Raw genomic sequence first — 56,178 nt, 5'->3', positions numbered from 1 at the left:
CCGATCCGAAATATTTCGATACGCCGAAGATCCTGCTGTCACGCCTCAAGCACGTGCTGCAGGCCAAGGCCGTGCTGTGCTCGGGCCTGACCGTCCACCTCAGCGACGAAGCCAGTGGCGACAAGGACACCTGGTATTACGAGGACGGCCTGCAGGATTACCTGCGTTCCATGCTCGGCCAGAACGACTACCTGCCGAACGACCTGTTCGTACACGAACTCAAGCGCGAGACCGAAGCGGTGGAATTCGCCATCGCCTGGGTGCCCGAAGGCGAACTGGTGCAGGAGTCCTACGTCAACCTGATTCCCACTGCCCAGGGCGGCACGCACTGCAACGGCCTGCGCACCGGCCTGACCGAGGCACTGCGGGAGTTCTGCGATTTCCGCAACCTGCTGCCACGCGGCGTCAAGCTGGCACCGGAAGACGTCTGGGACAGGCTGTCCTTCGTGCTGTCGCTGAAGCTGCAGGATGCGCAGTTCTCCGGCCAGACCAAGGAACGCCTGTCCTCGCGCAACGCCGCCGGCTTCGTCGAAGGCGTGGCCCACGACGGTTTCTCGTTGTATCTGAATCAACATGTGGAAATGGGCGAACGCATCGCCCAGCTGGCGATCGAGCGCGCCGCAGCACGCCTGAAGGCCGAAAAGCAGATCGTGCGCAAGAAGATCACCCAGGGTCCGGCGCTGCCGGGCAAGCTGGCCGACTGCGCATCGAGCGATCTTTCCCGTACCGAGCTGTTCCTGGTCGAAGGCGACTCCGCCGGCGGCTCGGCCAAGCAGGCGCGGGACAAGGATTTCCAGGCCATCCTGCCGCTGCGCGGCAAGATATTGAACACCTGGGAAGTGGAATCGGGCTCGGTGCTGGCCTCGCAGGAAGTGCACGACCTGGCCGTGGCGATCGGCTGCGATCCCGGCGTGGACAAGATCGACGGCCTGCGCTACGGCAAGGTCATCGTGCTGGCCGATGCAGATTCCGACGGCCTGCATATCGCCACCCTGCTCTGCGCCCTGTTCCTCAAGCATTTCCCGGCGCTGGTACGGCAAGGCCATATCTTCGTGGCTATGCCGCCGCTGTTCCGCGTCGACGTGGGCAAGCAGGTTTTCTACTGCCTGGACGAAGACGAAAAGCGAACCCTGCTCGAACGCGTCGAGCGGGAAAAGATGAAGGGCCAGATTTCGGTCACCCGCTTCAAGGGCCTCGGCGAAATGAACCCGCCACAGCTGCGCGAATCCGCGGTGCATCCGGATACGCGCCGCCTGGTCCAGCTGACCGTGGAGCCGGACGACGGCACCAGCAAGATCATGGACATGCTGCTGTCGAAGAAGCGCGCCTCCGACCGCAAGAGCTGGCTGGAAGAGAAAGGCGACCTGGCGTCGCTGGAAGTCTGAGCGAGCCGCCGGCCCGGCGCCTGCAGCAGGCAGATCCGCGCAAAAGCTGCTTTTACCACCGAATGGAAAAAGCAGCTTTTGCAGCTAGCGCCGGTCGTCTTTCTTCTTTTTCGGCGGCGGCGGTTGCTGCTGCCCCGCATTGCCCTGCTTGGACTGTTCTTCCTGCGGCTGGTCCTGCGGCGGCGGTGGCTTCTTGCGCCCCATGCCTACCGGCATCTGGCTGGAATTTCCCGACTGCGGTTCGGGCGCGGCAACCGCCGCCGACGGCGTACACAACGCCGCACAAAATACAATGGCAGCCATGACGATGGCACTACGCATGATCTTCCCCCAGTGACGATCGATTCAACCCCAGTCAAGCCCTGAACACGTGCCGCGTGAACGGCGTTTCTCTCAGCTGCCTCGCTCCACACAGCCCCGCCAAGCCCCTTCGTTGCCAGGGTCTGGCCGCCGCCTGATACAAGCAGGCGCCGTATCGGCGCAGAACCCGACAAATCCAGAAGTTTCCCGGCCCGCCGACAGGCTCGCCCACACTACTCCGCCAGCCTCAGACTTCCAAGGTCGCCTGCAATAGCTGCCGCAGCAGGCGGACAGTGCCGGCGGCGCGCTCGGGCCGGTAGTCGAAACTGTCTTCGTCCATGTAGTTGAGCTGGGCCAGTTCCAGCTGGACCGCATCGATGCCCTGCTCCGGCTTGCCGTAGTGGCGCGTGATATAGCCGCCCTTGAAGCGGCCGTTGGCGACATAGCTGTAGTCGCCCTGCGCCTCGAGGATTTCCACCAGCCGCGCCTGCAGCCGCAGGCGGCAACTGGCACCGGCGGCGGTGCCGAGATTGAAATCCGGCAGGCGACCGTCGAACAGGAACGGCACGACCGCACGGATCGAATGCCCTTCCCACAGCACCGCGCGGCCGTGCTCGCGCTTGAGCCGCGCGAGTTCCTGCTGCAAGGCGGCGTGGTAAGGCTGCCAGTAGGTCTGCACCCGCGCCGCAATCTCGTCCGCTGTCGGCTGTGCGCCGTCGAGGTACACCGGTTCGCCGCTGAATTGCACAATGGGACAAAGCCCGGTCGTGTTCTGGCCCGGATACAGCGACACATCGTCGGGCGGCCGGTTCAGATCGACCACGTAACGGGAATACCGCGGCACCAGGACCGACGCGCCAAGCTCGCGGGCGAAATCGTACAGCCTGCTCACATGCCAATCGGTATCGGGTACACGCTGTGCCGACGGCGTCAGGCGCGCGGCAATATCCGGCGGCAGCTCGCTGCCATCGTGCGGCAGCGAGACCAGCAGCGGCACACGGCCGGGGTACAAGCTGAAGGTGGACATATTCACGGCTTCCGCATTCACGGCTTGGGCACGGCAATCGGCACGTACAGCGCGCTGGGATGCTGTGCATCGTGCAGCAGCTCCACCGTGACCGTGCGCGCGTCCTTGGCGCCCTCGGCATTCACCACGCCGCCGCTGTTGTAGTTCTTCTGCATGCCCAGGTTGTTGATCGGGCCGAGTACCAGGCGCAGGCGGCTGCCGCGCTTGAGCTGGCGCGCCACGAAGGTGAAGCGCTCGAAATCGTAGCGCTCCACCTTGCCCGGCTTGACCAGCCTGGCCTCGCGCAGGCTTTGACGGTAGCGCGCGCGCATCACGTCGTTGCTGAGCAGCAGGCTGCTGCCGTCGGGAGCGATGGCGTAGATGTCGACGCTGAAATCCGTATCGGGCTGGTCCAGCTTGAGCCAGGCGCTGAAGCGGAAAAAGCCGGCGATATCGGTGTCCTTGTCCAACGGCGCGGTGTGGTAGACCAGTTGCTTCCCGTTGCGCCGCAACAGCGGACGCTGGTCGGTAAGCTCGGCGCCCGATTCGTCCGTGGCATCGCCTTCGACGGCGCTGACATCGAGCGGATCGTAGACGTAGCGATCACTGCCGCTGCGCTTGCCGCGCTGGTCCGCTTCGAGGCGGCCCGACGCATACACGTCGCCGGCGCGGCCGTTGTCCGACGCAAGGAAATACGCCCGCTGTTCGGCGGTAATCGCTTCCAGCGTATCGGCGTAACGCCAGTCATTCGAGCCCGTCACGTAGTAGGCGACACGCGCCTTGAGAAACTCGGGCTTGGGGCCGTTTTTCAGCGTCCAGTCGTACCAGGCTTTGTGCAGCGCATTCATGTCCAGCATGCTCGCGCTGCCGTATTTGAGGCCGGCGTATTCTTCCCGCGGCGTGCGCGTGCTGGCATGGTCCCATGGGCCGATGATCAGATAGTGCCTGTCGCGCGCGGCAGCAGTGCCGTACTTCATATGGTTGGCATAGAAAGCCAGCGCGCCGGGCTGGTCGCCGTCGTAATGGCCGGTGATGCTGAGAATCGGCAGATCCAGTGCAGCGTATTGCGCCTGGGTCGGACTGAGGCGGTCCCAATACTCGCTCTGCAGGGGATTGGCCACCCACTGCTGGAAATGCGCCGACGGATTGCCGAAGCGCGTATCAAGCGTGTTGAACGGTGCATGCGCTTCGTGCGCGCTGCGGAACAGCTGGCCCCACATCGCTTCGTCGCCGAACAGATCGTCCTGTGCCGCCTTTCCGCTGACCAGGGTCAGCCAGCGCATGTCGTAGGGATAGAAAATATTGTTGCGCATGGGGAAATCCAGCCCCGGCATGACCGACGCCACCGGCACAATGGTGGCCAGATGCGCCGGCTTTTCCTTCGCCGTCGCCCACTGGTCGTAACCGGCGTAGGAACCGCCCCACATGGTGATCTTGCCGTTGCAGTAGCTCTGCCTGGCCAGCCATTCGACGATGTCGTGGCCGTCCTGCGCTTCCTGCAGGAACGGCGTGAACTGTCCGGCGGAATTGCCGCGGCCGCGGGCGTCGACCGCGGCGAACACGTAGCCGTGAGCGGCAAAATAGCGGCCGCGATCATGGTAGCTCTGCGCGATATACGGCGTCAGCGTCAGCACGCAGGGCAGCGCGTCCTTCTGCCCTTGCGGGCGGTACAGCGTGGCCTGCAGCTCGACGCCGTCGCGCATCGGAATGCGCACGCCCCACTGCAGATCCACTGGCGTGGCCGCTTCCGCAGGCGCGGCCCGCGGCGCCTGTGCCTGCGCGTTCAAGACCAGGCCAAGGCCGAGCAGCAGTCCTGCGATTCCCTTTCGATACATGTATATCCCCTCAGAGATGGAAGCGTTGCGGACTATAGGGTCTGGCATCGAGCGTGGTCGCCTTGCCGCAGAGGATCTCGGCGAGCAGCTCGCCGCTCGCCGCCGACATGCTCACGCCGAGCATGCCATGGCCAGTGGCCAGGCTGAGATTGCGCCAGCGCGCGGCGCGACCGAGGATGGGCAGATCGTCCCAGGTCATCGGCCGCCAGCCCCACCATTCTTCGCTCACGCTGGGGCCTTCGGGCTCGTGCAGATAGCGCGCGGCACCGCGGCGCAAGGCGTCCAGCCGCAGGCGATTGAGAGTTTCGTCGTAACCGGCGAATTCCATCGTACTGCCCAGGCGATAGCCGTCGTCCCAGGCGGTGACGCAGACACTGTCTTCCTTGAGGATCAGCGGAATGCGCGGCGCCTGCTGCGGCCGCGCATAGGTGATGGAATACCCCTTGCCCGGCTGCACCGGGATGCGCAGCTCCAGCCGCCGCCCCAGCTGCGGTGACCAGGCGCCCAGGGCCAGCACCACTTCGTCGCCGTGTTCCTGGCCTGCGGCCGTCTTCACCGCGGCAATGCGATCGCCCTCGAGCAGAAAATCCTCGGCCGCCGTGTTGTCGACGATGCGCGCGCCGGCCGCACGCACGATGCGCGCCAGCTCAGCGACGAAACGGTCCGGCCGCAGTTGCGCATCGCCGGGATGGAAAACGCCGCCGATCACTGTATCGCGCAGACTGGGTTCTTTCGCCCGCAGCTCGGCCCCGCCCAGCTCGTCTACCGCGATACCCACCTCGCGCAGGCTGCGCGCATGCCAGCCGAACTCATCCAGCGCCTGTTGCTGGCGAAACACATACAAGGTGCCGCGCTCGGCAAACCCGCACTGCAGTGACTGCGCCGCGACCAGCTCGCCGATCAGCGCGCGCGAATGGGTGAGGATGGCGGCCTTGCTGCGATTGGCCGTATTGAAGTCGGTCCAGTTGCAGCGTGCGGCAAAGCGCGTCATCCAGTGCAGCAATTCCAGATCCAGCCGTGGCGCGACATGGAACGGCGCATCCTTGCGTCCCATCATGCGCAGGGCCTTGACTACCATGCCGGGCATGGCCAGTGGTGCAGAGTGACTCGGCGTCAGCGTGCCGCAATTGCCGTGGGAAGCGCCGCCGCCGACGCGGCCGCGCTCCAGCACGGTGACGCGCCGCCCCTGCTGCAGCAGGAACCAGGCACAGGACAGGCCGACGACACCGCCGCCCAGAATCAGTACATCCGCTCTGTTTTCGGTCATCCCCGAATCCTAACGAGTTCATCGGAAATTGGCAGGCGGGTATTGCCAAGTCACCGATCGGTCATTAAGATGCGCAGCTCCCTCGGGGTGTAGCTCAGCCTGGTAGAGCGCTACGTTCGGGACGTAGAAGTCGCAGGTTCAAATCCTGTCTCCCCGACCAAAATCTTTGGTACGAAAAAAGCCTGCTGACGCAGGCTTTTTTCGTTGTCGCGCCAACATCCGCCGAACGCGCGCATAGCGAAAGCGACCTCGCCTACGGCATCGCCACCGTCGGATCACCCAGTATCACCATCCCCAGCCGATCCATCGCCATCAGTTTCGCCTTCATCGCGCGCACCTCGGCGCCGGCCTCGTGGTTATTGAAGGCCTCCACCGCATCGATATGGTCGAGCAGCAACCCGGCGACGGCGTCGTAGTAGCCGTCCATGGCCATGCCGACCGGCGTGCGCCTGGCCGCATGTAGCGAAGTGAACAAGGTGTCGATGATCAGCGCGTCGGTCATGCGCTGGCCATTGTCGGGATCGCGCAAGGTCCAGTCGAAGGTCGGTTCGACGTGGCCGATGAAGGCAGCCAAGGGCTGCGCCGCGCCAAGCAGCGCGCGCGGCAGTGCTGCAGTACACGGGCCGATCTGTGCGACGGCGCCGAGCATGCGGCCCAGCGACGAGGACGCATCCACCAGTTTCTGGAAGGTCGACGGCTTGTCGGCACCAGCCGAGCAGCAGGCATGCGCGTACCAGATCGCGCCGGCCGGCTGCCATTGCTGCAGCAGTGCATCGATGTCGAGCAGCGCGTGGTCGCGGTCGACCAGCAGGCCGAGTTGCGCGCGCAGCTTCGCCGCATCGTCCAGCGGGAAAGTGGCCCCGTGACTGGTGCTGAGTACGAACGCGGGCTGGCGCTCAGCCAGCGCCGCGTTCAATTGCGCGTGCGTCGCCTGGGCGTCGGTCAGCAGCTGCGCGTCGAAGCCGGATTGAACGAAGGCTTCCTGCAGTTTTTCCGCGATGGTCTTGCGCATCAGGTAGGTGATATCCGGATGACCGTGATCCACCGACCAGAGCAGCGGCTTGTCGGCGCTGCGCCGGCTGCCGTGCCAGCCGCTCGACAGTGCATCGACATAACGTTCGAGACCTTCCTCGTCCAGATCCAGCCGGCCAACGAAAGCGTCGGTCTGCAGGCGGTACTGGAAACTCCAGGGAATTTCGCCGGGCGAGCCGACAATCAGCAGATAGCGCGGCACGGCCGCATCGCCGCGCACGCCACGCTGACCGCTGGCGCGCAAGCGTGCGGGCGCGCGGTGGGCAAAGTGGCGCAGCAGGAAACCGTCACGGGCGTGTTCTTTTTTGTAGCGGAATACCGGCGCATTGCCGCGCGCGGCGATCAGGCGCCGGATTGCCGCCGGCGCATCGACCGCCGCGGCCTTGTCCGCGTCCGACAGGCCGTCGCGATCGGGCAGAACCACGCCCCAGCCGACGCGGTCGCTGCGCCAGTCGGCCAGATCCAGCGCCGGTGCTGAGGCGGCCTCCGGAGCCAGCTCGCGCGCGCGGACGATTGCGCCGCGCAATGCCCACGCCATTGCTTCCCGCGAATACGTACCGACCGCTTCGGCGTCGCCGCACCAGGCATTCGTGCGCAGCAGCGCGCCCAGCTCAGTCTCTATCGTCATGATCGAAGCGTCCGTCGCTGTCGGGCCACAGGCGCGCGCGATGCCGACAGCAGGCCAACCTGGGCTGTCTTCCCCGATGCCGCCATGCTGCGGCCTGTTACAGCCAGCCCGAATTCGGCCACATCGTCCTCAAAAACAGACTGATTTTCCAATTTCCCTTTGTCCGGTAATTTCAATGTAGTGGTTATCTTGTCCGCAGCAGCCAGCTCGACCTGTAGCGTGACAATGTCGTTCGCAGACCGCAGTCGCTCGGTCATGCCCCTGGCTCAGCGGCCCGACGCAAGGCTATACGCCAGCCACCAGGTCGCCGGGGTGCTGATATCGCCGTGACCGCTGATGCGGCGCGTACCGCGAATGCCGACAATCGCATTGCCAGCACCGAGTGCATACGCCTCGCCGGGCTCCTTGATCTCGACGATGGTCGCCGCCGAGTCCTGCGGACCGAATCCGCCGAGCGCGCCGTACTTGCTCGGCGAACTTCCCGCAGCCTCGGGCTGCTCGCCGAGGTCGCTCTTGCGCCGCAGGGCGAGGTGAAAGGTCTTTGTCAGGGCGGCGTCGTGAGCACTGAACGTAGCGGCGACCGGCCGCTCTATGCAGGCGAGATTCTTCAGATAACCGCCCGGCAGGCCGCTTTCCGGCACAACGGCCGCAAACGCGTATTGCGAAATGGCCGGCTGCAGCAACAAGGCCGAATGGATCTTGCGCGGTAGCGAGGGCAAGGCAGCCGTCGCCGACATGACGACCTTGCAGCCGAACGAATGGCCGAGCAGATGGATGCGCGCCGGCGAGCGTTGCAGCAATTCGTGCAGCAAGGCCGACACGCCTCGGCTGCCGACGACGCCGGCGCGGTCCTTCATCTGCCAGACGGTGAAGGGTTTGATCAGATTGCGCGGATCGAGTTTGCCGAGGATGTCGCCTAGACCGGCTGCCGCCGGCGTGCTGCCAGGCGCCGATGCCATCGCGTCAACGTCGTCGAAATCCGGCGGCGGCGGCGCCAAAGCCGCTGCGGCGGCGAGCAGATCGTCGGCGTCAGGGCCGTCGCGACTGACACCTTCGTCGTCGCCCCGGGCGAGGGATGCCAGCAGTGCCGCCAGATCGCGCGCCTGTGCGGGCGACAGGGCCTCGGCCTGGACGAGTTCGAGGAACCGCTGGTGCTCGTCGTCGGGCAGCGACGAGGCGATGTCTGCCGCCAGTTGCCGGCCGCTTTCCACATCCTCCGGCCCGGTGCCGGCAAAGCCCGGCCCGGTTTCGCTGTCGAACCAGGCCATGGTCTGGCTGGGCCAGAAAACGCCGACCAGCAGCGGCCGGTAGTCCGCCGGTACCGCGAGGCCCAGTGCCGTCCGCTGCGCGGTATATCCGTCGATAAAGCTCTCGTAGCGCGCAGTCGCCGCAGCCCAGTCATTGTTCCAGCCGTGGGAAAACAGAAAGATGTCGCTGAAGCCGGCCAGGTTGTCCAGCAAGTGCCGGCGCGTGGCCGGCCCCTCGCAACGCCCCTGCTTGTCGAAGGGGATGATGTAGTAAGGAAACGGCAGACCCTCCGCCGTTTTCCTGGTCTTGAACGGACCGACGGGAACCATCGAAGGCATCGCAATCTCCTGACGTGAGCAGCAAAAAAACGGCAACTGCCATCTGTCCGGCATTCTTCACGCAGCCGGCAGCAAGGGTTGCTTGGCCGCACTGGCTAGTGGCGCCAGTGGGATCTTTCTCTCATCGCAGAGACCTGCAGCAGGCTGCAGGCAAATCCCATTGTGGAGGTATTGCGCCGACGATGAGGCTGTCCGAGGCAGCCGTCAACCCGACTACCGGACACCAGCCCCTTTCTGCCACCATCGACGGCCAGGGACCGGGCTTGGGCCTGGGCGAGGTACCACGTCGTCCAGTCACAGCCTGGCCCGGGTGAAATGCATGCTTCCATTCGGCAGGACTACGCCTTGACCTTTTTCATCAAGAGCATGCCCTCTCCCGTCGGCCTTCTGCAGCTGATCGCCAGCGCACAAGGACTCGCCGCCGTGCTTTGGGAAAACGAGGACGGCAGCCGTGTGCGACTGGGGCCGTTTGTGGAAAATGCCGCACATCCGGTCCTGATCGAGACCGAGCGCCAGCTCACGCGCTACTTCGACGGCAAGCTGCAGCAGTTCTCGCTGCTGCTGGATTTCCACGGCACGGCATTCCAGAAAAGCGTCTGGCAGGCTTTGCTGGATATTCCCTGGGGCGAGACGCGCAGCTATGCCCAGATCGCACGGCAACTCGGCCGCCCAACCGCCTCGCGCGCCGTCGGCGCCGCCAACGGACGCAATCCGATCTCGATCATCGCGCCCTGTCACCGCGTACTCGGTAGCGACGGCAAGCTGACCGGCTTTGCCGGCGGACTGGCGGCCAAGGCGCATTTGCTGGCGCTGGAAGGTGTGGCAGGCACGAACGCCACCCTACCCATTTGAGTTTCGTTTCACGCGGCGATCCTAGCCTTGCTCCGGAAGCCGCTGCCAAACGGTAGCGCACCGGAGACCGACATGTGGAAAAAGATACGAGCCGCCGCCATCGCGCTGCTGGGTGCGGTAGTGCTGCTCGCCCTCGCCGGCTGGGCCTATGTCGACAGCCTGGCGCTGCAGCGCGAACCCGTAGCGAATACCGCCAGTGTCGCCGCCGACCTGGAGTTTCTGCAGCGCCGCATCCCGCCGACGCGCGGACGCATACTGGCCGTCGTCACCAGCACGGCGCACTTCGACAACGGCCGGCGCAAGGCCGGCTACGAGCTGACCGAGCTGTCGCGCGCCTACTGGGTGTTCCTGGCCAACGGCTACGAGGTCGATATCGCCAGCCCCCGCGGCGGTGAGCCGCCCATGGTAAAGGACGACGATCTCGTCGACGCCGACTACGCTTTTCTCAACGACGCCGATGCGCGGGTGAAACTGGCCGCTACGCTGCCGCTGGCGCGGATCGATCCTGCGCGCTATGCGGCGGTCTATTTCGTCGGCGGCAAGGGCGCCATGTTCGACTTCGTCGGCAATGCAGATATTCAGCGCATCGTACGCGAGCTGCTGCCGCGCGGTGCTGTCGGTGCCGTCTGCCATGGTCCGGCAGCCCTGCTCGATATGACGGCTGCAGACGGGCGACCGCTGCTGCAGGGGCGTCGCCTTACCGCCTTCAGTAACGCCGAAGAGCTGTTCCTGATCGAAGACGCACGCGCACATTTTCCCTTTCTGCTGCAGGAGGCACTGGCCGCACAAGGCGCCGTCTTCGTCGAGGCACCGATGTACCTGGAAAATACGGTCAGCGACGGCCGGCTCATCACCGGACAGAACCCCTGGTCCAGCTGGGGCGTGGCCGAGGCGATGGTCCGTGCGCTTGGCCACGAGCCGGTGGCGCGAACGCTGACAGCCGAGGAATACAGCGTGCGCCTGCTCGCCACGTACCATGGCAGCGGCCTGGCCGCCGCACTGGCACAGAAACGCGAACTGCCGCGCAGCGACAAGCGCCTGCTGCTGATGCATGCGCTGGTGGCGGCGATGCGGTGGGAGCCTATGCATGCCTACCGGCTGCAAAAGCTGGCCAGGGCTTGAGTCGCCGCGGGCTATCGCTGCTGCCCCGCCCTTCCTGGGCAGCAGCATCCCGTGCTGCGCTGGCTGAAGAAATTACAGATAGTTATTTGTTGTCATTTTTTAGCAGCAAGACGCAAGCCACCGCGGGCATCGATTGACTCCCAATGAAAAGGCCCCGCAGGGCGGGGCCTTTCGGTCAGCAACGACCACCTTCGATTACTGCACCGGCTGCACCGCCGATGCCTGGGCGCCCTTGGGGCCCTGGCTGACCGTGAAGCTGACGCGCTGGCCTTCCTGCAGGGTGCGGAAGCCCTTCGCGGCGATGGCCGAGAAGTGAACGAAGACATCGGAGCCACCGCCCTCGGGTGCGATGAAGCCGAAACCCTTGGCGTCGTTGAACCACTTTACCGTACCGATCTGCATGACTTCCCCTCAACATGACTGGACGAAATGCGAGGCTGACTTCTCCCCCGAGTCCGTGCGCCGCGCGTGTACGAGTATACTCAGCCACATTGAAAGTGCGAGCGCGGGCCGGCGCCTCGGCGTGAGCCGCGTCACAGCCTGCTACCGGACCACGGCTCTGACAGCGCCAAATACCGCGGCAAGCCGCCGCGCTTGTTCATCTTTGAAGACGTGCAGTACACCGCCGTGCCGGGCTCTGCTTTTTACCGGCAGAGCAGCCGGCAACCCGGTCGATCCGGGACAGGAACGCCAATACAAGGTGAACAACGGAACATTGCGTCCCCCGCCCACGGACTGATCGCCGCGGGGAGAAGCGTTCGCCGCCCGCTGTGACAGCGACGAACAAGGCAATGGCGAGGCGATTTATGCCGCCAACAAGGCTGCGATCAACACCGGTACGACGGCGGTGGCTTCGCGCAGGTTGGCGAAGATTTCCTCCAGGCTGATTTCTGCCTCGTCGCCACAGCCGGCAGCCCAGTTCGCGATCAGGGCGATGCAGGCGTAGTCCAGTTCCAGCTCGCGCGCGAGCGCAGCTTCGGGCATGCCGGTCATGCCCACCAGGTCGCAGCCGTCGCGGCGCAGGCGGGCGATTTCGGCGCGGGTTTCCAGGCGCGGGCCCTGGGTGGCGCCGTAGCAGCCACCGTCGACGACGGCGACGCCGGCCCTGCCCGCCGCGGCCAGCACCGCCTCGCGCAGGCTGGCGGTATACGGCTCGCTGAAGTCGATGTGCCTGACCTCTGCGCCGTCGGCATCGCAGAAGCTGGTAAAGCGGCCGTGCGTGTAGTCGATGAGCTGGTCGGGCACGGCAACGACGCGCGGGCCCATGTCATCGCGGATGCCGCCGACCGCGTTGACGCCGATCACGCGGCGGGCGCCCAGGCTGTGCAGCGCCCAGATATTCGCGCGGTAGTTGACCCGATGCGGCGGCACGCTATGGCCTTCGCCATGGCGGGCAAGGAAGGCGACGCTGCGGCCAGCAAGTTCGCCGCAGACCACGGGCGCAGACGTGGCGCCGAACGGCGTTTCCACCGTCTTGCGTTCCACTTTTTCCAAACCGGGAAACTGATACAAACCGGTGCCGCCGATGATGGCCAGGTCCAGTGCCATGTGCTGTCCTCAGATTGCGTAGATGGCGGGCAGGTTGCGGCCCTGTTCGTAGTAGTCCATGCCGTGGCCGAACACGTAGCGGTCGGGCACTTCGACGCCGACGTAGTCGGCCGCAATGCCGGGCACGCAGCGGCCGTGACGCTTTTCACACAGCACAGCCACCAGCACGCGCCGCGCGCCGCGGTCCATGCAGAAATCGCGTATGGCCTTGAGCGTCTTGCCTTCGTCGAGGATATCGTCGGCCAGCACGATGGTGCGGTCGGCCAGTACCGCCGCGGGCTGGCGCATCCAATGCAGCTCGGAACCGCTGGTGGCACCGCGATAGCGGGTGGCATGGATGTAGTCGAACTCCATGTCGGTCTTCATGGCCAGAGCCAGCTTGGCCGCGAACAGCATGCCGCCATGCATCACGGTGATGAAGACCGGATGTTCGCCGGCAATGGCCGTGTCGATCTGCGCCCCCATCTGGACAACGGCGGCGTCCAGCACGGGCTGGTCGTGAATCAGGTCGGCGCTTTTCAGTGCCTCGGACAGGCTGGGTCGGTTCATGGGTTCACTCAGGCAGGTACACCGAGCGCGGCAAGGCGCTCGATGAAGCGGGTTCGTTGCGGGTTGTCGACCAGGGACTGCCAGGTCGAAGCGACCATGCCGCGCAAGGCGGCACGTTTTTCCACCGCGCAGGGCGGACGCCCACGCACGGCGACGATGGAATCAGCGACCAGGGCAGGACTGCAGACCAATACCAGGTCGCAGCCTGCATCCAGGTGCGCGGCGATGCGTGCGGCAATGCCGCCGGCGGATTCGGCCGCGGCCATGCCGATGTCGTCGGAAAAGACCACGCCGCGGAAACCCATTTCTTCGCGCAGGATCTGCTGTATCCAGGTGCGCGAATAACCGGCCGGCGACGCATCCACGGCGGGATAGGTTACGTGCGCCAGCATCACTGCCTCGGCGCCGGCGTCGATGCCGTCGGCGAAGACGGCCAGGTCGGTCGCGCGCAGTTCGTCCAGGCTGCGGCTGTCGACAGCCGCATCGAAATGGGTGTCTTCCAGCACCGAGCCGTGGCCAGGAAAGTGCTTCAGGGTGGCAGCCATGCCGCCCAGGTGCATGCCGCGCAGATAGGCCTGTCCCAGCACGGCGACAACGGCGGGCTCGGTGTGGAAGGCGCGCTCGCCGATGGCACGGTTGCCGCGCTTGAGGTCGATCACCGGTGCAAAGCTGATGTCGATGTCCAGCGCGCGCATCTCGCTCGCCATGACCCAGGCATGTTCTTCGGCCAGGGCAATGGCGCGGGCCGGATCGGCATCGTAGATCTCGCCCAGGCGCGCCAGCGCCGGCAGCCGCGTGAAGCCTTCGCGGAAACGCTGCACCGGGCCGCCTTCCTGGTCGACGCAAAGCACGAAATCGTCGTCGCGAACGGCACGTATATCATCGATCAGCGCGGTGACCTGCTCGCGCGAGGCAAAGTTGCGGCTGAACAGGATGACGCCGCTGACTTCGGGCGCGGCAATCCAGGCGCGCTCGGTCGCCGACAGTTCCTTGGCAGCAATTCCTATGACCAGCATCAGCCCTGTCCTTCCCGCTCGGCCGCCGTCCAGGCCGAATACGGATATGCGATCAGATTCAGATTGTAATAGCGTGGCAATTCGCTGACTTCCGCACCGAGCCAGTCGGGCCGCTCGTAGGCCTCGTCGACGCTGTCGAGTTCCAGCTCGGCCACGACCAGGCCGTCGTTGGCACCGAAGAATTCGTCGATCTCGAACTCGTGGTTGGCGTGGGCGACATAGTGGCGGATCTTTTCCACCACGCCGTCGCACAGGCGCGCCAGCATGGCTTCCGCGTCGGCCAGCGGCACTTCGTATTCGTATTCCTGTCGCGCCACGCCCAATGTGGAAGATTTTATATTGAGCCAGGCCTGCTCGCCGCCAATGCGCACGCGCACCGAGCTTTTGGAGGCACCGCTGGTGACCAGGTGGGCGCTGACCAGATAGCCCTGCACCAGACGCTGCGAGCGGCTTACCTGGCTGCGCCAGGTATCCGAAGCCAGCAGGAATTTGCGTTCGATTTCCATGCCCATGCGGTTCTCTCCGGCGCTCAGCGCTCGAACAATGCGATCGATTCCACGTGTGCGGTATGCGGGAACATGTCCATCACGCCCGCGGCCTTGAGCTTGAAGCCGTGCTTGTCGACCAGGATGCCCGCATCGCGCGCCAGCGTGGCCGGATGGCAGGACACGTAGACGAGTCGGTCGGTGCCTTTCTTTGGCAGATAGTCGAATACGGCGGCTGCACCCGAGCGCGGCGGGTCGAGCAGGATCTTGTCGAAGCGCTGCCGCGCCCACGGCGTGTCGCGCTGGTCGTCGAGCAGGTTGGCAACGTGGTATTCCACATTGGCAATACCGTTGCGCGCGGCGTTTTCCTTGGCGCGCTGGACCAGGCCATGCTCGCCTTCCACGCCAACCACATGGGCGCTGCGCCGCGCCAGCGGGAAGGTGAAATTGCCCAGGCCGCAGAACAGGTCGAGTACGCGCTCGTCCGGCTGCGGGTCGAGCAGGCCCAGGGCATGGCCGATCATGGCCTCGTTCATGGCCGAATTGACCTGGATGAAATCCATGGGGCGGAATTCCAGTTCCACGTCGGCGCTGGCGATGCGGAATGCCAGGCGCGGGTTGTCCGGCCACAGCGGATGCACGCTGTCGTTGCCGCCCGGCTGCAGGTAGACGGCCAGGCCGTGCGCCTGGGCGAAGGCAACCAGCGCTGCGCGGTCGCCTTCGCTCAAGGGCTGCAGGTGGCGGAAGATCAGTGCAGTGGTGTCGTCGCCCGCGGCGATCTCGATCTGGGGAATTTCGCGCACGGCCTGCAGGCTGCCGACCAGTTGCGCCAGCGCCTCGATGCGCAGGCCAACCGCCGGAGCCAGCACTTCGCAGCGCTTGATGTCGGCCACGTAGCGGCCATTTTCCTCGCGAAACCCGACCAGTGCCTTGCCTTTCTTCTCGACGTATTTCACCGACAGGCGGCCCTTGCGCCGATAGCCCCAGACGGCCGAGGTCAGCGGCGCCAGCCAGCGCTTGGGTTCGACATGGCCTATGCGGTCGAAATTCTCCGCCAGCACGCGCTGCTTGGCGGCGATCTGCGCTGCCGGCGCCAGATGCTGCAGTGCGCAGCCGCCGCAAATGCCGAAATGTTCACAAAGTGGATCGACGCGGTCGGGCGAACGGCTCAGCAAGGTGTCGACCTGGGCGTCGTCGTAGTGGCGGTGGCGCTGCACGATGTGCGCGACGACGCGTTCGCCGATAAGGGCGCCGCGCACGAATATGGCCTTGCCTTCGTGATGGGCGACGCCGCGTCCGTCGTGGGACAGGTTGGTGATATCCAGTTCCAGGGCAATCGGGGCTTTCATGACAACAGCGCCCGGGATGCGTGCATCCCAGGCGCCAGAACTCCATTCAGTTTGAGGGCTAGCGGGCGCGTCAGCGTTGTTTCCAGGCGCCCGTGGCGTCCTGATGATACCAGCCGGGGCGTGCCTGCTGGATCCATTGGGCGGCGAAGGTGCTCTGAATCTGCGCCTCCCATTCGGGATGGCCATTGGCATTGGCGATTTCCCGATAGACCGCCTTACGGTCGCGGTTTTCCTCGGCCACCGCCTGGTTCAGCGCGGCGCGCTCGGCCAGCGGCACGGCCGCGGCGTCGCGGATCGCGACCAGGCCGTCCTTGGCCAGACCGACGCTGCCAGCGCCCAGGGCCCTGGTCAGCACGCTGTCGAAGCGCTGCTTCATGCGCGCCTGGATTTCGCGCAGGGCTGGCGTCTGGATATTCAGATCGGGTTCGGCCGCCTGGGCCGAGCCGATGAAGAAGTCGAGCAGGCTGGCCTGCGGCGGACGCGCGCCGCTGTCGTCCGCAGGCTTGATGTCCGGCCCGCCGGAGGCCGGGCCGATGACGGTGCCGATGAACTGCTCGGCTGCCTTCTCCGCTGCCGCCGCCGGGAAATACACGTTGATGGTGACGCAGGCACCTAACAAGGCCAGTGACAGGCCGAGCAACATCATGCGGAAGTGACGCATCGCGGAATCTCCTGTGGGTATTGCGGGGGTGACGCAGTCAAGGGTGAATGAAACGGCGTAGTTTTCGGCGCGGCTCAGTTGATCACAGGCTTGGTGCCGCTGGCAGCGGCCTTGAGCCGGTCGACCAGTACCGACCAGTCCACGTCGCCCTGATGCCCGACGATCTGGATACGCGGCAGGCCGCGCCCCTCGACCAGTGTGTAGTGCGCGCCGTCCGCATCCAGGCCGCGCATCTTGCACACGGCGTTGCGCAGGCGGCAGCCAATGCCCAGGCGCGCATAGCCGAACGTGTCGAACAGACCCAGCACGCGCGCCTGCAGGCCAGCGGCAATACCGCCGCCGCCGACTGAGGAAATGGTCGTGACCGCGCGCTGGCTGATGCGGCCGCCGGCCAGTGCTTCCAGTTGCGCATCGAAGGCCACCGGCTGCCAGTCGAGCAGGCGCAGCTCGCGCACATGGCCGGACAGCCGGCCGGAAATATCGCCGATATCGAAGGTGCCGGTGACCAGGCTCAGGTCGAGGTTGCTGAAGGCGATATCGGCGCTCAGCGACGGCAATACGCCGAACGGGCGCTCCAGCGCCAGGCCGGTCACGTTCAAGGTGCCGTCGAATACGTTGAGCATCAGTCCACCCGCCATTTCCAGTTTTTCGTCCGCATAGCGCAGCTGCGGCACTGCGCCGCCGAGCTTGCCGCCGAAGCGCGGCCAGCCCAGGGCCTGGCTCAGCGCGGCCAGTTCCACATCGTGCACAGCCAGGCTGGCCTGTACCCGCTCGCCGCTGGCCGCGGCCGGATGCACGGCCATGCTGAGCAATTCCAGCGCACCGCCGAGCACGGACACTTTCACCGGCGCCAGCAAGCTCAGCGCGCCGTCGCGGCTTTGCCAGCGCGTCTGGCTGGGCCCCAGTGGCAGCGAATACAGGCTGGCGGACTGCCAGGCCAGGCTGCCGGCAGCAGCTTCGCCCTCGCGCTGCCAATGCAATGCGCCGGCAAGATTCTTCACGCCGATGCCGCGGCTGCTGTCGGCCATATCGAGCGCGTCCAGCTGCAAGGCGGCAGTGGCTATGCCCTGTTCGTCCAGGCGCGCACTTGCGACGAGGCGGCCGCTGCTATCCAGGCCCTGCCAGCCCGCCGCCCCGAGCAGGCCGGCAAGATAGCGCTGCTGCGCTGCCGGCAGGCTCAATTCGAGGGTATCGACGACCAGTTCGCGCAATGCCGGTGCCTGTGCCGGCGCAACGCGCGCCGAGGCTTTCAGGCGCAGCACGCCAGGGTCGTCGAAGGTGAGTCCGTTGAGCCGGTATCCATCGCTGGCGTCGGCGGCGAGCTGGAAATCCAGGCGTGTGCCCTGCTCGGCCAGTTTGGCGTGGAACGCCCCGGACAATACTTCGCCGCCACTGATCTGGCCCTGGTGCGACAGCGCCCAGCCGCCAGACGAGGTCTGCAGGCCCAGCTTGCCGGCGAGGCTCACATGAGCGGCAGCATGCAGGCCGTCGGCCGTATCGAAACCGCCGTCACGCACGCTGTAGTCGATCTGCTGCCGCTGCCCGGCCGCCGGCCAGCGCGCATCGGCGGCGAGCTGGCCGTCGATCTTGCTCAGCGCTGGCCAGGCATCGCGCAGCCAGCGGTCCAGCCAGTTCAGAGGCAGGTGACGCAGCTGGATCTGCCAGTGCGTCTCGTCGGCGCTGCCGCCCTGGCGCAGACTCAGGCGCGCCGGAGCACGGTTGAGTTCCAGCTGCAGCTGGCCTTGCTCCAAGCTGGCGGAAAACGCGGCCTGCAGCGGTGCGACGCCAGCCGCGTCGGCGCTGTTGCGAACTTCGGCCTGGCCGCTGCAGTGCCAGCTGCCCTGTTCTGCCCGCAAAGGACATCTCGCGCGCAATTGCTGCAAGGCCAGACCGGCCTGGGGCCAGTCCAGATTCGCCACCGACAGATCGAACTGGGCCGCAGCGGGCGCTGCCTCCGGCAGTACCGGACTGACGTTTATCTGGATGCCTTGTACAACAATCCCCTCGGCCTGCAGTTTGGCTATGCTGGCGCCGATCCCTGTTGCTGCAGCAGGCGAGCAGGCAGCGATGGCGGCAAGAGCGGCAACACGGATAATCGGGAGCATGCGCAGCCAGGCGGTAAAGAGCGCGCCGATTGTGGCCACGAGCGCCTGAACAGGAAAGAGTCATGTATCTGCTGCTCGCCGACGACAACCCCGTGACCCTGCAATTCCTGGCCGAAGCCGTGCGCCAGCTTGGCCATCGAAGCGCCGTTGCCAGCGACGGCACCGCTGCGCTGGCACTGGCTCGCCGGGAGCATTTCGACCTGCTGCTGCTTGACCTGCAGATGCCAGGACTGGACGGCAAGGCCGTACTGCGGCAACTGCGCGGCGACAGCCAGGCGCGCTGTCAGCACAGTCCGGCCCTGGCCACGACCGCGGAGACCGGCCCGGCGCTGGCCCGGCAACTGATCGCCGACGGCTTTGCCGCGGTACTCGCCAAGCCGCTCGACCTTGCCACGCTGGAGCGCGCCCTGCAGGGCTGGCACAGCTTCCACGGCATGCTTGCCGAAGACCTGGAAGAGTATGCGGCGCTGCCGCTGCTCGATGACGACGCAGCCATTGCCCGGCTCGGCACCCGGGAGACAGTCCAGGCATTGCGGCGCCTGTTTGCGCTTGAGCTGCTGGCCTTGCCGGCCGAACTGGACGACGGCCTCGCCGCAGCAGACCGCGCCGGCCAGCTGCGCGAACGCCTGCATCGCCTGCTCGCCTCAGCTGGTTTCTGCGGCGCGGCACGACTGGAGCGCGCGATTCGCGATCTGCGCAAGCAGATCGACCGCGATGCTGCGCTGACCGCCGAGCATCTGCGCGAATTGCGCGAAGTGACTGCGGCCACATTGGGCGTGCTGGAAGATGGGCCTGCCGCTTGAGCTGAGCACTGCGATTACAGTGCCGTTTGGTTATCGCAGCGCAGCGGCAACGAACCACCATGGCCTGGTATCGCGCAACGCTGCGGAACGCATCGAGTGCGCATGCGAGCGGACCTCAACGGGCCGGCAGGTTGCCCGCCAGCATGCTCCAGGAACGCAAGCTGCCGCCGCCGAGCTGGTGGCCAATCAACGCCCGCATCAGGCGGCGCAGGCTGGCCAAGTCTTCGCTGTCCGGCATGGCATCAGCGGCCAGGGCGAGCAAGGCGCTGCCGCGCAGGCGCAATACGTTGGCCTGGCCGGCATAGACGACGGCACCGTGTTCGGGGATATAGATGTAATCCTGCGCCGGATCGATCGGCTCGCCCCTGTCAGCCTCGCTGTCGCAGACCAGGCCATAGCCGGTCTCGGCCAGCAGGTCGCGCTCGTAGCGGCGCAGGGTCCAGGCGCATTCGGGGTGATCGGCCAGGCGCTGCAGGGCCAATTCGTACGCGTCGAACACCTCCGGTATCGCGTCGTGGCGCGGCGACAGGCGCAGGGTCAGTTCGTTCACGTACATCGCGCAGAGCAAGGCAGTGCCTTGCAGCAACGGCGGCTGCCCGCGCGCTTCGACAGCAGTCAGGGCAACCAGCTCGCCGTGGCCGCTCCAGGCCAGGCTCAGCGGCACCAGCGGCTGCAGCAAGGCACGCGGCTGGCGTGTTTTTTCCCGCCGTGCACCGCGTGCCACCAGGCCGATGCGGCCATGCTCGCGGCTGAGGCCTTCGAGCAGCAGGCTGGTTTCGCGATAGGGTCGCGCGTGCAATAACCAGCCAGGCTCGTCTTCGACGCGCATCGGCGCCGCCTCAGCCCTCGTAGCCGAAACGCTTCAGCGCGGCTTCGTCGTCCGACCAGTTTTCGCGCACGCGCACCCAGAGCTTGAGGAATACGCGCCGCTCGAACAATCGCTCCATCGCCAGCCGCGCTGCGGTGCCGACTTCCTTCAGGCGCGAACCCGCAGCGCCGATCACGATCGCCTTCTGCCCGGTGCGCTCTACCCAGATCACCGCACCAATTTCGGCGACGCCGTCCTCGCGGTCGCCGAATTGTTCGATTTCCACCGTGCAGGAATACGGCAACTCCTGCCCAAGCTGACGCATCAATTGTTCGCGCACCAGTTCCGCTGCGAGGAAACGCTCGCTGCGGTCGGTGATTTCGTCTTCGCCGTAGACCGGTGGCGCCTCGGGCAGGCGCGAAACGATCTCGCGCTCCAGCTGTTGCAGTCCATCGGAGCGGCGCGCCGAAACCAGCAGTACTGCCGCGTAGTCGCGATCCTGCGTGACGCTGGCGATGAAAGGCAGCAGCAGTTCGCGGTTCTTGATCGCATCGACCTTGTTCATGGCCAGCAGCACGGGCTTGCCCGCCGCCTTGAGTGCCTGCCAGACGCGTTCGTCTTCGTCGTTCCAGCGCCCGGCTTCGATGACGTGAATCAGCACGTCGACTTCGTCGATGGCACCGCGCGCAGCGCGGTTGAGCTGGCGGTTGATGGCGCGCTTGGCATCGGCGTGCATGCCCGGCGTATCGACGAACAGGATCTGCACGCCCGGTTTCGTGGCGATGCCGAGAATGCGGTGCCGCGTTGTCTGGGGTTTGGGGCTGACGATACTGACGCGGAAACCGACCAGGGCATTCTGCAGGGTCGACTTGCCCACGTTGGGACGTCCGAGCAAGGCAACCAGGCCGCAGCGGTGCGCTGTGTCCGGGGCAGTTTCAACGTTCATTCGAGAACAATTCCTTGATCTGTTGCAGGGCCGATTCGGCGGCTTGTTGTTCTGCCGCACGCCGGCTGGAGCCACGCCCGGGGAGGCGCAATGGCGGATTGTCGATGATGCAGGCGATATCGAACACCTTGGCGTGGTCGTCGCCGCTGCTGCTGACCAGCTCGTAGACCGGCAGGCTCAGCCCGCGCCCCTGCAACAGCTCCTGCAGGCGGGTCTTGGCGTCTTTCTCGGGGGCGCGCAATTGTGCCGCGCGCTCGGCAAAAAGGGTACGTACGCAGCTACGGCAGGCGTCCCAGCCTGCATCGAGGTATACCGCCGCGATCAGCGCTTCCAGCGCATCGGCAAGAATGGACTCGCGTCGATGGCCACCGCTCTTGAGTTCGCCCATGCCCAGGCGCAATGCCTCGCCGAGGTCCAAGGCACGCGCAACCTCGGCCAGGGCTGCGCCGCTAACCAGTTGCGCACGCATGCGTGTCAACTGGCCTTCGTCCGCGCGCGGATGGATTTCGAACAGAAGTTCGGCGACCAGCATGCCGACCAGCGAGTCGCCGAGGAACTCCAGGCGCTCGTTGTTCGGCCGTCCGGCGCTGCGATGGGTCAGCGCCTGCTGATACAGGCCCGCATCGCGGAAAGTGTGGGGAAAGCTAAGTTTGGACAAGCGCGGATTACGTCCAGTCCGGCGCAAGCAGCAGCGGCTGCGCTGCAAACGCCGGACCGCAGCTCATCATTCGCCGGCACCGGTACCGAGATTGACCGTCTTGTCGAAACTGACCAGCAGGTCGATATTGGAAATGAACTTGACCCGCTTGTCGTAGAACACGCGCACGCTGGTTGCGCCACCAGTCTTCTTGACCTGGATATTGGCCGGCGGAATGGTAGTGTCGTCGACGTATTGCACATTGAACTTGAGGCCGAGCGTGGCGCGGATCTCGCTGACGTCGCGACTGCCGATGCCAGGCTCCTTGGCCAGCTGCTCCATCGATTTGACCACGCCCATGTACTCGGAATAGACCGGCACCAGTTTCATGGCGCAATAGGCGAAGAAGCCCACGACGCACAGCACCACGACGAATCCGATCAGGGTGAGACCCCGCTGCGACTGCTTCATGTCCCCGCCTCTCCTATTTGATCAAGGTGCCCAGACGGCTGAACTCGATGACTCCGTTGCTCAGTCCGCGCCAACTCATCCAGATCACGAACGCTTTGCCGACAAGATTCTGCTCGGGCACGAAGCCCCAGACGCGGCTGTCGGAACTGCGATCACGATTGTCCCCCATGACGAAATAATGCCCGGCGGGGACCGATATCGTAAAGTCCGGCCCAACTTGGTCACCGGGCACGGCGATAATCTTGTGCGACACGCTATCTAGCTGTTCGACAAGGGATTCAGCGCCGCGGCGAACGAGTTCGCGCGACTCTGTATCGGTTCCGGCATAGAGTCCGTCGGTCGCCTGTGGCATTTCTTTGCCGTTGACATACAGTTTTTTGTCACGATAAGTGACTTCGTCGCCCGGTTTGCCGATCACCCGCTTGATGTAGTCCTGCGAAGGATCCTTGGGAAAGCGGAATACGACCACGTCGCCGCGTTCCGGCTCGCCGACTTCGATGATCTTTTTGTCCAGCACGGGCAGGCGGATGCCGTAGGCGAACTTGTTCACCAGGATGAAGTCGCCCACCAGCAGGGTCGGCATCATCGAGCCCGACGGAATGCGGAACGGTTCGGCCAGGAAAGAGCGAAACAGCAGCACGATCAGGATGACCGGGAAGAACGAGCGCGAATATTCCACCAATACCGGCTCGCGCGGCGCTTCGCCGGGCGGCGTCTGGGCAGCTCGCTGCTTGGCGAAGAACCAGTGATCTATGGCCCAGATCACACCGGTCGCGAAAGTCAGCGCGACCAGGATGGCGGCAAAGTCGAAATGCATTCCCGTTCCTCAGGCTCGTTGGTGTTGCAATCGGTTGAAGCGATGCGCGACGCCTATGCTCGCGCTCACTTGTCCATCTGCAGTACGGCCAGGAAGGCTTCCTGTGGAATTTCCACGCTGCCGACCTGTTTCATGCGCTTTTTGCCTTCTTTCTGCTTTTCCAGAAGTTTGCGTTTGCGCGATACGTCGCCGCCGTAGCACTTGGCCAGCACGTTCTTGCGCAGGGCCTTGACCGTCGAACGCGCGATGATCTGCGAACCGACAGCTGCCTGGATCGCCACGTCGAACTGCTGCCGCGGGATCAGCTCCTTCATCTTTTCGGTCAGGTCGCGCCCACGCCGGTCGGCGGCGGCGCGATGCACGATCAGGCTGAGCGCATCGACGCGATCGCCGTTGATCAGCACATCCAGCCGCGCGAACGGTCCGACGCGGAACTCATGGAAGTGATAGTCCATCGAGGCATAGCCGCGGGAAACCGACTTGAGCTTGTCGAAGAAATCCAGCACCACCTCGGCCAGCGGCAGCTCGTAGCTGATGCGTACCTGGGTCGAGACGTAGTTGATGCTGCGCTGGATGCCGCGCTTTTCTTCGCACAGGCCGATCACGTTGCCGATGTAGTCCGGCGGCGTGAGGATGTCGGCGATGATGATGGGTTCGCGCACCTCTTCGATGTTCTGCACTGGCGGCAGTTTGGCCGGATTGTCCAGCAAAAGTACCGTGCCATCGGTTTGCAGCACCTCGTAGACCACGGTCGGTGCGGTGGTGATCAGGTCCAGGTCGTATTCGCGCTCGAGGCGCTCCTGGATGATGTCCATGTGCAACAGGCCGAGGAAGCCACAACGGAAGCCGAAGCCCATCGCCTCGGAGCTTTCCGGCTCGAAATTCAGCGCCGCGTCGTTGAGCTTGAGCTTGTCCAGCGCTTCGCGCAGGGCAGGGAAATCGTCCGCAGCGGTCGGGAACATGCCGGCGAACACGCGCGACTGCATCTTCTGGAAGCCCGGCAGCGGTGAAGGCGCCGGGTCGGCGTTGAGGGTCAGGGTGTCGCCTACGGGCGCACCGTGCACGTCCTTGATCGACGCGGTGATCCAGCCCACCTCGCCTGCATCCAGCTTGTCCTTGACCTTGCGCTTGGGCGTGAACACGCCAACCTGGTCGACTTCATGCCAGCGGCCAGTGGACATGACCAGGATCTTGTCCCTGGGTTTGATCTGTCCCTGCATCACGCGCACCAGCGACACGACACCGAGATAGTTGTCGAACCAGGAGTCGATGATCAGCGCCTGCAGCTTGGTGGTATTGCGCGGCTTGGGTGGTGGAATACGCGCCACGATGGCTTCGAGCACGTCCACGACGTTCAGGCCGGTCTTGGCGCTGATCGGAATGGCATCGTCGGCGTGGATGCCGATGACTGCCTCGATCTCGCTCTTGGCGCGTTCGATATCGGCCGTTGGCAGGTCGATCTTGTTGATGACCGGAATGACTTCCAGCCCCTGCTCCACCGCGGTGTAGCAGTTGGCGACGGACTGGGCCTCGACGCCCTGGGCCGCATCCACGACCAGCAGCGCCCCTTCGCAGGCGGCGAGCGAGCGGCTGACTTCATAGCTGAAGTCGACGTGGCCCGGGGTATCGATGAAATTCAGCAGGTAGGTCTTGCCGTTCTTGGCCGTGTAGGGCAAGGAGACGGACTGGGCCTTGATGGTGATGCCGCGCTCGCGTTCGATGGGATTGGAGTCCAGTACCTGGGCTTCCATTTCACGGGCTTCCAGGCCGCCGCAGAGCTGGATGATGCGATCGGCCAGGGTGGATTTGCCGTGGTCGACGTGGGCAATGATCGAAAAGTTTCGGATATGGTCCATCGGGGTGCCGCAGAGCGAGGAGCGGTCGCACAGGTAGCGCGACGGCAAAGCGGCCATTATCGCACGAAGCCGCGTCCCCCGCCGAATCGCGCATCGAGCGGCTGCAAATGCAGACGGCGGAGCCGCGGGCTCCGCCGTCCTGTCTTGCGTTCGCCTGTCGAGGCCAAAGCCCTGCGGCCCGGCCAGGACGGGGTCAGCCGGTTTTCTTCGGCACGCTGACGGCCACGAACAGGCTGGCGTCCTGGCGCCGCACCAGCAGCATGACCGACTCGCCGGGCTGCACGCCCTTTACGGCGGTGTTGAACTCTGCCGCGGTCTTCACCTTTTGCTTGCCGACCATCAGCACGATGTCGCCCGGCTGCAGCGCCGCGCGCCGCGCCGGCACGCCGGTGATGCGGGTAACCACGACACCTTCTTCCTTGATGCCCAGCTGCTGGCGCTGTTCCGCCGTGAGGTCGTCGACCACCATGCCCAACGGATTGGTCGTCGGCGCTTCGCCGCCGCCGGCCGCCTGGGCGGTAGCGTCGCGGCTGGCTTCGCCGACAGTCACCGGCACGGTCAGGGTTTTGCCATCGCGAAACAGGCTCAGGTCGACCTTGCTGTTGGGCGCGGTGGCGCCGACCAACGGCGGCAGGTCCGACGAATGCACCACGTCCACACCACCGAAGCCGAGGATGACGTCGCCGACTTTCACCCCAGCCTTCTCCGCTGCGCTGCCGCCGGTGATGGCGTTGACCAGCGCGCCGCCGGTGCGCGGCAGGCCCAGGCTTTGTGCCAATTCGCGGTTCACGTCCTGGATCTGCACGCCGATCATGCCGCGCGAGACGAAGCCCTTGTCCTTGATCTGCTTGACCGCGCTCATGGCGGTGTCGATGGGAATGGCGAAGGACACGCCCATGAAGCCGCCGGTATTGGACAGGATCTGCGAATTGATGCCGACGACTTCGCCGTTGAGGTTGAACAGCGGGCCGCCGGAGTTGCCGCGGTTGATCGCCACGTCGGTCTGGATGAAGGGTACGTATTGCTGGTCGCGACCGCCGAAGCTGCGGCTGACGGCACTGACGATACCGGCAGTGACGGAATGATCGAAGCCGAACGGCGAGCCGATTGCCAGCACCCATTGGCCGGCCTTGAGTTTCTTGGAGTCGCCGATGGTCACGGCCGGCAGATCGCTGGCCGAAACCTTGAGCAGGGCAATGTCGTATTGCGCGTCGGTACCGACAACCTTGGCGTCAAGCTCGCGCCGATCGGACAAACGCACCGTCACGCTGTCGGCACCATCGACCACGTGGTTATTGGTCAGGATGTAGCCATCGGTGGAAATGATGAACCCCGAGCCCAGCGAGGTGCCGCCGGGACGGCCGCCGCGCGGACCGCCCGGATTGCCAGGACCGCCGGGACCGAAGAAGCGGCGGAAGATCTCGGGCACCTGCTCGTCGTCGGCTCCATCGTCGCGGTCGGCATTGGCGCTTTCGTTGGGGTTCTGCCGCGCCTGCACGTTCACCACGGCGGGACCGTTCTTGTCGACCAGAGGAGTGAAATCCGGAAGGTCGTAGGCCTGCGCCGATGCCGCCGCCAACAACAGCAGCGACAGCACGAAAGACTTCATCATGCTCTTTTGCATACGATTTGCCTTTGCTGATTTTTGGAATGGTAGCCTGTCTGCCAGGCGTTCCCGGGTAAGCCCGGACGGCGCATTGGAGAATGCCGCGACGGCAAAGTTCCTTGCCTGCAGGTTGCGTTGCTGGCGGTTCATCTGGCGCCGCGACGACGGGATTCAAGCGCGAACGCAACATCGCGCCGCAGGGGCTGGACCACTGCGGCGCGATGGGAATACAGCGATCTGGCGAGTTACTGCAGGCGCGGCTGGCCACTCTTGTCGGCCGGCACGGCTGACTGCATCGGCACGAGCAGCAGCACATACGGCGCATTCGGGCTACGCATCGCGGCCTGAGCCTGCGCCGGGTCTACAGGGCGCCAGTTGTTGGACGGCTGCGAGCGCAGATCGTAGGCAGGAGCGAAGAACGTATCGCCGCCTACGGTGGCCGAGGCCGGCTGGGCCAGTTGCGGGCCGCCCGATCGCACCAGGCTGTCATTGAAGAGGGGCGTGCGGGGCGAAGCGGCAACGGTAACGCCACTGCCAACGGCACGGTTCGGTCCGGTTTCGCTTTCCGGCGCCGATGCGATCAGCGCCACCACAGCCACGGCCGCCGCTACCGCACCGCCGGAAAGATAGCGCATCCAGCGGCTACCGCCGCCGCGGCCCTGGCCGGCTGCATCCTCGGCATCGATGCGGGCCATGATCGCCGAGGCAAAACCTGCATCGGCCAGCAATACCGGCTGACCTTTGAGGCAGTCGCGGGCTACGTGATAGCGCGACCAGCTTGCGGCCAATGCCCGCTCGCCGGCAGCGCTGCGCAGGGCGAAACGAGCCGCATCGCGCTCGATTTCGCCGTCCATCAACGCGGAAAGCTGTTCTTTGATGTCAGTGCTCATGCTCAGACCTCACTGTCCGCAAGCAGCGGACGCAACTGCGTATCTATCGCCTCGCGGGCGCGGAAGATGCGGGAACGCACCGTGCCGATGGGACATTGCATCTGCTCGGCGATCTCCTCGTAGGAGAGCCCATCGACTTCGCGCAAGGTGATCGCCTTGCGCAGTTCGTCGGGCAGCTGTTCGACCGTGGCGAACACGGTCCGTTCGATTTCCTGGCGCAGCAGTTCGCGTTCGGGCGTGGCGCTGTCTTTGAGGCGGATGCCGGAGTCCAGCTGTACCGCATCATCGACAGCGATGTCGTCGGTGGGGGGGCGGCGGCCCTGGGAAACCAGGTAGTTCTTGGCGGTGTTGATCGCGATACGGTAGACCCAGGTATAGAAGGCGCTGTCGCCGCGGAACGCACCGATGGCGCGATAGGCACGGATAAAGGCTTCCTGGGCGACGTCCTGGCATTCGGACCAGTCGGACACATAACGCGAGATGACACTGATTACCTTGTGCTGGTAACGGCGCACGAGCAGATCGAAGGCGCGCTTGTCGCCCTTCTGCACGCGCTCCACCAGCAGATTGTCGGAAACTTCGTCGCCCATCCGGGCCGTACTCCCTGCACTTGCCGGCGCCGCCTCCTGCACCGGCCGCGGCGCGTCGCGCCGCGGGGCGGCATCACGCTCGCGTCCCCAGACCAACAAATTCGATCCCAATCCCATCACTGCTTCCACGTCCTGTACTCCGCGTCGTGCCACCGTGATCCCGGCCAGCGCCAGGCGCATTCAAGACCACGGGTTTTGCGCGGAAGTTCCAACCGACTTCAACTTCAGGTCTTGCACTTACTGCCGAGGCTGCCGCGCAAGCGGACTCAGCGTGCCGTAATTTCCACGCTGCCGCTACCGGCGCCGAACAGGCGCTCCCGCTCGGCCAGCATGTTCTCGAAACTGACCGGCGCCAGCGGCCGGCAGAACAGATAGCCCTGCAGCTCCTCGCAGCCATGGTCGCGCAGGAAATTGAAATGCTCCTCGATCTCCACGCCCTCGGCGACTACGCCGAGCTTGAGGCTGTGCGCCATGTTGATAGTGGCGCGCACGATCGCCTCGTCGTCGGGATCGACGCCGATGTTGCGTACGAACACTTGGTCGATCTTGATCTTGTCCGCCGGGAAACGGCGGATGTAGTCGAGCGAGGACTGACCGGTGCCGAAATCGTCGATGGAAATGCGGCAGCCCAGGTCACGCAGGGCCTGCAGTGTTTCCATCAGGTTCGGAATCGACTTGACGCTGATGCTTTCGGTGACTTCCAGGTCGAGCAAGGTGGGGTCGATGCCCGTCTCGTCGATCACATTGCGCACGATCTCGACCAGATTGGGCTGCTTGATCTGCAGTGCCGACAGATTGACGCTGATCCGCAGCGGCAGGTTGAAGCGGTTCTGCCAGCGCTTGGTATCGTTGCAGGCCACGCGCAGCACCCATTCGCCGATGGAAACGATAAGCCCGGTCTCCTCAGCCAAGGGGATGAAGAAGCCGGGGCTGATCATGCCCAGTTCCGGATGCTCCCAGCGGATCAACGCTTCCATGCCGACGATATCTTCGGTCAGCGAATCGACCTGGGGCTGGTAATAGACGCGCAGCTCGTTGTTGCGTTCGGCCACGCGCAGCTTGGTTTCCAAGGCAATGCGCTGCTGGTGCGATTCCTCCGGCACGGCGACATAGGTCTGGAAGTTGTTGCGCCCCATGCCCTTGGCGCTGTACATGGCCACGTCGGCGTGCTTGAGCAGGCGCTCGGCCGTGGTCGCGTCGTCGGGATAGAAGCTGATGCCGATGGACGCGGTGATATGCAGCTCGGAGCCGTCCTCCAGGGTTAGCGGCACTTCCATGACGCGGACGATCTTCTCGGCGATGCGCATCACGTCGTCGCGCTGCACGATGTGGCGCAGGATCAGGGTGAACTCGTCGCCAGCGTAGCGGGCTACGGTATCGGACGCGCGCACGCTGGCGCGCAGGCGACGCGAAACCGCGTCCAGTACCTGGTCGCCGACGCCATGGCCCAGGGAATCGTTGATGTTCTTGAAGCGGTCCAGGTCGACGAACAGCACGGCGAACATTTCGCCGGTGCGGTGCGCTTCGTTGATCGTGGTTTCCAGGCGATCGTTGAACAGCAGGCGGTTGGGCAGTCCGGTCAGCGCATCCTGCAATGCCTTGGCCTTGCCCTGGTCGCGGGAACGGCGCAGTTCCAGCTCCAGCGCCAGCCGGCCTGCAGCGACGCGCAAGGTATCGACGATGGTGGTGGATTCAGGCAGCGCGGCACGACGGCCTAGCAGCAGAGCGCCAAGCACGGTGCGCCGCTCGTCGCGCAGCGGCAGGCCGACGAAAGCTTCGAAACGCGTGAAACCGAGGAAGGAATCCTGCTCCACCCGCTTCCACGCCTCGGCCAGATGGATCACGCTGCTGCCGTCCAGCACCTGGCGCAAGGTGGGCTGCTTGAGTGGATCGGGTGCGTCGCCGGGCATGCTGACGCGCTGGTACAAGGTGATCGGCTGAATTTCGTTGGGCTGGTCCTGCCGCGCCGAAACCAGGGTGACGTAATCGAGTTCCAGCCAGTCGACCAGCAGGCGCACGACCTGTTTGACGCCTTCGTCGCCGGCGCCCACTTCGATCGCCTCGGCCAGCAGACCCAGCGACTGCTGTAGCCGGCCCAGCTCGCCCAGGTCGCGCAGGATGGTGAAATGCACCAGCTTGCCCGCGCGCACGGCCAGCCGCGTCACCACGTCGACCGGATAGCTGCCACCGTCGGCACGCGGTTTCTGGCAACGGTAGCGCACGCTGCCTTCGCGGGTCAGGCGCGCAGTCAACTCCACCCGCTGCTCGCGCGTATGGCTCTTGCTGATGATGTCCAGCGGCTGGTCGACGACCTGGGCCAGAGGCAGGCCCGAGCGCTGCAGGAACACCGGGTTGACCTCGGTGATGCGGCCGCTCTTGGGATCGGAAATGATCAGCTCGTCCAGGCTGCCTTCGAAGGCAAACTGATAGCGATCGGCCGCCACCGGCTTGGTGCTGGTTTCGCCGTTGCTGCTGCGACTGGCACTCAAGGCCTGGCGGATGCGCGCCAGCGCCTCGGAACCGTCGACCGGCGAACGCAGCCAGTCGATCACGCCGGGCGGCATGCGCGCCCAGTCCCAGTGGCGTTCGCCCGATTCCTGCGGCAGCAGGCCGATCACCGGCACACGCGCCAGGCGCTCGTCGCCTTTCATCTGCGTGCAGAAAGCCACCGCTTCCTTGGCCGCACCGACGAACTCGATCAGGACGACGTCGATGTCCGGATCCTGGTTGAGGAAAGCCAACGCCTGCTGCAGATCCTTGGCGGTGTAGATCGCGTCGAAGTTCTGCCCGTCCAGGGTATCGAACAGAACGCGCCGGTCGTCACGATTGGTGGCGACGATAAGTACCGAGCCTTGGCCTTTTTCCTCGCGCGCCATCAGATCACCCAGCGTCCGTCACGCAGGCGCGGCCGCTGCGGCATGATCCGCTCGACGCTGAGGTGTTCGGTCACTTCCTCGAGGCTTTCCGGCATGTTCAGCTTGGCCCCGATGAAGACCACCTTGCGTTCGTTGCCGCCGCGGGCACGGCCGATCTGGCGCAACAGGCCGGTATTGGGCGGACGCAGATGGCCTTCCGCCTCGGTGAAGATATAAATTCCAAAATGCATGCTTTGCAGGATATAGCGCAGCGCGTCTGCCATGCGCTTGGAGCCCGGTACGCGCACTTCGCCTTCGCGCAGCGAGCTGATGCCCAGGTCGTCCTGCCACTGGTAGATGGACTGCCCGCTGCGCAGCGCGAACTGGCGGAACTGCGCCATCACGTCGGCAACGTCGACGGTTTCGACCGCGACGAGGTTCTGCTTCGACGCGAGCACGCGATCGAACAGGCGGGAGCTGAGTTGGCTTTCGCTGTTATCCAGGTTCACGCGCTGCCGCTGGCCCCTTGCATGACTACTCCACGACCACCAGTGACCTGTAACGAATGAGTCGAAAGCAGCTCGCTCGTCCCATCATCCGTTACAGACCGCTGGCGGCCGACCATATCCCTACCACCGCGGATTGACCAGAGGCGCAGGCACCACTGATCATAGCCCGCCCCTACTCCAAGCCGGCCGCCATGTTTGAAGGACTCCGCTTTTCCCACTGGAAGACCGAACGCGGCAACGACGGCATTGTCGTGCTGAGCTTTGACCGAGCCGGGTCCAGCGTCAATACATTTTCCCGTGCCGTGCTGGACGAACTCGGCGAGATCATCGAGCGCCTGTCCATCGAGCCGCCGAAGGGCGTCATCGTGCGTTCGGCCAAGAGTGCCGGCTTCATTGCGGGCGCCGACATCAAGGAATTCGAACAGTACGAGAAAACCGGCTCGGTGCTCGAGTCGATCCAGAACGGCCAGCGCGTATTCGAGCGCTTCGCCCGCCTGCCCTGCCGTACGGTTGCCGCCATCCATGGCCATTGCATGGGCGGTGGCACCGAACTCGCCCTGGCCTGCCGCTACCGCGTCGCCAGCCGCGATCCGTCCACGCGCATAGGCCTGCCCGAAGTCAAGCTCGGCATCTTCCCGGGCTGGGGCGGCAGCGCCCGCCTGCCGTATCTGATCGGTGCGCCGGCAGCGCTGGAACTCATGCTCAGCGGCCGCAACGCCTCGGCCGAAAATGCCCGCGCACTGGGCCTGGTCGACGCGCTGGCTTCGCCCGAATTGCTGGTGGAGAAAGCCCGCGAAATGATTCTTCACCCCGGCCAGCGCCCGCTCAAGCAACGCGCCCTGGCCTGGGCCACGAATACCTGGCCGGCGCGGCAGATCCTCGCGCCTCTGGTGCGCAAGCAGACGGCGGCCAAGGCCAGCCCGGCGCACTATCCCGCACCGTTCGCGCTGATCGAAACCTGGCGCCGCGGCGGCGGCATCAGCCAGCGCCTCAACAATGAAGCCCGTGCCGTGGCCAAGCTGGCGCAAAGCTCGACCGCGCGCAACCTGATCCGCGTGTTCTTCCTTCAGGAACAGCTCAAGGGTCTGGGCAGCGGCACGGCTCACGAGATCGAACACGTACATGTGGTCGGCGCCGGCGTGATGGGCGGCGACATCGCGGCCTGGTGCGCCCTGCGCGGCTTCCAGGTCACCCTGCAGGACCGCGAGATGAAATTCGTCCAGCCTGCCCTGGACCGTGCCCGCGACCTGTTCGGCAAGCGCCTGAAGACGCCGGAACGCATCAACCCGGCGCTGGAACGCCTGCGCGCCGACGTCGAAGGTGCCGGCGTGGCCAAGGCCGATCTCGTGATCGAGGCGATCTACGAAAACCTCGAAGCCAAGCAAGCCCTGTACGCCCAGGTCGAGGCGCAGTTCCACGAAGGCGAGCTGCTCGCGACCAATACCTCCAGCATTCCGCTGGATGCGCTCAAACCCGGGCTGCAGCGCCCGCACCTTTTTCTCGGTCTGCACTTTTTCAATCCGGTCGCGATGATGCCGCTGGTCGAAGTGGTCACCCACGACGGCCTCGATCCTGCCGCGGTCAAACGAGCGCTGGCTTTCTGCAAGGCCATCGACAAGCTGCCTGTGCCGGTGAAGAGTTCGCCAGGCTTCCTGGTCAACCGCATCCTCATGCCCTACCTGCTCGAGGCGATGACCTTGTACAGCGAAGGCGTGCCCGGTCCGGTACTGGACAAGGCGGCGAAGAAATTCGGCATGCCGATGGGCCCGATCGAGCTGGCTGATACGGTAGGCCTGGACGTCTGTGCCTCGGTCGGCAAGATCCTCGCCGAGTTCCTCGGCCTGGATATTCCCAAGGGCATGGAATCGCTGCTGGAGTCGGGCAAGCGCGGCAAGAAGGACGGCCAGGGCTTCTACGTCTGGCAGGACGGCAAGCCGGTCAAGCCCGAAGTCGATCCTAACTACGAAGCACCGGCCGACATGATCGATCGCATGATCCTGCCCATGCTCAACGAATCGGTCGCCTGCCTGGCCGAGGGCGTGGTCGAGAATGCCGACCTGCTCGACGCCGGCGTGATCTTCGGCACGGGCTTCGCGCCGTTCCGCGGCGGCCCGATTGCGCATATCCGCAGCGAAGGCGCAGCCGCGGTGAAAAGCCAGCTGGAAACCCTGGCCGGACGCTACGGCAAGCGCTTCGCACCCAAGGACGGCTGGGACCGGGCCGACCTCAATCCAGCCTGATCTGCTGCGCCAGGAAAGCCCCTGGATCGCGCGCAAGCCGATCCGGGCAGTTTTTCGCTACACCGCTTCGGCCGACTGGAGAGCCAGGCAATCGGACTTGCATGTGCGATTGCGCCGTGCCCGTGTCAGCCGGCCAGGCGGCTGCGCTCGTACACCCGCAGATGCGTGGTCGCCGCGCGCAGCAGCGGCGCATCGACGCCGTGTGCCGCAGCGCGCTGGATCAGGTCGCCGAGAATGTGTTCGCACTCCGTCACTGCGCCGCGCTGCAGATCACGCAGCATGGATGCCTTCAGCGGCGAGCCGGCGGCGGTAAGGATGGTTTTCGCCTCTTCGCAGGCCGGCGTCGCGATCGCATGGCCTTCCGCAGCGGCGATGGCACAGGCCTCGGCATAGCACCGCCGCATCAGCTCGACGCCATCGGGGGTTGCAACGATCTCGCCGACCGCCGCGCGCATCTGGCTGGTCATGCCGGCCAGGCTGGCAAGAAAAGCGAACTTTTCCCACATTGCAGTAAGCACGGAGTCGCTGCGGCGCACCTCGGCCGGCATGGCCTGCAGCGCCGGCGCCAGTTCGTCCAGACGCGCATCGGCGCTGCGTGCACCGAAGGTAAGCCGGTGCAGCTGGCCCAGGTGCAGCACGCTGCCGTCGTTCTGCAAGGCCACTGAAATATGGCAGAGCCCACCCCAGACCCGCTGCGCGCCGAAAGCCAGATCGAGCGCGCCCAGATGGCGCAAGCCGTTGAGCAGCGGCAGCACTCGCGTGGTTTCGCCGACAGCTGGCGCTATCGCCGCCAGCGCGGCATCGAGGTCGTAGGCCTTGCAGGCCAGCAGCACCAGATCAAATGGCAGCTGCGCGGGCACCTGCGTGAGCAGGTTGACCGAAGCGGAGAAATTACCTTGTGGACTATTGATGCGCAGGCCGTCGCGACGCAGCGCTTCGGCGCGGGCCGTCCGTACCAGGAAATGCACCTCGCTGCCGGCCTGGATCAGGCGTGCACCGAAATACGCGCCGGTCGCGCCGGCACCGAGGACGAGGACGCGCATCACATGGTGTGGGTCGGCCGGTCCGACCCGAGAATGCCGGCCAGGATCGATTCGATCTTGGTGCGGGCGGTTTCGCCGTCGGCCGATTCGTTGAACTGCACGCCGATGCCGGCCGTGCGATTGCCCTGCGCGCCCGCCGGGGTGATCCAGACCACCTTGCCGGCGACAGGCAGGCGATCCTTCTCTTCCATCAGGGTCAACAGGATGAACACCTCGTCGCCAAGCGAATAGCGCTTGGCCGTCGGAACGAACAGTCCGCCATTCTTCACGAAGGGCATGTAGGCGTTGTAGAGCGCGCCCCTGTCCTTGATCGCCAGCGACAGAATGCCCTGTCGCGGCATACCGCCCATTGCCGGGGTTGCCATATCACGCCCTCCTCGCGGCCGGCGCGAGAGCGCGCCAGGCCAGCAGCAATTCCAGTAACAGCAGTTCGCTACGCACTGGCGTCCGCAACTGCTCGCGCACCCGGCCCGCTTCGCGGAACCATTGCGCTAGCTTGTTGAAATCGTTGATGCCGGTCAAGGCAAGCGGTCCGGGGGCCTGTCGCGCCTGCGCTGCCGCCTCAGCCTGGGCCAGTTGCGCGGCAAACCAGGTACGCCGCTCGCCTTCGCTTTTGGCCCAGCGGTTGGCCACATCCGCCGGCGCAGCCTTGCGGCTCCACAGCGCGGCGAGGTCGCTGGCGACTTCGGTGCGCAGGGCCAGGCCACCACTTTTGGCCAGTTCCAGCGCCAGGCCCGGATTGCCGGCCGCCGCATCCAGTGCCTGCGCTGCGCTGTCGACGCCCTGGCGCTTGAGCCAGGCAATCGCCTCGGCCAGGTTCGGCAAGAGAAAATCCAGGCGCTGGCAGCGCGAGCGTATCGTCGCCGGCAGCCGCGCGGCCTGGTCGCCGATCAGCACCATCACCGTGCCGGCGCCCGGTTCTTCCAGGGTCTTGAGCAACGCATTGGCAGCGGCCACGTTCATCAGGTCGGCCGGATCGACGATGGCGACCTGATGGCCGCCGAACTGCGCCGTCATGGACAGCCGCTGCGACAGCACGCGAATCTGCTCGACCACGATTTCCGTGCGCAAGGTCTTGCCGTCGTCGCGCAGCTCCAGCTTTATCTCGACCCGGTCCGGATGGCTGCCCGCCGCCACCAGCAGGCAACTGCGACAGCTGCCGCAAGCACGCTCGCCACTGCGTTCGCACAGCAGCAGCGCGGCCAGGTCAGCGGCAAACGCGCGCTTGCCCAGGCCGGCGGGCCCGGACAACAGCAGCGCGTGGGGCATAGCGCCACGGCGGCGACGCTCAAAAACATTGTTCCAGAGTGAACTATTCCAGTCTGTCGTCGTCATGCGGGCAGGCTCCGCTGCAGAAAAGCGTCGATCGCCGCGGCGACCTGCTGCAGCACGGCCGACAGCGGCTGGCTGGCGTCGATCAGGCGGAAGCGTTGCGGCTGCGCGGCGGCGCGTGCGCGATAGGCAGTGCGCACGCGTTCGAAGAAATCCGCCTGTTCCTGCTCGATCCGGTCAGCCGCGCCCCGCGCACCGGCCCGGGCCAGGCCCTGGGCTACCGGCAGATCCAGCAACAGGGTGAGGTCGGGACGCAAGTCGTCAGCAGCCCAGTGTTCCAGATCGGCGATGCGCTCGATGGGCTGGCCGCGACCGCCGCCCTGGTAGGCGAAACTGGCATCGGTAAAGCGGTCGCTGAGCACCCAGCGCCCGGCGCCCAGGGCCGGACGGATGACTTCGCGCACCAGCTGCGCCCGCGCGGCGAACATCAGCAGCAGTTCGCTTTCGGCACAAAGGCCGCGATAGGCCGGGTCCAGCAATAGCTGGCGGATCGCCTCTCCGGCGCTTGTCCCGCCCGGCTCGCGCGTCAGCAGCGGCACCACCCCGGCAGCGGCCAGCTGCTGCTGCACATGCGCCAGCACCGTGCTTTTGCCGGCGCCCTCGCCGCCTTCCAGCGTGATCAGGCGGCCGCTCATGGCGAGCCGCGCCGCAATTGGTAGCGCGCCACGGCGCGATTGTGCGCCTCCAGGTTGGCGCTGAATTCGTGCGAGCCGTCGCCGCGGGCGACGAAATACAGCGCATCGCCAGGCGCCGGGCGCACGGCAGCCTTGAGTGCCGCCAGGCCGGGCAAGGCGATCGGTGTCGGCGGCAAGCCGGTGCGGGTATAGCTGTTGTACGGCGTATCGGTATCCAGGTCGCGCCGGCGCAGATTGCCGTCATAGCTCGCGCCAAGACCGTAGATCACGCTCGGGTCGGTCTGCAGCTTCATGCCCAGCTTCAGCCGCCGCGCGAACACGCCGGCGATGGCCGGGCGCTCTTCGGCCTTGCCGGTCTCGCGCTCGACGATGGAGGCAAGAATCAGCGCCTGGTACGGCGTATCCAGCGGCAGCTCCGCGCTGCGCTGGGCCCAGACTTCGTCCAATGCACGGCGCATCGCCTTGTAGGCCCGGGCGAGAATGTCCAGGTCGCTGTCGCCGCGGGTCCAGGTATAGGTTTCGGGCAGGAACTGGCCTTCGGCGTGATCGGCAGCGGCACCGAGCTTGCGCATGATCTCGGCATCGCTGAGCGTGGTCACGCTCTGGCGGATATCCGCCGCGTTCGCCAGCTCGCTACGCAACTGGCGAAAAGTCCACCCTTCCACGATGGTAAAACGATGCTTGATCACATCGCCGTCGGCCAGGCGCTGCAGCAGCTCGCGCGGACTGCTGCCGGCGGGCACGGCGTATTCGCCGGCCTGCAGCCGGTTGGCCACGCCCATGCGCTGGGCCAGTGCGCGCCAGTACAGATCGGACTCATCGCTCAGACCGGCACTGCGGATCTGGCGCAGGATGGCCGCGAACGACGAGCCCTGCGGAATGTCCAGCACCGCTGCGGTACCGCCGTGCAGCGGCGCTTCGCCAAAACGGTTCCAGTCCCGCCAGGCGAACCCGCCGGCGACGCAGCCGGCCAGCAGGATCAGCCAGAACACGGGCGTCCACAGGCTGCGGCCGGGCTTGCGCGGCCTGGCCGGCTTGCGCGGCTTGGCCTTGGCCTTAGCCACCGGCGCTCTCCTGCAGACCCAGCGCCTGCCATTCGCGCTGCAGGCTGTGCGTCATCGCGCCGACGGCAAATTCGCGCGCATCGACGGCACGCACCGGCACGATGCCGCGCACGCTGGAGGTGAGAAAGATTTCTTCGGCCCGCATCAATTCTTCCCAGGTGATATTGCGTACTGCTGCATCGCGGCGCGCCAGCACTTCGGCCCTAGCCACGCCGGCGACACCGCAGCGGTCCAGCGCCGGCGTCAGCAATTGCCCGTCGACACAGGCGAACAGATTGGCCGCGGTGGCGCTGACCACATGGCCTTCCCGGTCACCGAGCAGACCTTCGACGATGGCCGCATCGGTCCATTCGGCGCGCGCCAGCACCTGCTCCAGGCGGTTCAGATGTTTCATGCCGGCCAGCACCGGCTGCGCAGCGAGTTGCAAACTGCAGCAGCGTACCCGGATTCCCTGAACGTACCAATCGCGCGGAGGTGGCGGGGCGGCGGCGGCCATCAGAATACGCGTAGGCACCGGCTGCAACGGCAGCGCATAGCCGCGCTCGCCGCTGCCGCGCGTGATGCTGATGCGCACGACCGCGCGATCCAGATCGCTGCACAAGCCGCCCGCTTCGGCCAGCAACGCATCCATATCCGGCGCTGCTATGCGCAGCCGCGCCAGTCCCTGCAGCAGACGCTCGGCATGCCGCGGCCACAGCGGCGCATTGCCCTGCCGGAAAAGCACGGTTTCAAACAGGCCGTCGCCATAAAGCAGGCCGCGATCCTGCGCCGGCAGCTGCGCACAGGCTTCGCCGTTGACGCGGATGCGCATGCCGTCGCTCACGCATCCAGCCCCAGCGCACGCAGCAGGCCGCGCGCCTTGGCACGGGTTTCCTCCAGCTCGCGCGCAGCGACGGAATCGACCACGATACCAGCGCCGGCGCGCCAGCGCAGCTCGCGTCCCTGCTGGCTGATGGTGCGGATCAGGATATTCAGGTCGAGATCGCCATCGCGGTTGAGATAGCCGAACGCACCGGTATAGGCGCCGCGGCCAACCGCTTCGAGCTCGGCGATGATCTGCATGCAGCGCACCTTGGGGCAGCCGGTAATGGTGCCGCCGGGAAACACCGCGCGTATCGTTTCGCCCGGACTCACCCCAGCGCGCCGGCGCGCACGCACGTTGGAAACAATATGGTGGACGTGAGCATAGGTTTCCACGCTCATCAGCTCATCCACCGTGACGCTGCCCGGCACGGCGACGCGGCCAAGGTCGTTGCGCTCCAGGTCGATCAGCATCACGTGCTCGGCACGTTCCTTGGGGTGGCCGACCAGCTCGCGGATGCGCTCGACATCGTCGTCGCCGGCAAAGCGCGGCCGGGTACCGGCAATGGGCCGGGTCTGCACGATGTCGCCGTCGACCTGTACCAGCCGCTCCGGCGACGAGGAAATCACAGCCCAGCCCTCGCCCTGGAACAGGCCAGCGAATGGCGACGGATTGGCCTGGCGCAGATTCGCGTACAGCTGCGCCGGCGCTGTATCGGCGACCAGTTGCGCACGCCATTCCCGCGAAAGGTTGACCTGGAAGATATCGCCGGCACGCAGGTAGTCGTGGATGCGCGCGACGCCGTCGAGAAACCGCTGCGGCGGATCTTCTTCCACCTGTTGTAAAGGCAACAAGTGCGCCGTCGGCACCGCGGCCGCAGCCAGATCGGCTTCGACCTGGTCGAGCAGGTGGGCATATCCAGCCTCGGCGACGAGTACGGTGCGCTGTTTCGCCTTGTCGACCAGCACGCCGACCGGACAGCGCAGCGCCGTGGCCAGCGGCAGCCGCTGCTGCGGCGCCGGCGGCAAGGCCAGTACCGGCTCTACCTGCGCTGCCAGCTCATAACTCAGATACAAGGCCCAGCCGCCGCGGAACGGCAGTTCGGCCAGGAGGGGATCGCGCGCCACCGAGGCCTGGCGCCAGTGCGCGTCGAGCAGGGCGAGGAAATCTTCGCCGTGGTCGCGGCCGCGTTCGTCGCGCACGCGCCCGTCGGCCTGCAATTGCAGCCAGCCCTGGGGAAAAGCCAGCATCAGATCCCAGGTCGCACGCGTGCCGCCGGCGGCAGCGCTTTGCAGCAGGCAGGGATAGCGTTGTCCATCCAGCGCGGCCAGGGCCAGCAGGTCGTGGCACGCGGCCAGTTCGCGCACAACCAGTGTCTGCGCAACAGCGGCTTCGGATTGCGTTGCCGCCGCAGCCGGCGCTACCGGCTTGTCGCAAGCGTCCATGAACGGACTCGGGTTCTGTCGCGGATCAGACGCGGCGGAACACCAGCGTGCCGTTGGTACCGCCGAAACCGAACGAATTGGACAGCACCACGTCGAGCGGAGCCTGGCGCGCCGTATGCGGCACGAAGTCCAGGTCGCAGCCTTCGCTGGGCTGGTCGAGATTGATGGTCGGCGGCACGACATTGTCGCGCAGCGCCAGCACCGAGAAGATCGCCTCGATGCCGCCGGCCGCACCGAGCAGGTGCCCGGTCATCGACTTGGTGGAGGACACCATTACCTTGCGGGCTTGATCGCCGAGCACGGACTTCATGGCCTGGGTCTCGGCCAGGTCACCCGCCGGCGTCGAAGTACCGTGGGCATTGATGTAGTCCACGTCGCCGACGTTGAGGCCGGCATCCTTCAGCGCATTCACCATGCAGCGCGCCGCACCTTCGCCGTTCTCGCTGGGCGAGGTCATGTGATACGCATCGCCGCTCATGCCGAAGCCGGCCAGCTCGGCATAGATGCGCGCGCCGCGCGCCTTGGCATGTTCGTAGTCTTCGAGGATCAGCACGCCGGCGCCGTCGGACAGCACGAAGCCGTCGCGGTCCTTGTCCCAGGGACGGCTGGCGCGGGTCGGATCGTCGTTGCGCGTGGACAGCGCGCGCGCCGAGCAGAAACCGCCGATGGCGGTTCCAGTGGTGGAATATTCGGCACCGCCGGCAATCATCACGTCGGCATCGCCGTAGGCGATCATGCGCGCGGCCACGCCGATATTGTGCGCGGCCGTGGTGCAGGCGGTGACGACCGAAATGTTCGGGCCTTTCACGCCGGTCATGATCGAGACATGACCCGAGATCATGTTGATGATGGTAGAGGGCACGAAGAACGGGGAAATCTTGCGCGGGCCGCCTTCGGCCAGGGCCTGGCTGGTACGCTCTATGGTCGCGATACCGCCGATGCCGGCACCGACGCTGACGCCGATGCGTTCGGCATTCGCATCGGTCACTTCCAGGCCGGAATCCTTCAGCGCGTCCAGCGAGGCAGCGATGCCGTAGTGGATGAAGGCATCCATCTTCTTCACGTCCTTGGACGCGATCCAGCGGGCGGGATCGAAATCGCGCACTTCGCCAGCGATGCGCGTGGAAAACGCGCTGGCGTCGAAGTGGGTGATGGGACCGATTCCGCTGACACCGCCGACGATGTTGTTCCAGGCCGTGGTGAGATCGTTGCCGACCGGGCTCAGAATGCCCATGCCGGTGATGACGACGCGACGCTTGCTCATGCGAATGCTTCCAGACTGAAGTACCGGCGCTGGCGCCCTCTTGCGCGCCGCGGGCGCTGACGTGCGTCCGGCAGCGCCTGCACGGGCGGGCGGTGGCTCAAGGTTGGTCTGCACTGCGGCGCACGGCAGCATGCCGCGCTCCGAAAACGCGAACTGCGCCATGCGGCGCAGCTCGAGTGCAGTTTTGGGCTCAGGCTCAGGCCTTGACGTGAGCCTTGATGTAGTCGACCGCCTGCTGCACGGTGGTGATCTTCTCGGCTTCCTCGTCGGGGATTTCGCACTCGAATTCCTCTTCGAGCGCCATCACCAACTCCACCGTATCCAGCGAGTCGGCGCCGAGATCGTCCACGAAGGAAGCGTTCTGGGTGACTTCGTCTTCCTTTACGCCGAGTTGTTCGACGACGATCTTCTTGACGCGTTCTTCGATGCTGCTCATTGTGCATTTTCTCCCGAAGGGAATAGTTCAAAACCGAAAACCTACTGCCTGACGACCGCACCGTTGCGCCTGCAAACCGAGTCCGACCGACCACATCCGCTCAGATCAACGACCTGACGATACAAAGCCCGGCGATTGTAGAGGAATCGGGACGCACCAACCAGATACGGGCGTTTGACTGCAGCTCTGCGGCCAAACTGCTGATTCTCAAGGCATGTACATGCCGCCGTTGACGTGCAGGGTTTCGCCGGTGATCCATGCGGCGGCCGGAGAAGCAAGGAAGGCAACCGCCTGGGCGATGTCGTCGGGCTGGCCCATGCGGCCAAGCGCGATCTGACCGAGCAGGGCCTGCCGCTGCTCCGGCGGCAGCTGCGCGGTCATGTCGGTTTCGATGAAACCCGGCGCCACTACGTTGACGGTGATGCCGCGCGAACCGATCTCGCGCGCCAGCGACTTGGAGAACGCGATGATGCCGGCCTTCGCCGCGGCATAGTTGGCCTGGCCCGGATTGCCGGTAAGACCGATCACCGAGGCAATGCTGATGATGCGGCCCTTCTGCGCCTTCATCATGCCGCGCATCACCGCCTTGGAAGTGCGGTAGACCGAGCTGAGATTGGTATCGAGGATGGCCTGCCAGTCATCCTCTTTCATGCGCATCAGCAGCTGGTCGCGGGTGATGCCGGCATTGTTGACCAGGATGGAGACGGGGCCGAACTCCTTCGCCACCGCGCCGACCAGCGCATCTACCGCGGCGCTGTCCGTGACGTTGAGCATGCGGCCATGGCCACCGGCCTCGGCCAGGGTCGCACCGATCGCTGCGGCACCGGCTTCGCTGGTGGCGGTGCCGATCACGGTCGCGCCGTCGGCGGCCAGGCGCCGGGCAATGGCCGCGCCGATGCCGCGGCTGGCCCCGGTGACCAGGGCGATTTCGCCTTGCAGATTTCCACTCATGGCAGTTTTCCCTTTTATCTTATGCAGCGTGGCCGGCGGCCAGGGCCTGCTCCAATTCGGCCGGCGTGCCTATCGCGGTGGTTTGCAGGCTCTTGTCGATACGCTTGATCAGCCCGGCCAGCACCTTGCCCGGGCCGCATTCGCAGGCGCGTTGGGCGCCGCCGGCGACCAGCGCCTGTACGCATTCGGTCCAGCGCACGGGCTGATACAGCTGGCGCTGCAGCGCGGCGCGAATGTCGGCGATAGCATCGAACGTGCGTGCGTCGGCATTCTGGATCACCGCAATGCGCGGCAGCGACCAGGCAATCGTGTCCATGCGCTCGGCCAGGCGCTGCGCAGCCTCAGTCATCAGTGCGGTATGCGACGGCACGCTGACGGCGAGCTTGACGGTTTTCTTGATGCCCAGCTCGGCCAGACGCGCTAGCGCGCGGTCGACCGCTGCAGCATGGCCGGCGATGACCAACTGGCCGGGCGAGTTGTAGTTGGCCGGCGCGACGACCTCGTCGCCGGCCACTTCGGCGCAAGCCTGGGCGATCTGCGCATCGTCGCCGCCAAGAATCGCCGCCATGGCACCGACGCCAGGCGGCACCGCCGCCTGCATCAGGCGGCCGCGCTCAGCGACGAGGCCGGCCGCATCGTGCAGCGACAGCGCGCCGGCAGCGACCAGGGCCGAGTATTCGCCCAGGCTATGGCCGGCCAGCAGCGCCGGCAGCGCACCACCACGGGCCTGCCAGACGCGCCATACCGCGATCGATGCCGCCAGCAAGGCTGGCTGGGTGTTTTCGGTGCGGTTGAGATCGGCTTCGGGGCCATCCTGCGACAGGGTCCACAGGTCCGTGCCCGCACCGGCCGAAGCCTCGTCGAAGGTTTGCCGCACCAGGGGTTCGGCAGCAGCCAGCTCGGCCAGCATGCCGACCGCCTGGGAGCCCTGGCCCGGGAAAACAAAGGCGAGCGAGTGTTGAGTCATAGCGCAGAAATGACGTCGCAGGATAAGGAGCGGAAAGAAAGACGGCGCGCCGCGAAGACAGCGCGCCCGTGTCAGTAGCGCACCAGCGCCGAGCCCCAGGTGAAGCCGCCGCCGAAGGCTTCCATCAGCAGCAGCTGGCCGCGCTGCACGCGACCGGAACGCACGGCGTGATCCAGCGCCAGCGGCACCGAGCCGGACGAGGTATTGCCGTGCTTGTCGACCGTCACAATGACCCGGTCCATCGGCATTTCCAGACGCTTGGCCGTGGCCTGGATGATGCGCAGGTTGGCCTGGTGCGGAATCAGCCAGTCGATGGCGGACTTGGTCAGGCCGTTCGCGGCCAGGGTTTCCTCGACAACCGCGTCCAGCGTTTTCACGGCGACCTTGAACACTTCGTTGCCGATCATCAGCACGCGCACGCCGGCGTTGTGTTCTTCCGGCTTGAAACCGGCCGACACGCCGACCGGATTCCACAGCAATTCCTTGTAGGCGCCGTCGGCATGCAGATGCGTGCTGATCACGCCGGGCTCGCTGTCGGCCGTGAGCACCACTGCGCCGGCACCGTCGCCGAACAGCACGCAGGTGGCGCGGTCGTTCCAGTCCAGCATGCGCGTCAGCGTTTCCGCACCGACCACCAGCGCTTTCTTCACCGCGCCGGAGCGGATGAACTTGTCGGCCACGCTGAGCGCATAGATGAAGCCCGAGCAGGCGGCGTTCACGTCGAACGCGGCGCAGCCGTTGGCGCCGAGGCGGTGCTGCAGCAGGCAGGCGGTAGACGGAAAGATAAGGTCGGGTGTCGTCGTGCCGACTACGATGAGCTCGATCTCACGGATATCGACACCGGCGGCGTCCAGCGCTGCGCGGGCGGCGTGCTCGGCGAGATCGGAGGTGGTCTGGCCTTCCGCAGCGACATGGCGCTGGCGGATGCCGGTGCGGCTGTGGATCCACTCGTCGCTGGTATCGACGATTTTTTCCAGGTCCGCATTGGTCAGGACTTTTTCCGGCAGATAGCTGCCAGTGCCTGCGATACGTGAATGAATCAGAGCGGCGTCCCCCTGCATCACGCGGCAGCTGCGGGACTGGTCCGCCGGCGCCGCCTGCAAACGAATTCCGGCGCCTGCGCGCCGGAATTCGGTGACTTGTCATCGTGGCCGGCTGGCGGCCGCGAGGATCAATCTTCGGACTGGACCCGGGTCTTGCTCGGGATCACCTGACGGCCGCGGTAGTAGCCGTCCTTGGTGATGTGGTGACGCACGTGCACTTCGCCCGTGGTCGGATCGGTCGACAGCTGCTTGGCCGTCAGCGCATCGTGGGAACGACGCATGCCGCGGGTCGACGGGGTTTTGCGGGACTTCTGCACTGCCATGGGAACTCTCCAGAAACACTAGTGTTCGCTTGCGCGATGTTACAAATCGATGATCTTCGCGGCTTGCACCGCCCTGCGCCGTTGCTGCGTGGCGCCGCCGCTGCTGCCTATCCTTTTTTCAGGCTGCCCAGGGCGGCGAAGGGATTCGGCCGCTCCGGTTCCTCAGCCTGGTCCGGATCAGTCGACCAGTCCAGCGGCGACTCTTCCGGGCCCGGTTTGACCGGAATCAAGGGCAAAGCCAGCAGCAGCTCGTCCTCGATCACATCGGCGGGCCTTAACTCGGCGGATTCGAGCAGCAAGGGCTCGTAACCGGGCGACAGGCCTGCTTCTTCCTCTTCCCGGACGATCAGACCCAGCCGGGTGTCGATCGTCACGGGCAACAAAAACGTATCCAGACTGCGCTGACAGATCAGGCTGACCTGAGTCTGCGCGCGTATCGCCAGGAAGGCGATGCCCAGGTCATCCCTGCCGAACTCGATATCGTAGGAGATCACCCCGTCCGGTTTCGCCAGCGCGTCCGCTAAACGCGGCAACTTGGCAACCGACAGGTTTCCATTGAACGAACGCCGCGCAGAGACCATGCGCCAAGCGTCCACTATCTCGGGGAAAGGCGCAGACATGGGCGCGCGATAGTAGTGAGCAGGCGCGCCCAAGTCAACCGAAACCCTGCCCGCTCCGCGACTTAGGCGTTTCCCGCGCATTGTCGCCCGGCGAGGCTTGCGGCAGACTCGGCGCCGATGAACTACTTGATTGTGCTGATCGCCCTGGTAGTGGTGGGACTGACTTTTGCCCTGCTGCGCGAACGCCGCTGGCGCCGTCGCGACCAGTCGCTGCGCCGTCTGCTCGATAGCGCCGATGCGCTGGAGCGCCAGCTTCTGGACTGCCGCGAACGCATGCAGACCCTGCGCGCCATGCTGGTCGACCTGCCCGAGGAAATGACCGGCGACGCCGACGAAGCCCTGGCCGCAGATTACAAGGTCCAGGCCGCACTGCGCGACCTGCTGCAGCACCGTCTATGGATACAGCAGCACGCCATCGAAGCCGGCCAACAGGAGCTGGACAAGGCTGTCGAGGCGCTGGACCAGTCGCGCCGCGCCATGGACCAGCAGTTGCGCGGACTGGAGGACATCACCAAGGCCTTGCGCGAGGCACAGCGGCGATGACCGACATGCCGCTGCTCGCGCTGGACCAGGTCGAACTGGTGCTGGGCTCGACCTCACGCTACCGCGCCGAACTGCTGCGGCGCATTGCCCCGCATTTCCGCCAGGCCACGCCAGACGTCGACGAAACGCCGCAGCCGGGCGAAGCGCCGGCCGCCCTGGCCCGGCGCCTGGCCCAGGCGAAAGCGCAGGCCGTGGCAAAAATGCATCCGGGGGCGCTGGTCATCGGCTCGGACCAGGTCGCCGGCCTGGGCGCTGCCATCCTGGGCAAACCCGGCACGGCGGCGCGTGCCATCCGGCAGCTGCAGGCCAGCAGCGCCAATGCCGTGCGTTTCTATACCGGCCTTTGCCTGATCGATGCGCGCCGCGAGCCGTTCATTGCCCGGCATGCACTGGACATTACCGATGTGCAGTTCCGCCCGCTGACGCGGCCGGAAATCGAACGCTACGTCGAGCGCGAGCAACCGCTGGACTGTGCCGGCGCGTTCAAATCGGAAGGCCTGGGCATCAGTCTGTTCGAGCATATCCGCAGCGACGACCCCAGCGCCCTCGTCGGCCTGCCCTTGATCGCTCTGTGCCGGCTGTTGCGCGAAGCGGGTATCGCAGTCCTTTGAGTGCGGCAGTGCGACGAGCCGCCGCACCGGCCGCGCTTGTTTACTTTGCGTCGATTTATCGTTGCAGCCTGGCTCCGGCCATCACGGCGGCACTGCGCACTCGACGCTTTCGCCCAGCGCCGGAACCTCGCCGAGATACCAGCTGAACACCTTGCGCCCATCGAACAGGCTGAGCCGATCCACGCGCTGCAACTGCCTGAGCCGCGTGCACAGGGTTTGCTGCCAGACGATGCGTTCGCGTTCGCTGCCAGTGGTTTCTTCTACCACCAGCAGCACGCGGCGCCCGGCCAGTGCCGCGCGCAGGCCACGCTCGTCGCGCCGCCACAAGGCCAGCTGCGGTGCGCGGCCGTGCTTGATATTGCGCGGGTGATCCAGCGAGTAGACAACCTGGCGCGCATCGAGATGGAAATCCAGCTCGGCGCCGAGCAGGAAATTGTCCGCCACCAGCGGCGTACCCGCCGGCTGCTGCGCCAGCAGCTCGCGCGTGCGCGCGGCGACTTCGTCCCAGCCAACGAAGTTGTAGGGAAATATCTTTTGCCGCGCGAGCAGGGCTGTTGCCTGCGGCGTTGCCGCCAGGGCCATGTAGCCCAGCGCCATAGCAAGCCCGATGCCAGCGAGAGCATAGCCCGCCAGCAACCAGCCACTACCGACTTGCGCGCGCGTGCGATACAGCGCCAGCAACAGCAAAGCCGGCACGTACGCCTGCAGCGGCCAGTGCCAGCGAAAGCGCAGGCCATCGCCGAACAGGCCAAACAGGAAATACAGCAGCACCACACTCAGACCGGCCCCGGCAAGCAGCGCGACGATGACGCTGTCGCGGCGCTCGCGCCAACCGCGCAACAACGCCCATAGCAACAGGCCGTATAACAGCGGCGTGACGATGAACATCTGCTCCAGCGGCTGCAACAGGCCGCTGGCCTGGAATTGCCAGGGATGGCGCTCGACCAGCTGGAAACTCAGGCCGCTCCACTCGTGCGAACGATTGAACAGCAGCAACGGCAGCAAGCCCAGCACGCCCAGCGCCAGCGCCAGCCACAGTCCCGGCCTACGCCACAGACGCCGGCCCTCGGCGCTGGCCAGCAACACCGCCAGCCCGCCAGGCAGCAACAAGGCGGCTCGATAGTGCGACAGCCAGACCAGCATCAGCCCCAGGCCCAGCCAGAGCCAGGCGCGGGGCCAGCGCTGCAGGCTGCCGGCAAGCCCGTACAACATGAGTACCGCACCGAAACTCAGCGGTACATCGGGCATGGCCATGACACCCAGCGTTCCGCCCAGCGGCAGCAATTGCCAGCCCAGCGCCGCGAGCAGGCCTACTCGCGCACCATACAGACGCCAGCCCAGCCGCAGTACCAGCAGCACCGTCGCCGTACCCAGCAGCAGGAACAGGCTGCGCGTGCCGAGCAGGGAATGACCGAACAGCGTTTCGCCCAGACAGATCAGCCACGCTGTCGCCGGTGGTACGTCGGTATACGACCAGGCCAGATTGCGGCTTTCCTGCCAGTAAAACGCTTCGTCGCCAAAAAGCGCCAGGCTGTCGGCAATGACGATCTTGATCGCCAGCACAAGCAACCCAATTGCCCAGAATGCGATGGCCGTGTATCGCGTCGACACGCCATCGCTGGCTACACTCGTTTCACGCTGCACTACCGATCCTTTGCCTGGCGCATTGCGCACCCCTTGAATGAGCGATCACTGATGACTTCGACCACGTCTGCCACACCTGCTGCGTTGCCGGCCGAACTGCGCACCAATCTCGACCGCGCCGTAGCGCAGGTAAACAGCGTGGTGCTGGGCAAGGCGGCCCAGGTCAACTTGGCCTTCGTCAGCCTGCTCGCCGCCGGCCACCTGCTGATCGAGGACCTGCCCGGCGTGGGCAAGACCACGCTCGCGCACGCACTTGCCGCAACGCTGGACCTGAGCTTCCAGCGTGTCCAGTTCACCAGCGACTTGCTGCCCTCGGACATTATCGGTGTCAGCATCTTCGAACGCGATCAAAACCGCTTCGAATTCCATCCAGGCCCGCTGTTCGCGCAACTCGTGCTGGCCGACGAAATCAACCGCGCCACACCCAAGACGCAGAGCGCTTTGCTCGAAGCCATGGCCGAACAGCAGGTCACCGTGGACGGGCGCAGCCATGCACTGCCGGCACCGTTCTTCGTCGTCGCGACACAGAACCCGCTCGACCTGGCCGGCACCTATCCCCTGCCCGACTCGCAGCTCGACCGCTTCCTGCTGCGTATCAGTCTGGACTATCCCAGCCGCGAAGCGGAACGCGAGCTGCTGACCTCGGCCAACCGGCAGCAGATTATTGCCAAGCTGGTGCCGTGCATGAACGCCGCCGACATCCAGTTGCTGCGCGAGCAGGCGGCGGCCGTCGTGGCCAGTGCCGCCTTGATCGACTACGTACAGGGACTGATCGCGCTGACGCGCGCGCACGCGGAGATCCGCATCGGCCTGTCGCCACGCGCCGGGCTGGCCCTGCTGATGGCCGCGCGCTCGCACGCGCTGATCGCCGGGCGCAACTATTGCCTGCCCGAAGACGTGCAGGCTGTGTTCGTGCCCGTGGCGGCGCACCGCCTGACCCTGTCCGGTGCCGGTACCCGCGACCGCGTGCTACTGGCCAAGGCCCTGCTGAACGAAGTGGCGGTGCGTTGAACGCCGCCGCGTCATTGAAAAGCCCAGGACGTTTTCAACGTATCTGGCTGCGCCTGATGGAACAGGCCGAGCGGCGCCTGCCCGCGCTGACGCGCCTGCGCCGCGGCGAAAGCCTGCCCATCGTGCTGAACCGGCGCCGCATCTACGTGCTGCCGACGCTGTTCGGCCTGGTCTTCGGCGGCATGCTGCTGGTAATGGCACTGGGCGCACTGAACTACAACAACAATCCGGCCCTGCTGCTGACCAGCCTGATCGCTGCCATTGCGGTGCTCAGCATGCTGGTCGGCTTCCGCAATCTCGACGGACTGGCCTTGCGCAGCGTGCGCGCCGTGCCGGTGCATGCGGGCGAACCGATGCAAGTGGAGCTGACCTTCGACGCCGCGTCGCGCTGGCGCGAGTCGCTGCGCATCGAGGCCAGGCCGGCAGCGACCCTGCTGCGCGGCCGCAGCGACGAAGCACTCAAGGCACGCATCGAGGTAGCGACCACCCGGCGCGGCTATCTGGCATTGCCGCGCATTCGCGTCTGGACCAGTTGGCCGTATGGCCTGTTCCGCTGCTGGAGCTGGCTCAACCCGCAGACCCAGCTGCTGGTATTCGCCCGCGCCGAAGCACAGGCGCCGCCGCTGCCGTTGCGTACACGCGCGAGCGACAGCGGCCGGCCCCAGGCCCAGGGCGAGGAATTCGGCGCACTGCGCGAATACCGCGTCAACGACCCTCTGCGTCTGATCGCCTGGAAGGCCAGCGCACGCCACGATCGCCTGCTGGTACGCGAACCGGAAATGCCGCTGGGGCACGAACTGGTATTGGATTTCGACGGCCTGGGCGCGCTGGACCTGGAAACCCGCGTCTCGCGCCTTACCCGCTGGGTGCTGATGGCCGAGGAAAGCCGCCTGCGCTATTCGCTGCATCTTCCACAGGTACAGATTGGCCCGGACCTGGGCAGTGCCCACGCCTATCGCTGCCTGCGCGAACTGGCGCTGCTCTGATGCGCCTGAACCTGCACCAGTTCAACCTGCTCAACCTGGCCGTGCTGCTGGTATTGACCACGCATTTCGGCCACCTGCCCCTGTGGATGGATGCGGCCGGCCTGGCCATCGTCGGCGCGCGCTGGCTGCAGCGGCGCTACCGGCCGCAATGGGGTGCGACGCCGGTCTGGATACGCCTTCCGCTGACCCTGGGCCTTCCGGTCGCCGTCATCGCCCAGTACGGCACCCTGCTGGGGCTGGAACCGGGCAGCGTGCTGGCCATCGGCATGCTGATACTCAAGCTCAGCGAAAGCGAAAAGGTGCGTGACGCGCGCGCTGCACTGACGTTTGCCGGCTTCGTACTGATGGCGGCGCTGCTGTTCGAGCGCAACCTGATCAATGCCGCCCACGTAGCACTGGCGGTAGTGCCACTGTTTGTCTGCATGCGCGCGCTGGAGCCTCGTCCGACCGATGCCGTGGGCGGCGGTCCCGACCTGTGGCACAGCACGCGCTCCACCGTGCTCGGCCTCACCGCTGCGATACCGCTGACCCTGGTGGTGTTCGTGTTCATGCCACGCCTGGCGCAGCCGCTGTGGGGCGCACCCAGCAACGAAGAGGCGCGCACCGGCGTCAGCGACACCATGGCGCCAGGCCAGTTCGCCGAGCTGATGGTCGACGACAGCCCTGCCTTCCGCGTGCAGTTCGCCAGCGGCCAACCACCGCTGCCCGCGCAGCGCTACTGGCGCGGACTGGTACTGAATCGATTCGACGGCCTCACCTGGACACGCACCGAATCGGCCTCGGCACGGCTGGAAGACGGCGATCTGAAATTGCTGTCCGCGCCGATCGAGTACGAACTCACGCTGGAGCCCACGCAGCAGCGCTGGCTGTTCCCGCTCGACGTGCCTACGCGCGCACCGGAACGCTTTGCGCGCAATGCCGACCTCACCCTGGTCGGTTTCCGGCCACTCAGTGCCGTGCAGCGCTTCAGCCTCAGCTCGGTGCTGGAATACCGTCTGGAGGGGTTGACCCCGATGCGGCGCCAGGCCGCCCTGAACATGCCCTATGGCTTCAACCCGCGCCTGCAGGAACTGGGCGCACAGTGGCGGCAGCAGTATGGCGGCGATGCACAGCGCATCGTCCAGGCGGCCTTGAAGCTGTACCACGACGAGTTCAGCTATACGCTGACGCCCCCGGTACTGGGACGCGACGGCATGGACGATTTTCTGTTCGAAACCCGCGCCGGCTACTGCGAGCATTTTTCCTCATCCTTCGCCAACCTGATGCGCGCAGCTGGCGTGCCGGCGCGCGTCGTCGTCGGCTATCAGGGTGGTTACTGGAACGCGGACGGTAGTTACCTGCTGATTCGCCAGTCCGATGCGCATGCCTGGAACGAGGTCTGGCTCGACGGACGCTGGCAACGCATAGATCCCACTGCCGCGGTACGGCCCGAGCGCGTCGCCCTGGGCAGCCGTGCTGCCAACAGCGGCGAAACGCGCTGGTACCGCGCCCAATGGCTGCTCGACCTGCGCAATCGCTGGGATCTCGCCAACCAAATGTGGAACGAGGTCATTGTGCAATTCGATACCCTGCGCCAGCAGGGCCTGCTGCGCAATTTCGGCGTCGAACGCGCCAACTGGAACCAGCTTGCACTGGCCTTCGGCATTGCCAGCAGCATCCTCATGCTGCTGGGCTTGTACTGGGCGCTGCGACGCGAGCGACAGCAGTCGGACACGCTGGACCAGGCTTACCACCACTTGTGCCGGCGCCTCGCCGCCGCCGGTGTGGCGCGCGCCGCACAGGAAGGACCGATCAGCTATCTGCGGCGTGTCTGCCAGCATTTGCCGCAGGCGGCGGCCGAATTGGAGGGCTTGTTTGCCGACTATGTACGTCTGCGCTACGCCCTGCCCGAACCGGATGCGGCCGGCAGTCGCGAATTTTCCCGCGCAGTGCGTCGCTTCAAACCCGCGGGCAACCACAGCTGAATCGGACGGGGCCGGGGTCTGGTAGCCTGCAACGCCGGCCCCAGCTACATCGTCGCAGTCTTGCGCGTCACCAGGAGTCTGCCATGCGACTACTTCTTTCCCTTCTCGTTCCCGTAGTGCTTGCGACGGGTTGCGCTACGGCGCCCAAACCGCTGCAAGGCGACTACTCCGCGTCAGTTCCCGCCGGCGACACACCGTCTTCCCAGCGCGTGCGCTGGGGTGGCGAGATCATCCGCGTCGACAACACCGCCGAACGTTCCTGTTTCGAAGTGCTGGCCCGTCCACTGGACAGCCGGGCACGGCCATTGCGACGCGACGAGAGCGCCGGCCGCTTCCTCGCCTGCCGCAACGGTTTCTACGATCCGGCCGTGTTCGAACGTGGCCGAGAAATCACCGTCACCGGCACGATCAACGGCAGCGAACTGCGCAAGGTAGGCGAGTACGACTACCGCTACCCGCGCGTCGATGCCGACGTGATCTACCTCTGGCGCGAGCCGCTGGCCTACGCACCGGGCGCTGACCCGTGGTTATGCGGCTATGGCTACGGTTACGGCTGGGGGTGGGGCTGGGATCCGTTCTGGAATCGCCCGCCGATCTTCATTCACCACCATCATGGTGGTAGCGGACACAGGCGCTGAACACAACAGAGGCGCAGCGACGGCAGGCAGGCTTGGCCTGACCGTCGCCGCGCGTCGGGTTCAGGCAAAGCCGCCGCGCAGCGGTGCGCCGGCCAGCAGGTGCAGGTGCAGCTGGAACACGGTCTGACCGCCGTGGCTGTTGCAGTTGATTACGCAGCGGTAGCCGTCGTCGGCGAAACCCTCGCGCTTGGCATAGGCCGCTGCGGCAAGAAACAGCTGGCCGAGCAAGGCGGCGTGATCGGCGGTCAGCTCGTTCAGGGTGGCGATCGGCGTCTTGGGTACGAACAGCACGTGTACTGGCGCCTGCGGGCTGATGTCCTTGAAGGCGATCAAGTGCTCGTCTTCGTAGACGATATCGGCCGGGATTTCGCGCCGGATGATCTTGCTGAAGATCGTATCGCTCATTAGCCGTTCCCTCAGGTCAGTGTCTGGCGGCTACCGAAGGCATGCGCCAACGTGCCGCGGTCGATGAATTCCAGTTCGCCGCCCAGCGGCACGCCATGCGCCAGCCGGGTGGCGCGTACGCCGGCATCGCGCGCGAGCTGGGAAAGCAGATGTGCCGTAGCCTCACCCTCGACCGTGGGATTGGTCGCGACGATCAGCTCGGCCACTTCGCCGCCGCGCAGGCGCTCGGCCAGCAGATCCAGCCCCAGCTCTCGCGGCCCCATGCCATCGAGCGGGCTCAGGCGTCCCAGCAACACGAAATACAGTCCGCGGAAACCTGTCGCGGTTTCCACCGCACTCTGGTCGACCGGGCTTTCCACGACGCACAGCACGCTCTTGTCGCGCAGCGGGTTGGCGCAAAAACTGCACAATTCATTTTCGCTGAAACTGCGGCAACGCCGGCAATTGCCGATGCGCTCCACTGCCGCCGCAAGGCGGTCGGCCAGGCGCAGCGCCCCCGGACGATCGCGCTCCAGCACATGGAAAGCCATGCGCTGGGCGCTCTTGGCACCGACGCCAGGCAGACAGCGCAGGGCATCGATCAACTCGGCCAGCAGAACCGAACCGCTCATATCAGAACGGCAGCGAGAAACCCGGCGGCAGATTCATGCCGCTGGTCACGCCCGCCATGCGCGCCTGGGTTTCGCTGGCCAGCTTGTTGGCCGCGTCGTTGAAGGCTGCGGCGACCAGGTCTTCGGCCATTTCCGGATCGTCAGCCATCAGCTTGCGATCGATGCTGACACCGCGCACTTCGTGGCGGCCGTTCATGCGCACGCTGACCAGGCCGCCCCCGGCACTGCCGGTGACTTCCAGCTGGGCGATCTCGTCCTGCGCCTTCTTCAGGTTTTCCTGCATCTTTTGCGCTTGTTGCATCATGTTTGCGATTGGACCGCGCACGCTCTACTCCACTGGTTTTCGAATGCCTTGAGGCACGCACCGATTCAACCGGGCGCGCCGGACTCGGGCAGGCGTACCGAATTGGGCACGATACGCGCGCCCAGTTCCTGCACTGCAGCCTGCACGAAGGGATCTTGCTCGATGTCCTGCTCTGCCTGCAGCTGGCGCGCATTGCGCGTACGCGCAATCTGCTCGGCCGGCGTCTCGACGCCGGCCTCGGCCGTCTCGAAGACGCAACGCAGAGGCCGCCCGGTTGCCTGGGCCAGTTTTTCCTGCAGATGCGTGACCATCAGTACTGAATTCAGGTGCTCATGCTCGGCTTTCAAGGCCAGGCGCAAGGTATTGCCTTCGACCGCCATCAAAGCAGCATGCCGGGCCAGCTGGCCTACCGGCCCGCGCAGGTCAGCCAGCTCGATCAGGCGCGGCCAGTCGCGCAGTTCCAGCTCGACGCTGGCGGCCGCTGCGGCAGCCGTTACCGGAACAGCAGCGGCGACGGGAACAGGGGCGGCAACCGGCTCGGCTCGTACGGCAACTACCGCCGGCTCGATCGCCGGCGCAGGCGTCGCGGGGAGCGTGGCGCGGGGCATTTCGGCCGCCGGCCGTGGCGCGGCGGCCAAGGCCGGCGGTGCAATAGGCTTTGCGGCTTCAGTGGCAGAGGTTCCGGCCTGCTCGCGCAGCACCGGCGCGCGCGGCGCGGCCTCCGTCGCGAACCGCGGCGGAGGCGCGGTGTCCACGGCGACGGGCGGCACGGCAGACTGCAGCCGCTGCGCCGCAGCCGCCGCGGCAGCAACGCCGCCGCCCGCCCGCGAACCCGTATCCGCAGCACCGCCCGCATCGCCCGGCGCAAACGCCAGCAAGCGCAGCAGTGCCATCTCGAAACCGGCGCGGGGTGTCGGCGCCAGCGCCAGATCACGCCGGCCGCTGATGCACAGCTGGTAGTACAACTGCACTTCGTCGGCGCCAAGCGATTGCGCGAACTGCGCCACAGACTGCGCATCGCCGGCATTTTCGCCCGCATAGTCGGGTACCAGCTGGCGTAGCTGGATGCGATGCAGCAAAGCAGCGAGGTCGTCCAGCACCAGAGCGAAATCAGGCGCAAATTCTGCCAATTTGTTCACTTCGGCAAAAAGTGCATTGCCGTCGTCGGCGACGATCGCGCTCAGCAGGCGGCCGACCTGGGCACGCTCGATCGTGCCGAGCATCGCCCGTACATCGTCCGTACGCACGGCGCCGCCGCCGTAGGCGATGGACTGGTCCAGCAGCGACAGTCCGTCGCGCAGGGAGCCGTCGGCGCCCTTGGCCAGCAGGCCGATCGCGTCGGCATCGAAGCCGATCTGCTCGGCGTCCAGGATATGCCGCATCTGACCGCCGATCTGTTCCGGCAGCAGGCGCTTCAGATTGAACTTGAGGCAACGCGACAGCACCGTCACCGGCAGCTTCTGCGGGTCGGTCGTGGCAAGCAGGAACTTGACGTGTGCCGGCGGCTCTTCCAGCGTCTTCAACAGCGCGTTGAAGGCATTCTTGGACAGCATGTGCACTTCGTCGATGAGAAACACTTTCTGCCGTCCGCGCGCCGGCGAATACTGTGCGCTTTCGATCATCTCGCGCACATCGTCCACGCCGGTATGGCTGGCTGCATCGATCTCGAGCAGATCGACGAAGCGGCCCGCGTCGATATCCAGACACGCGCGGCATTCGCCGCAGGGCTGCGAGGACTGGCCACGCTCGCAATTGAGCGACTTGGCGAAGATGCGCGCAATC

At 65.7% G+C, this 56,178-nt stretch carries 56 protein-coding genes and 1 tRNA gene (2 of these 57 running past the window's edge); 12 read left to right on the top strand and 45 right to left on the bottom strand.

What is annotated here, in order from left to right:
- Positions 1-1,385: the 3' portion of a DNA topoisomerase IV subunit B gene (gene parE / locus DFR29_RS22460; protein ID WP_133820878.1), read on the top strand. It extends 505 nt beyond the left edge of the window; only the last 1,385 of its 1,890 coding nucleotides appear in the window; its start codon lies off the left edge, out of view; its stop codon occupies positions 1,383-1,385.
- Positions 1,386-1,469: 84 nt separating this feature from the next.
- Here parE and DFR29_RS22455 read toward each other — a convergent pair whose 3' ends face one another.
- From DFR29_RS22455 to DFR29_RS22440, 4 genes are all read right to left on the bottom strand, one after another.
- Positions 1,470-1,706: a hypothetical protein gene (locus DFR29_RS22455; protein ID WP_133820877.1), complete on the bottom strand. Its 237-nt coding sequence runs from the start codon at positions 1,704-1,706 to the stop codon at positions 1,470-1,472.
- Positions 1,707-1,932: 226 nt separating this feature from the next.
- Entirely contained in the window at positions 1,933-2,712 is a 780-nt protein-coding gene (hutG, locus tag DFR29_RS22450) for an N-formylglutamate deformylase (protein WP_133820876.1), read from the bottom strand.
- Between the two features lie 17 nt (positions 2,713-2,729).
- Positions 2,730-4,526 (bottom strand): CocE/NonD family hydrolase, encoded by a 1,797-nt coding sequence (locus tag DFR29_RS22445; protein WP_166654273.1) that lies wholly within the window; start codon positions 4,524-4,526, stop codon positions 2,730-2,732.
- Between the two features lie 10 nt (positions 4,527-4,536).
- The gene (locus DFR29_RS22440; RefSeq protein ID WP_133820874.1) at positions 4,537-5,793 is read right to left on the bottom strand and encodes an NAD(P)/FAD-dependent oxidoreductase; all 1,257 of its coding nucleotides are present in this window, start codon (positions 5,791-5,793) and stop codon (positions 4,537-4,539) included.
- 83 nt (positions 5,794-5,876) lie between these two features.
- Here DFR29_RS22440 and DFR29_RS22435 point away from each other — a divergent pair.
- Positions 5,877-5,953 (top strand) — tRNA-Pro (locus DFR29_RS22435).
- A 93-nt stretch (positions 5,954-6,046) separates the two neighbouring features.
- Here DFR29_RS22435 and DFR29_RS22430 read toward each other — a convergent pair.
- Genes DFR29_RS22430 through DFR29_RS22420 form a run of 3 tightly spaced genes read right to left on the bottom strand, consistent with a single transcriptional unit; the run spans position 6,047 to position 9,039 of the window.
- Positions 6,047-7,453 carry a hypothetical protein gene (locus DFR29_RS22430; RefSeq protein ID WP_133820873.1) on the bottom strand — a complete coding sequence of 469 codons (1,407 nt, stop codon included), beginning with the start codon at positions 7,451-7,453 and terminating at the stop codon, positions 6,047-6,049.
- Positions 7,450-7,710 carry a hypothetical protein gene (locus tag DFR29_RS22425; protein ID WP_133820872.1) on the bottom strand — a complete coding sequence of 87 codons (261 nt, stop codon included), beginning with the start codon at positions 7,708-7,710 and terminating at the stop codon, positions 7,450-7,452. Before DFR29_RS22425 ends, DFR29_RS22430 begins: the two co-directional genes overlap by 4 nt.
- 9 nt (positions 7,711-7,719) lie before the next feature.
- Entirely contained in the window at positions 7,720-9,039 is a 1,320-nt protein-coding gene (locus tag DFR29_RS22420) for an alpha/beta hydrolase (RefSeq protein ID WP_133820871.1), read from the bottom strand.
- A 345-nt stretch (positions 9,040-9,384) separates the two neighbouring features.
- Here DFR29_RS22420 and DFR29_RS22415 point away from each other — a divergent pair, with 345 nt between their 5' ends.
- Positions 9,385-9,891, top strand: coding sequence for a methylated-DNA--[protein]-cysteine S-methyltransferase (locus DFR29_RS22415; protein ID WP_133820870.1), 507 nt, complete (start codon positions 9,385-9,387; stop codon positions 9,889-9,891).
- Between the two features lie 72 nt (positions 9,892-9,963).
- Positions 9,964-11,013 carry a type 1 glutamine amidotransferase domain-containing protein gene (locus DFR29_RS22410; protein ID WP_133820869.1) on the top strand — a complete coding sequence of 350 codons (1,050 nt, stop codon included), beginning with the start codon at positions 9,964-9,966 and terminating at the stop codon, positions 11,011-11,013.
- A gap of 195 nt (positions 11,014-11,208) precedes the next feature.
- Here DFR29_RS22410 and DFR29_RS22405 read toward each other — a convergent pair whose 3' ends face one another.
- The 8 genes from DFR29_RS22405 to DFR29_RS22370 all read right to left on the bottom strand — a co-directional run bounded on the left by DFR29_RS22405 (position 11,209) and on the right by DFR29_RS22370 (position 18,726).
- A complete protein-coding gene (locus tag DFR29_RS22405; protein ID WP_133820868.1) occupies positions 11,209-11,415 on the bottom strand; it encodes a cold-shock protein in 207 nt (68 codons plus the stop codon).
- A 402-nt stretch (positions 11,416-11,817) separates the two neighbouring features.
- Entirely contained in the window at positions 11,818-12,561 is a 744-nt protein-coding gene (locus DFR29_RS22400; RefSeq protein ID WP_133820867.1) for an S-methyl-5'-thioinosine phosphorylase, read from the bottom strand.
- Positions 12,562-12,570: 9 nt separating this feature from the next.
- On the bottom strand, positions 12,571-13,110 hold the full coding sequence (locus tag DFR29_RS22395; protein WP_133820866.1) for a hypoxanthine-guanine phosphoribosyltransferase: 540 nt from the start codon (positions 13,108-13,110) through the stop codon (positions 12,571-12,573).
- A gap of 8 nt (positions 13,111-13,118) precedes the next feature.
- Positions 13,119-14,126: a beta-N-acetylhexosaminidase gene (gene nagZ, locus DFR29_RS22390; RefSeq protein WP_133820865.1), complete on the bottom strand. Its 1,008-nt coding sequence runs from the start codon at positions 14,124-14,126 to the stop codon at positions 13,119-13,121.
- Complete coding sequence (locus DFR29_RS22385) at positions 14,126-14,638, bottom strand: CYTH domain-containing protein (RefSeq protein ID WP_133820864.1); 513 nt, start codon at positions 14,636-14,638, stop codon at positions 14,126-14,128. The genes nagZ and DFR29_RS22385 overlap by 1 nt, the downstream gene beginning before the upstream one ends.
- Before the next feature lie 17 nt (positions 14,639-14,655).
- Positions 14,656-15,960 (bottom strand): 23S rRNA (uracil(1939)-C(5))-methyltransferase RlmD, encoded by a 1,305-nt coding sequence (gene rlmD / locus DFR29_RS22380; RefSeq protein ID WP_133820863.1) that lies wholly within the window; start codon positions 15,958-15,960, stop codon positions 14,656-14,658.
- A 70-nt stretch (positions 15,961-16,030) separates the two neighbouring features.
- The gene (locus DFR29_RS22375; RefSeq protein ID WP_133820862.1) at positions 16,031-16,621 is read right to left on the bottom strand and encodes a YdbL family probable chaperone protein; all 591 of its coding nucleotides are present in this window, start codon (positions 16,619-16,621) and stop codon (positions 16,031-16,033) included.
- 74 nt (positions 16,622-16,695) lie between these two features.
- Positions 16,696-18,726, bottom strand: a complete 2,031-nt coding sequence (locus DFR29_RS22370; RefSeq protein ID WP_133820861.1) for a translocation/assembly module TamB domain-containing protein — start codon at positions 18,724-18,726, stop codon at positions 16,696-16,698.
- 62 nt (positions 18,727-18,788) lie between these two features.
- Here DFR29_RS22370 and DFR29_RS22365 point away from each other — a divergent pair, with 62 nt between their 5' ends.
- The gene (locus DFR29_RS22365) at positions 18,789-19,529 is read left to right on the top strand and encodes a response regulator (protein WP_133820860.1); all 741 of its coding nucleotides are present in this window, start codon (positions 18,789-18,791) and stop codon (positions 19,527-19,529) included.
- A gap of 115 nt (positions 19,530-19,644) precedes the next feature.
- On the opposite strand, the gene recO is transcribed toward DFR29_RS22365, so the two are convergent.
- The 11 genes from recO to DFR29_RS22310 form a co-directional block, all read right to left on the bottom strand.
- Complete coding sequence (recO, locus tag DFR29_RS22360) at positions 19,645-20,358, bottom strand: DNA repair protein RecO (RefSeq protein WP_133820859.1); 714 nt, start codon at positions 20,356-20,358, stop codon at positions 19,645-19,647.
- A gap of 10 nt (positions 20,359-20,368) precedes the next feature.
- Complete coding sequence (gene era / locus DFR29_RS22355) at positions 20,369-21,283, bottom strand: GTPase Era (RefSeq protein ID WP_133820858.1); 915 nt, start codon at positions 21,281-21,283, stop codon at positions 20,369-20,371.
- Complete coding sequence (gene rnc / locus DFR29_RS22350) at positions 21,273-21,941, bottom strand: ribonuclease III (RefSeq protein WP_133820857.1); 669 nt, start codon at positions 21,939-21,941, stop codon at positions 21,273-21,275. Before rnc ends, era begins: the two co-directional genes overlap by 11 nt.
- A gap of 66 nt (positions 21,942-22,007) precedes the next feature.
- The gene (locus DFR29_RS22345) at positions 22,008-22,391 is read right to left on the bottom strand and encodes a DUF4845 domain-containing protein (RefSeq protein WP_133820856.1); all 384 of its coding nucleotides are present in this window, start codon (positions 22,389-22,391) and stop codon (positions 22,008-22,010) included.
- 13 nt (positions 22,392-22,404) lie between these two features.
- The gene (gene lepB / locus DFR29_RS22340) at positions 22,405-23,208 is read right to left on the bottom strand and encodes a signal peptidase I (protein ID WP_133820855.1); all 804 of its coding nucleotides are present in this window, start codon (positions 23,206-23,208) and stop codon (positions 22,405-22,407) included.
- A gap of 65 nt (positions 23,209-23,273) precedes the next feature.
- The gene (gene lepA / locus DFR29_RS22335; protein ID WP_133820854.1) at positions 23,274-25,064 is read right to left on the bottom strand and encodes a translation elongation factor 4; all 1,791 of its coding nucleotides are present in this window, start codon (positions 25,062-25,064) and stop codon (positions 23,274-23,276) included.
- Positions 25,065-25,257: 193 nt separating this feature from the next.
- Complete coding sequence (locus DFR29_RS22330) at positions 25,258-26,676, bottom strand: DegQ family serine endoprotease (protein ID WP_243746147.1); 1,419 nt, start codon at positions 26,674-26,676, stop codon at positions 25,258-25,260.
- Between the two features lie 239 nt (positions 26,677-26,915).
- Complete coding sequence (locus tag DFR29_RS22325) at positions 26,916-27,560, bottom strand: sigma-E factor negative regulatory protein (RefSeq protein ID WP_133820852.1); 645 nt, start codon at positions 27,558-27,560, stop codon at positions 26,916-26,918.
- A gap of 2 nt (positions 27,561-27,562) precedes the next feature.
- Positions 27,563-28,150: an RNA polymerase sigma factor RpoE gene (gene rpoE / locus DFR29_RS22320; RefSeq protein ID WP_133820851.1), complete on the bottom strand. Its 588-nt coding sequence runs from the start codon at positions 28,148-28,150 to the stop codon at positions 27,563-27,565.
- Positions 28,151-28,416: 266 nt separating this feature from the next.
- A complete protein-coding gene (locus tag DFR29_RS22315) occupies positions 28,417-31,026 on the bottom strand; it encodes a two-component system response regulator (protein ID WP_133820850.1) in 2,610 nt (869 codons plus the stop codon).
- Complete coding sequence (locus DFR29_RS22310; RefSeq protein ID WP_133820849.1) at positions 31,026-31,514, bottom strand: hypothetical protein; 489 nt, start codon at positions 31,512-31,514, stop codon at positions 31,026-31,028. The genes DFR29_RS22315 and DFR29_RS22310 overlap by 1 nt, the downstream gene beginning before the upstream one ends.
- A 191-nt stretch (positions 31,515-31,705) precedes the next feature.
- On the opposite strand from DFR29_RS22310, the gene DFR29_RS22305 reads away from it, so the two are divergent.
- Entirely contained in the window at positions 31,706-33,754 is a 2,049-nt protein-coding gene (locus DFR29_RS22305; RefSeq protein WP_133820848.1) for a 3-hydroxyacyl-CoA dehydrogenase NAD-binding domain-containing protein, read from the top strand.
- Positions 33,755-33,879: 125 nt separating this feature from the next.
- Here the strand turns inward: DFR29_RS22305 and panE are convergent, their stop codons facing one another.
- The 14 genes from panE to DFR29_RS22235 all read right to left on the bottom strand — a co-directional run bounded on the left by panE (position 33,880) and on the right by DFR29_RS22235 (position 45,679).
- Entirely contained in the window at positions 33,880-34,797 is a 918-nt protein-coding gene (gene panE, locus DFR29_RS22300; RefSeq protein WP_133820847.1) for a 2-dehydropantoate 2-reductase, read from the bottom strand.
- Complete coding sequence (locus DFR29_RS22295; protein WP_133820846.1) at positions 34,797-35,147, bottom strand: PilZ domain-containing protein; 351 nt, start codon at positions 35,145-35,147, stop codon at positions 34,797-34,799. The genes panE and DFR29_RS22295 overlap by 1 nt, the downstream gene beginning before the upstream one ends.
- Positions 35,148-35,163: 16 nt before the next feature.
- Entirely contained in the window at positions 35,164-36,132 is a 969-nt protein-coding gene (gene holB, locus DFR29_RS22290; RefSeq protein ID WP_133820845.1) for a DNA polymerase III subunit delta', read from the bottom strand.
- The gene (gene tmk, locus DFR29_RS22285; protein ID WP_133820844.1) at positions 36,129-36,764 is read right to left on the bottom strand and encodes a dTMP kinase; all 636 of its coding nucleotides are present in this window, start codon (positions 36,762-36,764) and stop codon (positions 36,129-36,131) included. Before tmk ends, holB begins: the two co-directional genes overlap by 4 nt.
- Complete coding sequence (gene mltG / locus DFR29_RS22280; protein ID WP_133820948.1) at positions 36,761-37,768, bottom strand: endolytic transglycosylase MltG; 1,008 nt, start codon at positions 37,766-37,768, stop codon at positions 36,761-36,763. The genes tmk and mltG overlap by 4 nt, the downstream gene beginning before the upstream one ends.
- A 52-nt stretch (positions 37,769-37,820) precedes the next feature.
- The gene (gene pabC, locus DFR29_RS22275; protein ID WP_341829864.1) at positions 37,821-38,651 is read right to left on the bottom strand and encodes an aminodeoxychorismate lyase; all 831 of its coding nucleotides are present in this window, start codon (positions 38,649-38,651) and stop codon (positions 37,821-37,823) included.
- Positions 38,648-40,075 carry an aminodeoxychorismate synthase component I gene (locus DFR29_RS22270; protein ID WP_133820843.1) on the bottom strand — a complete coding sequence of 476 codons (1,428 nt, stop codon included), beginning with the start codon at positions 40,073-40,075 and terminating at the stop codon, positions 38,648-38,650. Before DFR29_RS22270 ends, pabC begins: the two co-directional genes overlap by 4 nt.
- 25 nt (positions 40,076-40,100) lie before the next feature.
- The gene (fabF, locus tag DFR29_RS22265; RefSeq protein ID WP_133820842.1) at positions 40,101-41,339 is read right to left on the bottom strand and encodes a beta-ketoacyl-ACP synthase II; all 1,239 of its coding nucleotides are present in this window, start codon (positions 41,337-41,339) and stop codon (positions 40,101-40,103) included.
- A 196-nt stretch (positions 41,340-41,535) separates the two neighbouring features.
- The gene (gene acpP, locus DFR29_RS22260) at positions 41,536-41,775 is read right to left on the bottom strand and encodes an acyl carrier protein (RefSeq protein ID WP_133820841.1); all 240 of its coding nucleotides are present in this window, start codon (positions 41,773-41,775) and stop codon (positions 41,536-41,538) included.
- Positions 41,776-41,982: 207 nt separating this feature from the next.
- Positions 41,983-42,726, bottom strand: coding sequence for a 3-oxoacyl-ACP reductase FabG (gene fabG, locus DFR29_RS22255; protein ID WP_133820840.1), 744 nt, complete (start codon positions 42,724-42,726; stop codon positions 41,983-41,985).
- Between the two features lie 19 nt (positions 42,727-42,745).
- Positions 42,746-43,693 carry an ACP S-malonyltransferase gene (gene fabD / locus DFR29_RS22250; RefSeq protein ID WP_133820839.1) on the bottom strand — a complete coding sequence of 316 codons (948 nt, stop codon included), beginning with the start codon at positions 43,691-43,693 and terminating at the stop codon, positions 42,746-42,748.
- A 71-nt stretch (positions 43,694-43,764) separates the two neighbouring features.
- A complete protein-coding gene (locus DFR29_RS22245; protein WP_133820946.1) occupies positions 43,765-44,754 on the bottom strand; it encodes a beta-ketoacyl-ACP synthase III in 990 nt (329 codons plus the stop codon).
- A gap of 110 nt (positions 44,755-44,864) precedes the next feature.
- The gene (gene rpmF / locus DFR29_RS22240) at positions 44,865-45,059 is read right to left on the bottom strand and encodes a 50S ribosomal protein L32 (RefSeq protein WP_133820838.1); all 195 of its coding nucleotides are present in this window, start codon (positions 45,057-45,059) and stop codon (positions 44,865-44,867) included.
- 107 nt (positions 45,060-45,166) lie between these two features.
- Positions 45,167-45,679 carry a YceD family protein gene (locus DFR29_RS22235; RefSeq protein WP_133820837.1) on the bottom strand — a complete coding sequence of 171 codons (513 nt, stop codon included), beginning with the start codon at positions 45,677-45,679 and terminating at the stop codon, positions 45,167-45,169.
- A 117-nt stretch (positions 45,680-45,796) separates the two neighbouring features.
- Between DFR29_RS22235 and DFR29_RS22230 the strand changes: the two genes are divergently transcribed.
- Positions 45,797-46,222: a hypothetical protein gene (locus tag DFR29_RS22230; RefSeq protein WP_133820836.1), complete on the top strand. Its 426-nt coding sequence runs from the start codon at positions 45,797-45,799 to the stop codon at positions 46,220-46,222.
- Entirely contained in the window at positions 46,219-46,833 is a 615-nt protein-coding gene (locus tag DFR29_RS22225) for a Maf family protein (RefSeq protein WP_279571533.1), read from the top strand. The genes DFR29_RS22230 and DFR29_RS22225 overlap by 4 nt, the downstream gene beginning before the upstream one ends.
- Before the next feature lie 81 nt (positions 46,834-46,914).
- On the opposite strand, the gene DFR29_RS22220 is transcribed toward DFR29_RS22225, so the two are convergent.
- A complete protein-coding gene (locus tag DFR29_RS22220) occupies positions 46,915-48,396 on the bottom strand; it encodes a glycosyltransferase family 39 protein (protein ID WP_166654272.1) in 1,482 nt (493 codons plus the stop codon).
- A 132-nt stretch (positions 48,397-48,528) separates the two neighbouring features.
- Here DFR29_RS22220 and DFR29_RS22215 point away from each other — a divergent pair, with 132 nt between their 5' ends.
- The 4 genes from DFR29_RS22215 (at position 48,529) to DFR29_RS22200 (ending at position 53,076) form a co-directional block, all read left to right on the top strand.
- Entirely contained in the window at positions 48,529-49,488 is a 960-nt protein-coding gene (locus DFR29_RS22215; RefSeq protein ID WP_133820834.1) for an AAA family ATPase, read from the top strand.
- A gap of 14 nt (positions 49,489-49,502) precedes the next feature.
- Positions 49,503-50,474 carry a DUF58 domain-containing protein gene (locus DFR29_RS22210; RefSeq protein WP_243746145.1) on the top strand — a complete coding sequence of 324 codons (972 nt, stop codon included), beginning with the start codon at positions 49,503-49,505 and terminating at the stop codon, positions 50,472-50,474.
- Positions 50,474-52,438 (top strand): transglutaminase TgpA family protein, encoded by a 1,965-nt coding sequence (locus DFR29_RS22205; protein WP_133820833.1) that lies wholly within the window; start codon positions 50,474-50,476, stop codon positions 52,436-52,438. Before DFR29_RS22210 ends, DFR29_RS22205 begins: the two co-directional genes overlap by 1 nt.
- Before the next feature lie 83 nt (positions 52,439-52,521).
- Positions 52,522-53,076: a Slp family lipoprotein gene (locus DFR29_RS22200; RefSeq protein ID WP_133820832.1), complete on the top strand. Its 555-nt coding sequence runs from the start codon at positions 52,522-52,524 to the stop codon at positions 53,074-53,076.
- A 60-nt stretch (positions 53,077-53,136) separates the two neighbouring features.
- Here the strand turns inward: DFR29_RS22200 and DFR29_RS22195 are convergent, their stop codons facing one another.
- The 4 genes in view from DFR29_RS22195 to dnaX are tightly spaced (at most 44 nt apart) and all read right to left on the bottom strand, a layout consistent with a single transcriptional unit that may run on beyond the window.
- Complete coding sequence (locus DFR29_RS22195) at positions 53,137-53,481, bottom strand: histidine triad nucleotide-binding protein (protein WP_133820831.1); 345 nt, start codon at positions 53,479-53,481, stop codon at positions 53,137-53,139.
- An 11-nt stretch (positions 53,482-53,492) separates the two neighbouring features.
- The gene (recR, locus tag DFR29_RS22190) at positions 53,493-54,092 is read right to left on the bottom strand and encodes a recombination mediator RecR (protein ID WP_133820830.1); all 600 of its coding nucleotides are present in this window, start codon (positions 54,090-54,092) and stop codon (positions 53,493-53,495) included.
- A 1-nt stretch (position 54,093) separates the two neighbouring features.
- Positions 54,094-54,417, bottom strand: a complete 324-nt coding sequence (locus tag DFR29_RS22185) for a YbaB/EbfC family nucleoid-associated protein (RefSeq protein WP_133820829.1) — start codon at positions 54,415-54,417, stop codon at positions 54,094-54,096.
- 44 nt (positions 54,418-54,461) lie between these two features.
- Positions 54,462-56,178: the 3' portion of a DNA polymerase III subunit gamma/tau gene (gene dnaX / locus DFR29_RS22180; protein ID WP_133820828.1), read on the bottom strand. The gene runs 158 nt beyond the window's last position; the window shows 1,717 of its 1,875 coding nt (coding positions 159-1,875); its start codon lies beyond the right edge, outside the window — the gene reads right to left on this strand; it ends in the stop codon at positions 54,462-54,464.

Origin of the sequence: Tahibacter aquaticus, assembly GCF_004363655.1 — a bacterium.
Classification (GTDB): domain Bacteria; phylum Pseudomonadota; class Gammaproteobacteria; order Xanthomonadales; family Rhodanobacteraceae; genus Tahibacter; species Tahibacter aquaticus.
The sequence above is the reverse complement of the archived record's forward strand: the minus strand, read 5'-3'. Positions and strand labels throughout refer to the sequence as shown.

Coding starts and splice junctions, on each gene's coding strand:
- nagZ (WP_133820865.1), bottom strand. CDS start 14,126: ATGCTGGTCATAGGAATTGCTGCCAAGGAACTGTCGGCGACCGAGCGC.
- DFR29_RS22455 (WP_133820877.1), bottom strand. CDS start 1,706: ATGCGTAGTGCCATCGTCATGGCTGCCATTGTATTTTGTGCGGCGTTG.
- DFR29_RS22325 (WP_133820852.1), bottom strand. CDS start 27,560: ATGAGCACTGACATCAAAGAACAGCTTTCCGCGTTGATGGACGGCGAA.
- DFR29_RS22430 (WP_133820873.1), bottom strand. CDS start 7,453: ATGACGATAGAGACTGAGCTGGGCGCGCTGCTGCGCACGAATGCCTGG.
- DFR29_RS22230 (WP_133820836.1), top strand. CDS start 45,797: ATGAACTACTTGATTGTGCTGATCGCCCTGGTAGTGGTGGGACTGACT.
- DFR29_RS22410 (WP_133820869.1), top strand. CDS start 9,964: ATGTGGAAAAAGATACGAGCCGCCGCCATCGCGCTGCTGGGTGCGGTA.
- DFR29_RS22385 (WP_133820864.1), bottom strand. CDS start 14,638: ATGGGCATGGAAATCGAACGCAAATTCCTGCTGGCTTCGGATACCTGG.
- DFR29_RS22445 (WP_166654273.1), bottom strand. CDS start 4,526: ATGTATCGAAAGGGAATCGCAGGACTGCTGCTCGGCCTTGGCCTGGTC.
- DFR29_RS22330 (WP_243746147.1), bottom strand. CDS start 26,676: ATGATGAAGTCTTTCGTGCTGTCGCTGCTGTTGTTGGCGGCGGCATCG.
- DFR29_RS22235 (WP_133820837.1), bottom strand. CDS start 45,679: ATGTCTGCGCCTTTCCCCGAGATAGTGGACGCTTGGCGCATGGTCTCT.
- DFR29_RS22405 (WP_133820868.1), bottom strand. CDS start 11,415: ATGCAGATCGGTACGGTAAAGTGGTTCAACGACGCCAAGGGTTTCGGC.
- DFR29_RS22215 (WP_133820834.1), top strand. CDS start 48,529: ATGACTTCGACCACGTCTGCCACACCTGCTGCGTTGCCGGCCGAACTG.
- rpmF (WP_133820838.1), bottom strand. CDS start 45,059: ATGGCAGTGCAGAAGTCCCGCAAAACCCCGTCGACCCGCGGCATGCGT.
- tmk (WP_133820844.1), bottom strand. CDS start 36,764: ATGAGCGGCCGCCTGATCACGCTGGAAGGCGGCGAGGGCGCCGGCAAA.
- recR (WP_133820830.1), bottom strand. CDS start 54,092: ATGAGCGGTTCGGTTCTGCTGGCCGAGTTGATCGATGCCCTGCGCTGT.
- DFR29_RS22315 (WP_133820850.1), bottom strand. CDS start 31,026: ATGGCGCGCGAGGAAAAAGGCCAAGGCTCGGTACTTATCGTCGCCACC.
- holB (WP_133820845.1), bottom strand. CDS start 36,132: ATGACGACGACAGACTGGAATAGTTCACTCTGGAACAATGTTTTTGAG.
- DFR29_RS22420 (WP_133820871.1), bottom strand. CDS start 9,039: ATGCCTTCGATGGTTCCCGTCGGTCCGTTCAAGACCAGGAAAACGGCG.
- fabG (WP_133820840.1), bottom strand. CDS start 42,726: ATGAGTGGAAATCTGCAAGGCGAAATCGCCCTGGTCACCGGGGCCAGC.
- DFR29_RS22200 (WP_133820832.1), top strand. CDS start 52,522: ATGCGACTACTTCTTTCCCTTCTCGTTCCCGTAGTGCTTGCGACGGGT.
- rpoE (WP_133820851.1), bottom strand. CDS start 28,150: ATGGGCGACGAAGTTTCCGACAATCTGCTGGTGGAGCGCGTGCAGAAG.
- DFR29_RS22205 (WP_133820833.1), top strand. CDS start 50,474: ATGCGCCTGAACCTGCACCAGTTCAACCTGCTCAACCTGGCCGTGCTG.
- DFR29_RS22395 (WP_133820866.1), bottom strand. CDS start 13,110: ATGAACCGACCCAGCCTGTCCGAGGCACTGAAAAGCGCCGACCTGATT.
- DFR29_RS22425 (WP_133820872.1), bottom strand. CDS start 7,710: ATGACCGAGCGACTGCGGTCTGCGAACGACATTGTCACGCTACAGGTC.
- acpP (WP_133820841.1), bottom strand. CDS start 41,775: ATGAGCAGCATCGAAGAACGCGTCAAGAAGATCGTCGTCGAACAACTC.
- DFR29_RS22245 (WP_133820946.1), bottom strand. CDS start 44,754: ATGCAGGGGGACGCCGCTCTGATTCATTCACGTATCGCAGGCACTGGC.
- DFR29_RS22370 (WP_133820861.1), bottom strand. CDS start 18,726: ATGCTCCCGATTATCCGTGTTGCCGCTCTTGCCGCCATCGCTGCCTGC.
- DFR29_RS22195 (WP_133820831.1), bottom strand. CDS start 53,481: ATGAGCGATACGATCTTCAGCAAGATCATCCGGCGCGAAATCCCGGCC.
- fabD (WP_133820839.1), bottom strand. CDS start 43,693: ATGACTCAACACTCGCTCGCCTTTGTTTTCCCGGGCCAGGGCTCCCAG.
- lepA (WP_133820854.1), bottom strand. CDS start 25,064: ATGGACCATATCCGAAACTTTTCGATCATTGCCCACGTCGACCACGGC.
- DFR29_RS22400 (WP_133820867.1), bottom strand. CDS start 12,561: ATGGCACTGGACCTGGCCATCATCGGCGGCACCGGTTTGTATCAGTTT.
- DFR29_RS22375 (WP_133820862.1), bottom strand. CDS start 16,621: ATGCGTCACTTCCGCATGATGTTGCTCGGCCTGTCACTGGCCTTGTTA.
- DFR29_RS22440 (WP_133820874.1), bottom strand. CDS start 5,793: ATGACCGAAAACAGAGCGGATGTACTGATTCTGGGCGGCGGTGTCGTC.
- lepB (WP_133820855.1), bottom strand. CDS start 23,208: ATGCATTTCGACTTTGCCGCCATCCTGGTCGCGCTGACTTTCGCGACC.
- DFR29_RS22295 (WP_133820846.1), bottom strand. CDS start 35,147: ATGGGCGGTATGCCGCGACAGGGCATTCTGTCGCTGGCGATCAAGGAC.
- DFR29_RS22270 (WP_133820843.1), bottom strand. CDS start 40,075: ATGGACGCTTGCGACAAGCCGGTAGCGCCGGCTGCGGCGGCAACGCAA.
- panE (WP_133820847.1), bottom strand. CDS start 34,797: ATGCGCGTCCTCGTCCTCGGTGCCGGCGCGACCGGCGCGTATTTCGGT.
- hutG (WP_133820876.1), bottom strand. CDS start 2,712: ATGTCCACCTTCAGCTTGTACCCCGGCCGTGTGCCGCTGCTGGTCTCG.
- DFR29_RS22225 (WP_279571533.1), top strand. CDS start 46,219: ATGACCGACATGCCGCTGCTCGCGCTGGACCAGGTCGAACTGGTGCTG.
- rlmD (WP_133820863.1), bottom strand. CDS start 15,960: ATGAAAGCCCCGATTGCCCTGGAACTGGATATCACCAACCTGTCCCAC.
- DFR29_RS22305 (WP_133820848.1), top strand. CDS start 31,706: ATGTTTGAAGGACTCCGCTTTTCCCACTGGAAGACCGAACGCGGCAAC.
- DFR29_RS22345 (WP_133820856.1), bottom strand. CDS start 22,391: ATGAAGCAGTCGCAGCGGGGTCTCACCCTGATCGGATTCGTCGTGGTG.
- DFR29_RS22365 (WP_133820860.1), top strand. CDS start 18,789: ATGTATCTGCTGCTCGCCGACGACAACCCCGTGACCCTGCAATTCCTG.
- recO (WP_133820859.1), bottom strand. CDS start 20,358: ATGCGCGTCGAAGACGAGCCTGGCTGGTTATTGCACGCGCGACCCTAT.
- fabF (WP_133820842.1), bottom strand. CDS start 41,339: ATGAGCAAGCGTCGCGTCGTCATCACCGGCATGGGCATTCTGAGCCCG.
- era (WP_133820858.1), bottom strand. CDS start 21,283: ATGAACGTTGAAACTGCCCCGGACACAGCGCACCGCTGCGGCCTGGTT.